We start from the raw sequence: 45,393 nt of genomic DNA, 5'->3' as shown, positions 1-45,393 counted from the left end.
ATTCATTATAAGATTAAAGAAAATGGGCGCTACGTGAGTAAGGCTATTTATACCGTACTAGGTGTCAATATCGAGGGCCGCAAAGAGTTACTTGGTTTATATATCTCTGAAAGTGAAGGGGCTAACTATTGGCTATCAGTATTAACAGATTTACATAATCGTGGTGTATCCGATATTTTAATTGCCTGTGTTGATGGACTAAAAGGCTTCCCTGAAGCAATAGCAACAATCTATCCTGACGCCGAAGTGCAGGAGTGCGTTATTCATCAAATTCGTAATTCGATGAAGTATGTTGCTTCAAAGCACCAAAAAGAGTTTATGGCTGACTTGAAACCCGTTTATAAGGCAGCCACTAAAGATGCAGCAGAAGCCGCTCTCGCCGAATTAGATGCCAAATGGGGCAAGTTATACCCTATCGTTATCGAGTCTTGGCGTCGTAAGTGGGGCAATCTGTCGGTTTACTTCAAGTATCCAGATTACGTGCGTAAAGCTATTTATACCACAAATGCAATTGAAGCTGTACATCGCCAGTTTAGACGACTCACCAAGACTAAGGGAGCATTCCCTAATGAAAACAGCTTGATGAAATTATTGTATGCAGGCATATTGAATGCCTCGAAGAAATGGACAATGCCAATCCATAATTGGAATCTGACATTGTCGCAATTGGCCATCCACTTCGAAGGTAGGTTAGATGGTGTGCTAGATATTTAGCAACTTAGGCTGACACAGAATTCTGAACGCCCTCATTCTGGCGCCTACAATTTAATAGGCGCCAAATAACAACAATTAATTAGCATCCGTTAATTGTTGATGTAGCCAATCTTTTAATACCATTCTGTCGTGTTTTAACTGCTGCATGGCTTCGTCATCTATGGGTGAGTCTTGTAGCTCAAGTACTCGAATTTCTTTATCGATTTCATTGTATTGTTTTGCTTTGGTTGCAAAGTTTTCATCGTTTGCATTAAGTTTTGCAATAGTTTGCGTGTAATCAGGAAAATCTTTAGTTAATGAATGGTCTTCGCCTAACATAGGTTACTCCTTAAATGGCTGTTGCATAATGCACGTCACGTTATATAAAAATGATCAGTGACTTGGGGTGTCCCCATACAACAGAGCTTGGGCTGATCTAAAATAAATCAACCGTTATTGGTTGTTAGTGTGTCTATTTATGTTTGCTGGGCTGCAAAACACTGACACCTGCAAAGGCTTCAGTTAGAATATGTCTGCGACAGGCCCTAATTACTTTGAGTACTTTATTACATGCTTTTAATGATCGATAACTACGACTCGTTCACCTATAACTTGGTACAGTATTTTCAGCGCTTAGATCAAGACGTGTTGGTAAAACGTAACGACCAAATAACGCTGAGTGAGATCAAACAGTTAAACCCAGATCATATTGTGATTTCTCCAGGGCCTAAAAACCCGACTGAAGCGGGAGTGTCGTTATCTGTGGTAGAGCAGTTTAAAGGAGTTTATCCTATATTAGGTATTTGTTTGGGGCACCAAACCATTGCTCAAGTGCTAGGTGGTAAAGTAGTGCGAGCTAAACAGGTTATGCATGGAAAAACATCGCCTATTTATCATCAGCACCAAGGCATGTTTAAGGGCCTACCTAATCCACTTACGGTGTGCCGCTACCATTCATTAATTGTTGAAGCGCATTCATTGCCAAAGGAGTTAGAAGTAACAGCATGGACTCAAAGCATCGCTGGGCAGCGTGATGAAATTATGGGATTATTACATAACGAGCTCGCACTTGAAGGTGTGCAATTTCACCCTGAAGCGATTTTGACCGAGCAGGGCTTAGCTTTACTTGATAACTTTTTAACGCGCTTCTAGGCTTATACCTGCAAGCTATTTACTTTTTGCCCTAAGATAGAGCTTATGACCGACATATTGCAGCAACAGCGTATTGTTAATGTGCTAAACCAACGAGCGCATGATTTGCTACTGGGTCATAGTTTTGCTAATCAGCAAATTGGTTTTATTCATACCTTAGATCTTAATGACGGCAAACCCGTTAAAAAACGCACCTTATTAGAAGTAGAAGTAGCTGCGCAGCAAAAGCGCCAACAAAAAAGCTCTTCACATCAAAAGTTACAGGCTAAAACCAGTCAAAAACTCCATACCGTTATTGAAAGCGTGATTGCTAAACGTCTTGAAGACATCGATTTTGTGATTAAAGACACCATTGGCATAGAAGATAACGTGTGCGCCATACTCGATATACTGGCTACTCGCGCCGCCTCGGTTGGCCGTTTAGAGCCACTAATTAACGATTTAAGTTGGTTGGGGCGAGAACTAGTTACCTTAGTTAATTTACCCTTTTATCGTAAGCAGCGCAGTAAAACCACCTCAGTAAAAGTAGACTCGCCTGCATTAGCATTGCGTTATGTAGGCTTAGATAATTTACAGCTGGTAGTGCCTACTTTTGCTGTGCGTCATTGGATGCCACATAGCACAGAACCATTCACGTTATTAAAGCGCAGGTTAAAAGACAACACCATGTCGTGTGCCATTGCAGCGCAAACGCTTGCCCAGCTTAACGGGGTAAACCCAATGCATGCGTTTACATTGGGCATGTTACTTAATGTAGGGCAAATTGCTTTAGTGCGCTTATACCTAAAAGTGTTTGATCAGGTATGGCAGCGCAAAGTACTGCGTGCTCGTGAAGAAGGTGATAAAAACCTACACACCGCGCTATTAGAGCTAAAACCAGATCCGTTATTTTTAACAACACTGCTACACGAAAAATCACTGCTTGTCAGCGCCAAGGTCATAGAAACCATGTCGTTCAAATATTTGCCCTTTAACAGTGTTATGCAGCAGTTAGTGAATGGGGTTGAAAAGGGCGATAGTTTATTGCCATTATCGCAAGTGATTTTAAAGGCTCGCTGTTATTCTCAATATTTAAATTTAAAAGAGCACCAGCTGATTGAAGACGATGAATTACAAAGCTGGTTTAGCTATTATCAGTTCACTAAAAAAGAGTTAGATACCCTAAAAACAGGTAATTTTACTAATTTGGCACTTCAAATTGATTAAATCTGTTAATTTTTTTGCGACTATTCATTCACTTTAATTCTACTTATTCATGTGCAGTTGATTTATAAGCGCCATGCTTTTTTCGTTGTAGAGGCGCTCACTAAGGTAAATGCACATCATAATTAGCTCTCAAATAGTTATTCACTATCTATGAAATAATATCTTAAGCCCTTTATTTTAAAGGGGTACATGAAAGTTTTTGAAGAGACATCCCCCTAAATTTCTGAAATAATGAGCGCCTGAAAATTGAACCACAAAGTAGTTTCAGGCAAATATACAGTTATTAATTTTTGCCGGCACATTTGGTTATTAACAATAATCACACCCCTATTCTACTGCTTTGTGATGCACACAATTAAGAGGAAATAAAATGACAGTCAATCGCGAATTATTTGATCACGTAATGGTTCCTAACTACGCACCTTCAAGCGTAATTCCTGTTCGAGGCGAAGGCTCTCGTGTATGGGATCAACAAGGACGAGAGTTTATCGACTTTGCTGGTGGTATTGCCGTTAACTGTCTTGGCCATTGCCATCCTGCATTAGTGGGCGCATTAAAAGAGCAAGGCGAAAAAATTTGGCATTTATCAAATGTAATGACCAACGAGCCGGCACTTCGCCTAGCTAAAAAAATGGTTGATGCGACATTTGCTGAAAAAGTTTACTTTGCAAACTCAGGCGCAGAAGCAAACGAAGCGGCACTTAAATTGGCGCGTCGTTTTGCGCTTGATAAATTTGGCGCAGAAAAATCGCAAATCATCGCCTTTAATAAAGGTTTCCATGGACGTACATTCTTCACCGTTACTGTAGGCGGTCAAGCAGCCTATTCAGATGGTTTTGGTCCTAAGCCAGGCGACATTGTTCATTGTGATTACAATGACCTTGCCGCATTTGAAGCACTGATCAGCGATAACACCTGTGCGGTAATGATGGAGCCAATTCAAGGTGAAGGCGGTATCATTTCGCCAACTGACGAATTTGCACAGGGCGTTCGCGATTTATGTACTAAACACAACGCATTGCTTATTTTTGATGAAGTACAATCAGGTGTTGGCCGTACAGGTGAGCTATACGCATACCAAGGTTTAAACGTAGTGCCTGATATTTTAACCTCAGCAAAAGCTCTCGGTGGCGGTTTCCCAATTGGCGCTATGCTAACAACCACTGATATTGCACAGCATCTTAAAGTGGGTACACATGGTTCTACTTACGGTGGTAACCCATTAGCGTGTGCAGTTGCAGAAGCTGCATTTGATACTGTAAATAACCCAGAAGTTTTAGCGGGCGTTAAAGCAAAGTCGGCGTTATTTACTGAGCTATTAAATGCCATTAACGACAAGTACAACGTATTTAGTGAAATTCGTGGCCAAGGTTTATTAATTGGTGCTGTGGTAAACGAGCAATACAAAGGCCGTGCAAAAGAGTTTTTAGTTGCCGGTACTGAGCATGGCTTAATGTCATTGGTTGCTGGTGCTGATGTGGTTCGTTTCACACCTTCTTTAGTAATACCAGAAGCGGATATTCGCGAAGGTATGGCACGCTTTGAAAAAGCAGTAGCCCACGTTGTAAATGCGTAATTGCTAATTCAACTTCTTTAGGGGCAAACTTAGTTTGCCTTGCAGTTCCTATTTACCGTTATATATAAGGGAGTAAGCGGATTCATGATGATCCTTCGCCCAATCCAAAAAAGTGATTATGCAGCTTTAGTAACCATCGCCGACGAGTCGGGACATGGCTTTACTTCTTTGCCTAATAATGAAGAGTTATTACAAAAGAAGATAGCGCATTCAGTTAACTCATTTACAAAAACGACATCACAACCAGGTGATGAGGGTTACTTATTTGTTCTTGAAGATACTGAAACTGGTGAAGTAGTCGGTACTTCAGGTATTGAAGCCGCAGTTGGCTTAGATGACGCATTTTATCATTATCATTTGAGTAAAGTGATTCACTCTTCGCGCACGCTAGATGTGTATAAAGCGGTAGATATTCTCACCCTTTGTAATGACTACACTGGGGCGACAGAGCTGTGCACACTGTTTTTAAAAAACGGCTATCGTAAAAATTGTAACGGTAAGCTGCTTTCAAAAGCACGTTTTATGTTTATAAAACAGCATCAACAACGCTTTGCACAAACCGTTATTGCAGAAATGCGCGGTGTATCTGACGAAAACGGTAGTAGCCCATTTTGGCAGTGGCTTGAAGAGCACTTTTTCTCTATGGACTTCCCAACGGCAGATTATCTGACGGGAATAGGGCAAAAAGTATTTATTGCTGAGCTTATGCCTAAATACCCAATTTACGTCAACTTATTGAGTAAAGACGCGCAAGCGGTTATAGGTCAAGTGCATGACAATACGCGCCCTGCAATTCAACTATTAAAAAGTGAAGGTTTTACTTTTAATGGTTACGTTGACATTTTTGATGCAGGCCCAACCGTTGAAGCAAAAGTAGATAACATTGCGACAATCCGTAATGCACAAAACTTTAGCGTTGAAATTGGCGAAATGACAGGCGATACCATGGTGTTGTTAGCCAATGACAAGCTCGAAGATTTTAGAGCAACCGTTGTTCCTATGACATTTGATTCGCGATCAAACAGCCTAGTGCTTACGCAAGAACTTGCTGATGCATTACATTTGAAATCGGGCGATTTTGTTACGGCTACCCCAGTTTAATTTAGGAGAAAGTATATGACTCATCCTGCACAATTTATTAATGGTCAATGGTCACCAGGCCAAGGCACAGAATTTAACTCAGTTAACCCTGCAAATAACGATGTTATTTGGCAGGCATCAGCTGCAAGCGCTGAGCAAGTAGATAGCGCTGTAGCCTCTGCGCGTGAAGCATTTTATAGCTGGGCTGATAAAAGCTTTGCGCAGCGCTTAGAAATTGTAAAAACCTTTGCTGCAACGTTAAAAGAGCATAGCGAAGAGTTGGCTGTGGCAATAGCACAAGAAACAGGTAAGCCACTTTGGGAAACGCGTACTGAAGCGGGTGCCATGGTCGGAAAAATTGCCATTGCTGAAAAAGCATTTTTAGAGCGTACCGGCGACGTTGAAAACGCGATGCCGCAAGGCCGTGCGATGATCCGCCATAAGCCACACGGTGTTGTTGCTGTATTTGGTCCTTATAACTTCCCTGGGCATTTACCAAATGGCCACATTGTACCTGCACTTTTAGCTGGTAATACCGTGGTATTTAAACCGTCTGAACTAACACCTATGGTGGCTGAGCTAACCCTTAAACTATGGGAAAAAGCCGGTTTACCAGCAGGGGTTATTAACCTTGTACAAGGTGAGGTTGAAACAGGTAAAGCATTGGCGTCACACAAAGGCATTGATGGTTTATTCTTTACAGGTTCTTCTCGTACGGGTCATATTTTACATGAGCAGTTCGCAGGTCAACCAGGTAAGATTTTAGCGCTTGAAATGGGTGGTAATAATCCGCTAATCGTTAAAGATGCAGAAGATACGCTTGCTGTTGTGCACGATATTGTGCAATCTGCGTTTATCTCAAGCGGCCAACGCTGTACGTGTGCGCGTAAATTGTTTTTACCAACAGGTGCTAAAGGCGATGAAATTTTAGCGCGCCTAATTACAGCCACTAAAGCAATCAAAGTTGGTAATTACGACGATGCTGACCAACCATTTATGGGCTCTATGATTTCAACGGCCGCTGCCGCTGGAATGGTTAAAGCACAAGATGAGTTAAAGGCCATGGGTGGCGAAGTGCTGGTTGAACTTGAGCACACAGCAAACACTGGTTTTGTTACACCGGGTATTATTGAGTGTACAAATATCAATGATTTCCCAGATGAAGAGCATTTTGGTCCGCTTCTAAAAGTATTCCGTTTTGATGACTTTGACCAAGCAATTGATAAAGCAAACGACACGAGCTTTGGTTTATCAGCAGGCCTACTAAGTGATAACCAAGCCGATTACGATCATTTCTTACGTCGTATCCGTGCGGGGATTGTTAACTGGAACCGTCCTATTACCGGTGCATCAAGTGCAGCGCCGTTTGGCGGTATTGGTGCCTCAGGTAACCACAGAGCAAGCGCTTATTATGCCGCTGACTACTGTGCATACCCTGTTGCGTCTGTGGAACTTGAAAAAGTAACCATGCCAGCAACACTAAGCCCAGGTTTAAAAATCGATTAACCGATTTTTAAACTAGTAATAAATCACTAAAAAAGCAGCTTCGGCTGCTTTTTTTGTACTGCAATCTCACAAAGCTAGCAATTATCAGTGCTTTCTGCTTAAATTAAGCAACCAGTATTTTTGAGGTAAGTAGACAATGGTTTTAAACAGGCAAGGGTACGATGACTTAATAATGTACCTAACTCAGAACTTAGCGTTGTTTGAAAAACCAGGTGAAATAAAGCCAGGTGCACCAACGGTTATTGAGTTAATTGAAGATGTAATTGCCGAAAATGTCATACGCATTTGTCAACAACACCCCGATCTATCTACAGAGCAGCGTAGTCAAATTGTACGCGAAGTTGATGGCATTGTTTACGACTTACAAGAAGTACTCAGCAGTGTGACTTCTCACACCGTCACAGTCGAACAGCATGCTTTTATTGATGAGTTTGCAGGGCTAGTCAAAAACTTATTTGATAACGCTATTAGTTAATATTTCCCCCTTTAAAACCACGCTTTATTCGCTATTTAATTTTAAATGCGCGTGAGTGTCTGCGTGTAATGAATATAAATTATTGAGATAAAACAATGCAAGCAAATGTAAAATGGGTTGAAGGTAATACTTACATCGGTCGCTCTAACAGCAATCATAATGTCGTGTTTGATGCGGGCAGTGACGGAGCAGCACCTAGCCCAATGGAAATGGTATTGATGTCGGTTGGTGGTTGTTCATCGGTTGATGTGGTGAGTATTTTAAAAAAAACTAAGCAAGAGTTCTCATCAGTAGATGTGCAGTTAACCGCTGAACGAGCAGAAACAGCCCCGCGCGTGTTCACCAAAATTAATTTACACTTTGTTGTAACCGGTAATAATGTGTCTGAAAAGCACCTAGAAAGAGCGGTTTCGCTTTCGGCAGAAAAGTATTGTTCAGTTGCATTAATGCTTGATAAAACAGTAGAAATTACCCACAGCCATGAAGTTGTTCAAGATCAGGGAAAATAACGCTTTTTCCGTGAGTAAAATTCGTATAAAATCCGCGAACTTTTCATTCTGCAGGTGCAGATTTCACTAATTTATAGGTTGGTTTATATGAACAAACCCTTCGATAAACTTAAACTTCATGGCTTTAATAATTTAACTAAAAGCCTAAGCTTTAGTATTTACGATATTTGCTATGCAAAAACAGAGCAACAACGTAAAGAATATATAGAATATATCGATGAGCAGTATAGTGCAGATAGACTAACCGACATTTTAGGTGATGTGGTTGATATTATTGGTGCCAATATTTTAAATATTGCACGTCAAGATTACGAGCCACAAGGTGCCAGCGTAACTATTTTGGTTTCAGAAGAGCCGGTAGAAGAGCAGCAAAATTATGATGCTGACGAAGCACCAGGGCCGTTACCTGACTCAGTGGTTGCACACCTTGATAAAAGCCACATTTGTGTTCACACGTACCCTGAAGCACACCCTGATGATGGTATTTGTACTTTCCGTGCTGATATTGAAGTATCAACCTGTGGCATTATTTCGCCACTTAAAGCGTTAAACTTCTTAATCCATAGCCTTGAGTCTGATGTGGTTACAATTGACTACCGTGTACGTGGCTTTACCCGTGATATTAACGGCGTTAAACATTACATTGACCATGCAATTAACTCGATTCAAAACTTCATGACAGAAGATACTAAAGAAGCGTACCAAATGATGGACGTGAACGTGTATCAAGAAAACCTGTTTCATACCAAAATGATGTTAAAAGAAACCGATTTAAATACGTATTTATTTGGTTTATCTACTGATGATTTGTCAGATGACGAAGAAGAAGAGATTCGCTCAAAACTAACACGTGAAATGCAAGAAATATTCTATGGTCGTAATCTGCCAGATACAGAATAATAGCAACGCATTAAATAAAAAATGGCGCTCACTGAGCGCCATTTTTGTATGTGTTGTTTAATGCTACTTAACGAGTAACAACTCGGTTTGTCGGCCATTTAGATACCACACACCGGTTTTATCAAACAGGGCGTCTTCTTCTAGCATTATTCTTATTTCTTTATTCCACGGCTTTATAAACACCGCATTGTTAAGCTCAATAGAATAAGCGGTATTTAAATGCAGTGGGTAATCGCCATCACCCGGCACACCTTGCTGTGAATCCCACATGCCTAATGTCGTGCCAGCTGCATGGCCATGATAGCCAAGCGGGTGCGTATAAATAGTGGGTTTTAAACCTTGTGCAATGGCTTTTTCGCGGGCGGCTTTTAATACCTGATTACCCGTTTTACCAGCTGTAAATTCAGCCGTAAAAATGTCCTGTAGCTTATTACCCTTTTTTAACGCATCAACAAGGTAATCAGGGGCTTTTGTCTCGCCTGGTTTTAAAACATACGCATGTTGTTGAGTGTCGGTATTTAGGCGTAAATACGTAATACCAAAATCAACATGCAGTAAATCGCCAGCTTGAATAACATTGTCAGCATAGCCATTAGTAAAACTGTCTTCGTGGTCGAACGATTTACTGTCGGCGCGTTGTATTGCAATACTTGGGTGAAACCACGTTTGCAGTTTAAGCTCCCTTACGCGCTCTCTAAACCACCATACTAAGTCGTCGCTGGTTGTTTTGCCCACCGTAATTACTTTATTTGAAAAGCCCTCAGCAATAATAGAGTGAGCAATAGCAACAATGTGTTTGTACATGTCCACTTCTTCTGGAATGCGTTGCTCTAACCATGCAACAGCCAGCGGCTCGGCTGAGGTTATTTTATTTTTATATGTCGCAGGTAAGTTGGCCATTAAAGTGGTGTAATCGCCAAGCACTAGCCCATCGGCATGTGCCCAATCTGTAGATGTGTTGAGAGCAATATTTCGCGGTTGGTATTGCACAATAAGCGTATTGAGCGCTTGCCACTGATTAGGCTGTGCTTGCTTATCCCAGGCCTTTTTAAAAACACTCCCTATTTTGTAAGGCGCAATAGCAAAAGCATCTACAGCCCCTGAGGCATTGCGTGCTAGCACTAAAATGGTTGTGCGTCTTGCCGACAACCACGTTGCTGGCAGCATGGTTTTTAATATCGGATCTTCATTATATTCGCGGCTTATCATTAGCCACATATCTATATTGTGTTGCTGCATTAATGTGGGTAATAACGTATTGATGCGTTTTTCGGTAATGCTATCGATAAACGCGGCCCTTTCTTTCATTGATAGAATAGTGGGGGGCTCAGCGGCTTTAATTACAGGGCTAAGAAGTATGAGTATAAAGACTAATAAAAAAACGCATTTATTGTTTTGCATAGTTGGCTTATTTTTAGGCGAATATATAAGCTAACATCTCACAAGCAATACGATAAAAAAATCATTTGCGATAAACCGCAGGCACAAAAAAGCCCAGCAAAATACTGGGCTTTTTAGAGTCAAAACGTTTAGCTAAGCATGCTGTACAGTAACGCACAAACGGCTAACGAACCGACCGCCAGTACAAATAAGGTACTTAAACGGTTACGGTATTTTTGTAAGCTAGGTACTTTGTAAACCGCAATCATTGGCATAATGAATAAAATCATCGCAATGATTGGGCCCGATAACTGATCCATCATATCTAGTATGCTTGGGTTTTTAACCGCGCAGAACCAAATAGCAAAAAACATCAGTACCGCACCCACTTTGTCAGCCACTTTAGGGCTCATGCTTGAGTGTTTAGTTACTAATCCGGTAAAGCTTTCGCGCGCCCCTAAAAAGTGACCTAAAAACGACGACATAATAGCAATAAAGGCAACCAAAGGTCCCAGCGTTGCAATGAATGAGTTTTCCGTAATATTAGCTAAGTAAGACAAAACAGAAACGTTTGCCGCTTTAGCTTCTGCCATTTGTTCACCGGTAAGTGATAGCACACATGAGAACACAAATAACAAAACAAAGGTGATCAGTAATAAGCTGGTACGTTTTAGAATCGCTTCTGACTTAGACGTTGCTAGTTCACCGTAGTGGCTGCGTTGTTTATTAACAAAGCTTGAAATAGCCGCTGCATGGCTAAACGAAAATACAATAATAGGAATTGATAACCAAAGTGTTTTACTAAAGCTGCCTAGCTCAGGCAAACTTGTATCCGGCATTTGCCAGCTTGGGATTAAATACAGCGATAAAAAGAATAATATACCCACTAACGGATACACTAAAATAGCAAAGGCGCGCAGCATTAAGCGCTCACCGCCCATCATTAAGCCAATCATCAGCGCAACTAAAATACCCGATAACGCAACGCGTGACGGCGACTCCATCCCTAGCTGATTGACTATAAAGCTGTCTACCGTATTGGTTAAACCCACACCGTAAATAAGCAAAATAGGAAAAATTGATAAAAAGTATAACAAGGAGATCAGTCGACCCGCATTTACGCCAAAGTGCTCTTCTACCACATCGGTAAAATCAGCCTCTTTATTTTTTGACGATAATACAAAACGCGCCAAGCCACGGTGGGCTAAAAAGGTCATTGGAAAGGCTAAACACGCCATAATAATCAGCGGCCAAAAACCACCAATACCAATGTTAATCGGTAAAAATAAAATACCTGCACCTACTGCGGTGCCAAAAAGACTAAGTGTCCACTGCGTATCATGCAGATTCCATTTTGATTTAGACGTGTGTGCGTCTTGTGCTGGTGCATTTGAAAGCGTTGCACCTTGAGATGTTGTCATGTGTGTGTATCCATTATTTATCATAATAATTGCGCCGAAGAATATAGTTTTTAGGCACTCATTTCATGTGTTTTTATGTCTTGGATATAAATTTGTTGTAGCGTATTAGTTACTGACTGTCACGAATATGAAACAGTGTTTAAAAGCTGCGCAATTAGTGCAGGAATATGCCGCGAAATGCGTGAATAATCAGCATGATTGGTGTGAAAGGCGGGACATACAATCTGAAAAGTTATTTTCAAGTCAATGTGTACTTGGTATAGATTAACTCAGTGAATGATTGATAAGTGTACTTATGAGAATTGAGAATACTTGCTCACTTTCTTGGCCAGTTAATTGATAGCTAATAACTCAAAACGGGTTTTATCCTGTAATATTGAAGCCATTAATCGGAACTTCATAAGAGATTTTTTCTAAACTCGGTTATACTTTCTACAATTCAATAAGCCAAATGAAGTAAATAGGCCGCTAATTGCAATGAGAAAAGACATTCTTTTCCATACTATTTTTGTGCACGAAACCAGTAAAACATGGGTAGTATTTGTCCATGGCGCAGGGGGTAGTTCGGCAATCTGGTTTCGTCAGCTTAAAGCTTATAAAAAAGAATATAATGTGTTGTTGCTTGATCTTCGTGGTCACGGTAAATCTAATGATCTATTACAAAACTTTGTAGATAATAATTACTCATTTAATAATGTTTCTAAAGACATTATTGATGTGTTAGATCATAACAATATCACCAGCGCACACTTTGTTGGTATTTCATTGGGCACAATTCTTATTCGAAATATTGCAGAAATCGCCCCGCAATATGTTTCTAGCATGGTGCTAGGTGGAGCGGTTACTCGTTTTAATACTCGTAGTAATACTTTGGTTTATTTAGGCAATACCTTTAAACACTTGTTGCCTTACATGTGGCTGTATCGTTTATTTGCTTTTATTATGATGCCGAAAAAGCGCCATAAAGAGTCCCGACTTTTGTTTGTTCGTGAAGCAAAACGCTTGTGTCAAAAAGAGTTTATAAAATGGTTTAAATTAGCCATGGACGTAAACCCTTTAATGCAATATTTCAAAGGAAAAGACATTGATATACCCATTCTTTACATTATGGGTAAGGAAGATCACATGTTCCTTGGCCCGGTTAAAGAAATGGTTAAACGCCATAAAAATAGCGTCCTGCAAACCATTCACCATTGCGGCCATGTTTGTAACGTAGAACGCCCTGACTTATTTAATCAACACTCGCTTGCTTTTATAGCCCAACAAAATCGATAAAGGTTGTAGCTTTTAAATAGCGTTTAATCAATGGCAAGTCTTAAAAACGTATAATAGCCATCACTTGTTGATTGGAAACGGTCATTCTTTTGCCTTTATCCTTAAGCTAAAAACACTGTATTGCTTCATGCCACACTCTTTTACACATAGTAAAATACCTCGATTAATATAATTTTATAATTGGCAATCACTTACACAGTTTGTTACTAATAGATGTTTACAAAATAAGAACGCGCTCATGTGAACTATAAGGGTGTAATTTGAGCAAGTTACTAGAATGCGGGGAAGTGTGTGAGAACATTCTTAGTTTTAATATCATTACTTCTTAGTGGGTGCTCTCCAATTTGGGAGGAGCAACCTTATAAAGTGTATTACATTGACGGTACCAAAAGGTTAGGTTTCAGCCTTGGTCAGGGCGCATATATTGGGCGACTCGATGAACCAATAAATATTAAATCTAACGAACAATATACTTCGGCTTATGCTTGTCCGCATAAAACTTGTGCTTTTTACTATATTGATAAAGCCAAAGATAACAAGTTTGCTGAACACAACGAGTTTGTTTATGGACCATACACTAAAGCTCAATTTGCAGCGATAACTAAAAAATTAGGGTTACCGACTATAAATTCCATCGCTAACAACGCAATTTAATAAAGGTTAAAAACTTTATTTATATTTTCACTGGCTACAACACGTCCAAATATGTTAACTAAAACGCTAATTAAGGTTTATAAATAAAGAACTTAAAGAAAAAATAAAGGCAGTCAGTATGGATAAAAAGAAAGCCATTGTTATATTATTCGGCATAGTATGGTTTATGTTAGGAGCTACTTTTTTCATAGGTTTTGAGTCAGTAGAAAAGTTGTTGTTTTGCGTGTTTGTATTTTTCTTTTGTTATAGATATATCTATGCATTTATATTAAAAAGAAGTATTTATGCACCATATACCGGTGAGGAAATTTCTCCTACTGAAGGTAATTTAATAAAGCGGCTCTTTATGCTGATTATAGGTATCGGTGCGTGTACCTATTTTACTTTCTTTATCTCTTAAAAAGCATACTTGACCAAAAGCCTGAACAAACCCTAATAGAAAAGGTTATATTATCACTTGGTATGTTCATAACTTTGCTGTGTTTTAGTGCACTTTATCATTCGTGGACAAGTTCTTGTTTAGTGCGAAATAGCGAGGATGGTTAACGGGTACTTGTTGGGTTTCGTTCCACTCAACCCAACCTACGGTGTTTAAATTGCCATAGAGCTGCTCGCGACTCTAAGCCCGTAGCCCGCAGCCCGTAGGTATATATTGAAACAGTTCTTATTCTTCGAGTGCTGATACCACAAAAAATGGATTCAAATACTCATCTTTGGTGTTGTACAAAAGCGGGCTGCCATCAAGTTGAGTGACTTTAGCGCCGGCTATTTCAGCGATGGCGTGGCCTGCGCCGGTATCCCATTCACAAGTTGGGCCTAAGCGCGGGTATATGTCGGCGCTGCCTTCGGCGACTAAACACAGTTTCAGTGAGCTGCCTTTTGACACCATTTCAACCTCATCAAAGCGTTTTACAAATTCAGCTAAATCAGGGGAAGGGTGCGAGCGGCTACCTACAACACGAATAAGGCCTTTGTTAGGCTTGGTGGTCACTTTAAGCTCGATGCGCTCATCGCCTTTATCTTTAAAAGCACCAATGGCTTCGGCGGCTAAATAAGATACACCTAGTGCAGGGGCATCAACCACGGCTAAAACCGGTTTGCCATTTTCGATTAGGGCAATATTAACGGTAAACTCGCCGTTCTTTTTTATAAATTCTTTGGTGCCATCGATTGGGTCAACCAGCCAGTAGCTTTTCCATGTTTGGCGTACATCCCAACCAATATCGGCACTTTCTTCACTAAGCACAGGAATATCGGGGGTGAGCTCTTTTAGTCCTGCGCTAATGATTTTATGAGCTGCTAAGTCGGCGTCGGTTACAGGGCTTTCATCGGCTTTGTACTCAACGTTAAAGTCTTTATTGTAAATACCCATAATCGCGCTTCCCGCTTTGCGGGCGAGAATAAGGGTTTCTTCTAGCAGTTCAGTCTGATTCATTACATGGGCCTATAGTATATGCTGATGTTTTAGATACGTTATCAGCTGAGCTACCGATTGGTCTAGGGTGTTTTTACTGGTATCTAAAATTATTTCAGGATTAACCGGCGGCTGGTAAGTTGAATCAATCCCAGTAAAGTGTTTAATTTCACCGGCGCGCGCCTTTTTATATAAGCCTTTTGGATCGCGGCTTTCGCACACCTCAAGAGGGGTGTCGATAAAAACTTCGATAAATTCACCCTCATCTACTAATTCACGAACCATGTCGCGCTCAGCTTTAAAAGGAGATATAAACGCAGTAAGGACTAACAAACCAGCGTCAACCATTAGCTTGGCGGTTTCGCCTACGCGGCGGATATTTTCAACGCGATCGGCATCGCTAAAGCCTAAATCTTTACATAAACCATGGCGTACATTGTCGCCATCAAGTAGGTACGTGTGCGCGCCTTGCTGATTGAGTGCCGCTTCTAAAGCATTCGCAACGGTGCTTTTACCTGAGCCAGAAAAACCAGTAAACCATATAATAGCGCTCTTATGCTTTTTTTGTTCGCTGCGCTGTACTTTAGTGGTGGCGTAATTATGCCAAACAATATTGTTATCCATTTGCTGTGTCTCTTTATGCTATAAGCGCGGGCATTAAAACGGAAATACCAGCGGGATCAAAGTTAGTACGGTAATTGAATAAATAATAGAAAGGGGTAGCCCCATCATTACATAGTCTTTTAGTCGGTAGTTACCCGCGCTATAAACCATTAAGTTAGTTTGATAACCAAAAGGTGAAATAAAGCTGGCTGAGGCACCAAATGCAACCGCCATAATAAACGGCAAAGGTTCTACGTTAAAGCCAATAGCCAATGAGTAGGCAACCGGAAACGACAGTGCCGCTGCGGCGTTATTAGTGATCAATTCGGTAAATAACACCGTCATTAAAAAGATTGCGATAAACGCGCCATAAGGGCCAAAGTCGCCAAGCACTACAAACATGGCGTCTGATATTTGCCCAGCAAGGCCGGTGCCTATCATCAGCTTAGCTAAACCTATGGCACTGCCTACTACGGCAAGTAACTCAATAGGAAAGCGGCGTTTTATTTCGCTCAGCTTAATCGTGCCACACAGCATCAGCCCAATAAGTAACACTAATAAGCCTTTAACCAGCGGTACTGCACCTAAAATACTTAACCCCAGCACACCTGCAAAACTTAACAATACAATGTTTGATTGTTTTGCACCGAGGTGGGTTTGTAAATCAAGCCCTGAAATATACACAAATTCGCGCTTTAAGTTAGTTAAGTCATAAAAGCTTTTACCAGGGGCGAGGATTAATGAGTCACCCGCTTGTAAGCGCACTTGCCCAAGCCCGCCTTGTAAGCGGTCATGACCACGGCGAATAGCAATAACGGCCGCATGAAATTGCTCTCTAAAGCGGGCTTCTTTTACCGTTTTGCCAATTAATTTAGACGACTGACTAACGACAACTTCAACGAGGTGTTCTATGTCTTTTTCGTGTTTGTCGTGCACCACTTTTAAGCCGTCAAAGCGAGTGAGCAAAGGTACCGACTTTATATCGCCTACAAACAGCAGTATGTCGTCTTGTTGAATAATATGTTGGGGGGTCACGGCGCAAATGCGATTGCCATCGCGAATAATTTCAGCCAAAAACAAGTCTTTTAAATCGCGTAAACCGTTTTCTTCTACGGTGCGGTTTATTAGTTTAGAGCCGGTTTGTACTTTCCCTTCTAAATAAAAAGGCACCACCTCTTGGCTATTTTTACCGTTGTCGGGCAGGCATTTTAGCATCACTAAAATAGTGATTAAGCCCACACTGAGTGCACCTAAACCCACTAAGGTAAAATCAAAAAAGCCTAATGGCGCCATCCCCGCATCTACTGCAAAGCCATTTACGATTAAGTTAGTAGAGGTACCGATGAGTGTAATAGTACCGCCTAAAATTGCGGTGTACGACAAGGGTAGCAACAGCTTTGAAGGGGAGTGGTTTGGGTTATCTTTTATGGCGGTAATTAAGGAGGCAACCACCGCAGTATTGTTAGTAAAGGAAGACAAAAACGCTGTAGAAAGCCCAAGCTTGGTCACTGATTTAACTAAACTGCCACTGGATAACGATTTAGCTAAGCGTTGAATAAGCGTGGTTTTTTCTATCGCTATCGACACTAAAATTAATAACACTAAGGTAATTAATGATGGGTTAGTATAATTAACCAGCATGTTTTCTAAGTCAATGAGCCCAGTTAGGTAGCTGGTGCCTATGGCACTGACAAATAACCACGCAGGGTTAATACGGGTGCCAAATAGGCACCCGACTAAAAGCAACATAATGCCTGTTAAAATGAGCTGTTCTACCATGCTTTAAATATTCCTAACAGGCGGTTATTAAACGTTATAGCTTTGAAATATCAAGCGCTTGCCAATGTGGAAAGTGCTTGCGTACGAGGGCATTAAACTCAACTTCAAAGTCGCTAAATTTACCCGCATTTTCTTCACTTTGTAGTACCTGTTCTATCATTCCTGCTGCAACCGTTAAGTTTGATAAACGGTCAATAAGAATAAACGAACCAGTTTCATGATTGTGATGGTACTGATCCGCTAAAATAGTCTCGGTCAGCTCCAGTGTCACAATCGCAATTTCGTTTAATTGCAATGAATCTGCGCTGCCATGCTCTAGGGTGTTTACATCAATAGTGTGGTCTATTTTAGTGACCATAGCCGAGGTGTTTTTGCTGCCTAGTTTTAGGTTATAGCTTTTACCTAGTACTAATGGCGATTCGTGCATCCACACAATTTTAGCCTGTAACTGGTTGGTTACTTGCGCTTGCGAATTCGCAGGCACAATAACGTCCCCTCGGCTAATATCTATTTCAGTATTAAGAGTAACCGTGATTGCTTGGCCGGCTTCGGCGGTGTCGAGGTTGCCATCAAAAGTCACAATCTCTTTAATGTTAGATGTTTTACCTGAAGGCAGTACTTTTATCTCATCACCTACACGTAATTTACCTGAGGTCAGCGTGCCTTGAAAACCACGGAAGTTTAAATTAGGGCGTACCACGTACTGCACCGGAAGGCGCGCTTCAAAACCAGTGTCGATCTCAGCTGCCGGAGAGTCTTCTAACAGCTCAAGCAATGGTTTGTCGGTGTAATAAGGAGTGTGTGCAGAGCGAGTTACTACATTATCGCCTTTAAGCGCCGACATAGGCACAAACTTGATGTTGGATACGTTAAGTTGCTCGGCAAATTTTAAATAATCGGCTTTAATTTTTTCATAAACGGTTTCGTCAAAATCAACAATATCCATTTTGTTAACCGCAACCACAAACTGTTTAATGCCTAATGAGTCACAAATAAAGCTATGGCGCTTAGTTTGTACCTGCACGCCATAACGTGCATCCACTAAAATAATGGCAACATCACTGGTTGAGGCACCCGTTACCATGTTACGGGTGTACTGCTCATGCCCAGGGGTGTCGGCAATAATAAACTTACGCTTAGCGGTTGAGAAATAACGGTACGCTACGTCAATTGTTATGCCTTGCTCACGCTCAGCTTGTAGGCCATCAACTAACAATGCTAAATCAAGTTCTTCACCGGCATTACCTACTTTTTCGTTATCTTTATGAAGTGCAGCTAGCTGATCTTCATAAATTTGGTGACTATCGTGCAGTAGGCGGCCAATTAGGGTTGATTTACCATCATCCACGCTGCCACACGTTAGCATACGTAATAAGCTTTTATCTTGTTGACGTGCTAGGTAAGCGTCTATACCAATTTCTTTTACTTCGTTAAATGTATCGTTATTTAGGTTAGACATTAGAAATACCCCTCACGTTTTTTCTTCTCCATAGAGCCTGCTGAATCATGATCAATCACCCGACCTTCACGTTCAGATGACGACGATAGCAACATTTCTTCAATAATTTCTGTTAGGCTGCTTGCCGTTGATTCAACCGCGCCAGTGAGTGGATAACAGCCTAAGGTTCGAAAGCGAACCGACTTCATTTGTGGTACTTCACCTTCATTAAGCGGCATGCGATCGTCATCTACCATGATTAAGGTACCGTCGCGTTCTACTACAGGGCGCTCTTTAGCAAGGTACAGTGGCACCATTTCGATATTTTCTTGATAAATGTATTGCCAAATATCTAGTTCAGTCCAGTTAGATAATGGGAATACACGAATACTTTCACCTGGATTCACTTGGCTGTTATAGGTATTCCAAAGCTCAGGACGTTGGTTTTTAGGATCCCAGCGATGGTGTTTATCACGAAATGAATACACGCGCTCTTTAGCCCGTGATTTTTCTTCATCACGGCGTGCACCACCAAATGCTGCATCAAAACCGTACTTATTCAGCGCTTGCTTTAAGCCTTGAGTTTTCATGATATCGGTATGTTTACCCGAACCATGGGTGAATGGGCCTACACCCATTTCGATGCCTTCAGGGTTTTTGTGTACGATTAAATCAAAGCCATACTCTTTGGCTAAACGGTCGCGAAACTCAATCATTTCACGAAACTTCCAGTTGGTGTCTACGTGTAATAACGGAAACGGAATTTTTGCAGGGTAAAATGCTTTACGAGCTAAGTGCAAAAGTACCGATGAGTCTTTACCGATTGAGTAAAGCATAACTGGGTTCTCAAACTCAGCGGCGACTTCGCGCATGATTTTGATACTTTCAGCTTCAAGTTGCTGAAGGTGAGTTAAAGCCATTGTTGGTCGTCCTACTAAAATGATTAAATTAAAATCTGTTAAACTACGCTACGTCTGTCAGCGGCTGAGCAAAGCTACTGATCTGTGCTTTTTCGCCAAACCAGTGTAATTCTTGATGCAGCGAAGCTACTTCACCAATAATCAGTAAAGCGGGTGAAATAATTTGATGCTGCTCAATGAGCTGCGCTAATTGGTCTAACTGTCCTGTGACAACACGTTGATTTTTGCGTGTGCCGTTTTCAATTATGGCCACTGGTGTTGTTGCTGCTCGCCCATGTTTTAATAGCTCGGCTTGAATATGCGGCGATTTAATTACCCCCATATAAATAGCCAGTGTTTGGTTTTTTTGTGCAAGCGACTGCCAATTAAGTTCTTGTCCTTCTTTTTTGCAGTGTCCGGTAACAAACTGAATAGCCTGAGCATGGTCGCGATGCGTTAAAGGAATACCTGCGTAGGCACTACATCCCGCGGCTGCCGTTATACCTGGCACTATTTGGTAATTTACGTTATTGGCTGCCAGTACTTGGACTTCTTCGCCACCACGGCCATAAATAAATGGGTCGCCCCCTTTAATTCGGCACACTTTTTTACCTTGTTGTGCTAAATCAACCAACATCTTATTTGTATCTTCTTGAGCTACGCTGTGATCGCCTAAGCGCTTACCCACACAGATTAAATCGGCATCGCGACGCACTAATTCCATGATCTCATCGGATACCAAGTAATCATATACCACCACATCGGCTTGTTGCATTAGTTGCAGCGCTTTTAGTGTGAGTAGCTCTGGGTCGCCAGGGCCTGCACCGACTACGTATACTTCGCCTTCTGGTTCAACTTTGGCATCCAGCATTTGCTCTAGTTGTTGCTCAGCGCCATGGGTATCACCGGTTTGGACTTTGCTTACTACTGATGAATCAAACACGCCTTCCCAAAATTGGCGACGATCAGCAAAATGTTTAAAGCGTTGCTTTACTTTATGGCGAAAGCCACCGACCAAGTTAGCGAGTGGGCCGATATGCTGCGGAATAAGTGTTTCGAGCTTTTCACGTAAGCGCCTTGCTAAAACCGGCGCGGTACCTGCACTTGAAATCGCAATGGTAATTGGGTTGCGATCAACAATAGAGGGGAAAATAAAAGTACATTTAGGTTGATCATCCACCACGTTCACAAACACATTACGCGCATTGGCGAGTTCAAATACGGTGTTGTTTACTTCATCGTTGTCGGTGGCGGCAATAATCAAAATTTTGCCATCAAGATGCGACTCTTCAAAATAGGCATCTATTAATGTTACTTCATCATTATGCGCATGTTCTTTTAATTCTTCGCAAAACCAAGGGGCAACTAGCGTTACATCGGCACGTGCTTTTAAAAACGCACGGCATTTTCGCAAGGCAACCTCTCCACCGCCAACAACCAATACGGGTTTGTTGTCGAGTTTGGTAAAGATAGGTAAATATTGCACTGAATAACGCCCCTAAAAAATAATAAAGTGTTTAACTGAGAAGCAGAATATAGTGGCTATTGATAAGTAAAAAATAATTAAATCTTAGTTGATATTCTTAAAAGTTATATGAATCATGTTTTTTAGGTCTAAATCGTATTTAGTAAGGGGTAGAGTGACATTTAGTATAAAAAACGCGCTTATAGTGTTTGGTTATGAGCTATAGCAAGTTTAAGCTATGATGCTCTTATATAGTTTAAGGTCACACAATTTCATAGGCATAAAATGACAAACAATACTCAAAACGCCACGCTAGCCGTTAGCTTAATGGACTTAACCAGTTTAAACACTGATGATAGTCAAGCCAGTATTAACGCATTAGTAAACAGTATAAACCCTAAGCTAGGCACGCCTGCTGCGCTTTGTGTGTTTAGTGAATTTGTTGATGACGCTAAAATAGCACTTGCTAATCGCTTATTGAGCCATGTAAAGGTGGCCACCGTAACTAACTTTCCCTCTGGTGATGCGCCACTCAATGAAGTACTCAATGAAACCCTGATAGCCATAGAGCGGGGGGCCGATGAAATTGACCTAGTTATTCCTTATAAAGCGCTTTTAAAAGGTGAAGCCGATACCGTGCTGGAATACGTTAGTGAAAGTAAAAAGGTATGTGGCAGCCGTGCTAAGCTCAAAGTGATCATTGAAACTGGCGAGCTAAAAACAGCAGCATTTATTACTCAAGCAACCGAGCTTGCCATTCAAGGCGGAGCTGATTTTGTAAAAACCAGTACAGGAAAAGTAGCAGTAAATGCCACGCTTGAAGCAACTGAAATAATGCTTAAAGCCATCAAAAAATCATCAAAGCGAGTTGGTTTTAAGGCTGCTGGTGGAGTCAAGACCGCAGTAGATGCAAATGCTTATTTGCAACTAGCAACCGAGATTATGGGGCATGATTATTTAGCACCAGAAACATTTAGGTTTGGCGCTTCATCGCTGTTAAATGACGTTTATAAGGTGTTGAATGAAGCGCAGCAGTGATGCCGAAAAACAACAATTAGAGCACGATGCGGCCAAGTTGTTTTTGCGATGTTATGAACAGCAAACGGGAATTCATATGCGCCATATTTGGCACAATGAACCAAATAGACCCGATGTAAGCTGTTATCAAGAAAATCAGCAACTCGATATAGAGGTGGCGCATTTATACGCCAGTGAAACGGAAGCCATGGCCGTGTTAGGCCGGCCACTGTCGATACAAATGCAGCGTGATTTAGCCGACATGGCGCAACAACCAAGCGAACACCGGTTGCAATCAGCGTTGGAGCGCTTATTAAAACAAAAAGCGACTAAGCGTTATTATTCAAAGCGTACGTGGTTGTTAATTCGTAACGCTAGTACTATTTGGCATAAGAGCGACTTTGAAGCGGCAGTCAAAAAAGTATGTTTTCCAAATACCCATCAATTTGAACAAATATGGTTACTGTGTGATTTTTATCGCGGTGAGTTATTACGAGTAGATTAAAAGCGGCTATAGAGTAGCCGCTTTTTTATTGCTTAATTAAAAATCAAAGATGCTGATTAGTTAAACTTAAACATGTTGCCTAAGCTTTCTAGCCCTGACTGTTGAGTTTTTGCTAAACATTTTGAGTCATCTAAAGATTTCTTTGTTGTTTCATCGGCAAGGCCCGTTACTTTCAAGCTCTTCTCTTGTTGATACTCGCGCAGTGCTAATACAGTTTGACGGTCGTACTTAACGTCTTCAGTTTCAAACTCTTCATAATTAGGTTGGTTTTTTAAATACCCTAAGCAAACCAAGTTCATACGAGACATAGCCAAGTCCATTTTTTCGTAATGTGGCATTCTATGATTCGGCACATCGACAGCGACGGCAGCAGGTGCTGCTTTTTTACTAGTTACTTTTGGCGGCGGTGGCGCTGTATAGCCTGCTGCAAGCGTGTTGTTTTGGTTATAACGATAGTAGGTATCTGGAATTTTAGTTTCTAAAAATTCAACGGCTTTAATTATTACTTCTCGTAGTGCCTTTTCTTTTGGAGTGTCTGACCAACCACTAAGGCTTCCTCCAACGAGTGCGCCACCAAAGTTAGTCGCTGCGCTGGTAAAATCAAAATCTTTGCTACCACCCTCAACGCTAGTAGCGGCCAGAATACGTGAAGTGCGCGTATCAATTAAGCGTAAATCAATAGCCATGTGCGATCCAGAAAAGCCAGCTGAAACAGAACTAAACACATCACCAATAAAGCCGCCTGAACCAACACTTGCCCCTGAACTGTCATCATCAAATTCAGTAACCGCTGCAACGACGACAATCTCAGCGCCTTCAATTTCGCCATACGCAGCACCCGATTGTGCACTCACTCTGCCTGATACAGCTAAATCTTGCTCTGAAAGTACAGCGTCTAGTGCTTGGCGCTCCAATACAATAAAGCGATTAGTGCCAACAAGTGCGGTGGTAAGTTGATCTGCCATACCTTCACCAATTTCTTTTCGCCACCATCTAGAGTTATTCGACTTATCAGTGAAACGCGCCACGGCGATACGTGCTTTAGGGCCATTGTATTGCTGTTTGCTTACTTCATTAATGTCAGGCGAGTTTTGATTTGAAGTAACGTTTGTTGAGGTGCTTTGGCATGCGCTTAAGCTGGTTATTAATGCTGTAGCTAGTAGCGTTTTTTGTATGGATGAGAGCATAGGATTTTCCTTAATTTATGTGCTTAATTACATTTGTAGTTATTTTTTTAGCAATGGCTAATTAAGGTTAATTTAAATAAATCAGTATCTTAAAAATAGTACTTAGGCGAAAGCTTTGAGTACACACGCGAAGCTAATTACTTTTACATGTTTGTGCTTCTCTGTATTGTTTTGGTGTAAGTGAATATTTGGCTTTGAAGCAACGGGCAAAGTAACTTTGAGAACTAAAGCCGGTGTTATCTGCAACTAAACCTATGGTTAAGTCGCTATCAGCTAATAATTTTGCTGCATATTCTAGACGGGTATTGCGAATGTAATCGCTGGGTGTAATGTCAAAAAGTGCTTTCATTTTTAATTGCAGTGCACGAGGGCTCAAACACATTGCACTGGCAAACTCTTCCACGCTAAACAGTTCATTTTGGTAATTTTCACGCAAGATTGTTTTTAAGCGTTCTGTAAACGTGTAATCTTTATTCTGCTCTATTTGTGCATCTAAGGTCACAGCATGTGCTTGGGCTGATAACTGTTTTATTAGGTGCTTATTTAACGCATCACGAATGCCTAATAAGCCATGAACCCGACTTTTTAATAATGATGCTTCAAAGGGTTTACACAGGTAGTCATCGGCCAGCAAATCAAGCCCCTTTATTCGACTGCGACTGTCTGCTTTGGCAGAGAGTAATAAAACAGGGATATGATTAATAGAGATATCTGAGCGAATGGCACTGAGAAGTTGATATCCATCCATCGTAGGCATCATTACATCACTGAGCACTATATCGGGCATTTGAGTTTGGCACAGCACTAGCCCTTCTTCTCCATTATTAGCGGTGAGGCAGGTGTAGTTATCACTAAATAATGAAACCAGTAACTCACGCATTTCCTCGTTATCTTCAACAATGAGTAGTTTTTTGTTGTTTTCTACCAGCATAGTTTGAGAGGACGCTAGTTGTTTATCCGTTAATAAGTTATCTGATTCACACAATGGCAACGTGACTGTAAAACAACTTCCTTTGTTTATTTTACTGGCTAATGAAATTTGCCCGTCGTATTGCTCTACAAGCTGCTTAACCAGAGCGAGACCTATACCACTGCCTGTTTGGTTGTGTGTTGCAATACGAGCAAAGCGTTCAAAAATAAGCGCTTGCTGGTGCTCTTCAATACCAATACCAGTATCAGATACCGTTATAACAACATTATTGTTTGTGTTAGAAAGCGTTAGATTAACGGTTCCATCTGATGGGGTGTATTTAAGTGCATTGGTCAATAAATTATCAATAATAGATAAAGTATGTTTAGTTTCTAAATTTATGTAACTAGGCTGTTGCGTCGTGTCGTTAAAGGAAAAATTAATATTTTTTTGGGCAAACAAAATAGCAAAGTCGTCTACTATTTGCGCTACAAAAGGGCTTAAAGAATAAGCGGATACATACTCTGCAGCCGAACTTGGACGCTGACTTAACTGTAATAACTCATTGATTAAATTAAGAAGGCGGTGCCCGTTGCGCTTAATTATAGAAACTTGTTGTTGTGCTTGAGCACCAAGTTGTTGCTGTTGTAAGTTTTCTACTGGCGCTAAAATTAAGCTCAATGGCGTTTTAAGTTCATGACTAATGTTATCTAAAAATTGGGTCTTTAGTTGATTGAGCTTTCTTTCTTGTTGAATGAGTTGCTCTGCGGTTTTAGCTCGATAGCGTGACGCTAAAATTAACCATGTAATAATCAAAACTATTATAAAATAAGCCGCATAGGCTAATTGCGTTTGCCACCAAGGAGGCGTTACTGTCAGCTTTAGCATAGTGTGAACTTTGCTCCATTGCCCGTATTGATCTTTTACTTTTAATTGTAATTGATAGTTACCTGCACTTAGCTGTGAATAGTTAACTTGTCGTTGGCTTGCATCGGTATAGATAAATTGCTTATCTAAACCATTTAGCTTGTAAGCATACTGGTATTGATTAGCCGATGAAGCGTTATTAATGGCGGCATATTTAAAGCCAATGACCCCTTGGCTGGTTGGAAAAGAGAGTTTTTTAGTATGGTTTATTAGTTTTGCGGGCTGTTTTTTATCTGTTAAGTAGTTTTTTGTTTCACTTGCTTGGTTGTAAATTAATAGCTCAGTTAATACCGGGGTTGGTGCTGAAGTACTCAGTTGCAGTTTACTAGGGTAAAACTGATTAAAGCCATTGATTCCGCCAAAAAATAGCTCGCCATCAGGTGCTTGAAAAGCAGCACCTAAAATAAACGAATTATGCTGCACGCCGTCACGAGGTAAAAAATGCTGCATAGCTTGATTCGTGGGATTATAGCGAGTCAGTCCTTGGTTACTACTTATCCATAAGTGGCCTTTACTATCATCTTTAATGGCAAAAATATTATCGTTTAGTAATCCATCATGCTCAGTAATGTAAGAGATTTTTTGTGTTTTTTTATCAAGGCGGTTTAAACCACCAAAGGTACCCACCCATAGGGTATCGTTATTTTGCAAGTGCAAAGAGGTGACCATATTATGGCTTAAACCAGTCTGCGATGTCTGATCCGAGGGGTAATGAGTAAATGATTCATCCGCCATACTTAGATAGTCTAAACCAGCACGCGTCCCGACCCATAATCCGTTCGCATTTTGATCAAAAAGCAAAGTAAATACGGTATTGTTAGCAAGACTATTAGTCGAGTCGTCGTGCTTGTAATGTTTAACCTCTAAGGTGTCGGGATTAAAGCGTGTTAAACCTTGATTGCTACCTAGCCATAAATTTCCTTTAGGATCGCTCGTTATCGCATAAACACGATCGCTGCTAAGCTGATGGCTTTGCATTGTATAGGCAATAAAATTATCTTCAGTTGGATTGTATTGCAGTAATCCGCCGCCATAAGTGCCAATCCAAAGTCGCTGCTTGTTATCTTCATGCAGGCTAAAGACATTATTATTGGTTAGGCCGCTTTGTAATTTTGAGTTAACTTTATAGTGCTTAAAACCTGTGTCGGTTTGTTTGTTTAAACCGTCACGAGTACCAACCCATAATTGGCCTTGTGTATCTTTGAGTAGAGCGCGAACAAAATTATGACTAATGGTATTGTCATCATCGCTCAAGTGCTGTTGATGCGAAAATTGATTTTGCTTTTTATCATAACGTTGTAACCCATAGCCATCTGTACCAATCCAAATGATACCGAACCGATCTTGATAAAGTGACAATAGGTAATCATTAGCAAGCCCATTTAGTTGCTGCTTATTGTGCGGTATGTGCTGAAAATTATTTTTAGATGTACTTTGCTCTGTTTTGTAAAATAAACCTTTACCATAACTTGTTAGCCACAAGGTATCGGTGTCGTCAACTAAGATATCGGTGATCCATACACCTGCAAACTGAGCAAACTCTAGAAAAGCCTCTGTTTTAGGGTTAAATAGGCTAAGCCCTTGTTTGCTTGCTACTAATAGCTGCCCTTGTGCATTTAATTGCAGCCGCCATAAATTTTTATGACTTCCCGCAATGTGGTTAAAGGTTTTATGCTTTGGGTTAAACTTAATTAATCCTTCGTTGGTTGCTAACCAGACATTTTGTTGTGTATCTATAACACTATCTTGTATGACTGTATTAGCTTGCTCGGGGCTATTATAGCTAAACGACTCTACTTCATTCTTGACTATATTTAGACGCGTTAACTTTCCATGTTCATGGCCTAACCAAATATTATTTAGACTATCTGAAGCCAATGACCAAATGCGATTATCAGTAATAGCCAACTCAGTTTGCGTATTAAAAACCTTAAATTGACCGGTTTGAGTATCAAGTAAGTTTAAACCATTACTGGCGGTAGAAAACCAGATAGCATGTTGATCGGCAGCAAGACAATCGGTGACCCAGTTTCCTGAAATACTAGCCTCAGTAGGGTGAGACTTGAAGCGTTTAAACTCATAACCATCAAAGCGATTAAGACCGCCTTGTGTCGAAAACCAGTGAAACCCTTGCTTGTCAGTGATACTGCAAGTAATCGAATTTTGCGATAACCCCTGTTCACTAGAGTATGTATCTAAGTGAATAGGGCGCGCGACGAGTGCACTGTGAAATAAGCATAAAACGCTTAGAATCACGATTTTGTAAAGTGTATGAAGTAAATGCACCCGCTTCCTTGTGCTATTAATATTCCTAAAAGTGAAACAATCATAAACTGCTTTTTTATTAATGTTAAGTTTGATTTTGAGTGTGGCCAATGAGATTTTAAGTTATGGGTATCTTTTTACTCTTGTGTTAATGAATTGCGTAAGTATAATAGGCATCCACTTTGCAGGGGCGTAGTTCCAATTGGTAGAACAGCGGTCTCCAAAACCGACGGTTGGGAGTTCGAATCTCTCCGCCCCTGCCAATTTTTACAAAGTGAATAAAGTCTAGAACTAAAAATCGGTTTGAGTAAGCTTGTTTTTAAGTTTAGATTTTAATGGATTAACCCTGTCGACGTGCAGGGTTGTTGTGTCTGTAGTTAAGGTAATAATATTATGAGCACGAATATAGAAACACCATCAAGTGGGATGGAGTCAGTAAAGTGGTTAGTAGCAATTGCGCTACTTGCAGGCGCAGTCGTTGGTAATCATATGTTTGCAGATCAGTCTGTATTACTACGTGCTATTGGCGTTGTGGTTGCAATAGCGGCGGGTTTAGCTATTGCTTCGCAAACTTTTAAGGGACGTACCTTCCTTGCTTTTGCTAAAGAAGCGCGTATTGAAGTACGCAAAGTAATTTGGCCAACGCGTCAAGAAACAACGCACACGACATTAATCGTAATGGTTGCAACAGTGATTATGGCACTTATCCTTTGGGGATTAGATGGCATTTTATTCCGCGCTGTAGGCTTTTTAACTGGATTGGAGATCTGATCCCATGTCGGATGAGAATAACGAAAAGAAACTACGTTGGTACGTAGTACAAGCTTTCTCAGGTTATGAGAAGCGTGTTGCTCAAACATTATTAGAGCACATTAAAATCAAAGGCCTAGAAGATAGCTTTGGTGAAGTATTAGTTCCTACTGAAGAAGTAGTTGAGATGCGTGCTGGTCAAAAGCGTAAGTCTGAGCGTAAATTCTTCCCAGGTTACGTATTAGTGCAAATGGATATGAACGATGCAAGCTGGCACTTAGTAAATAGCACTGAACGTGTTATGGGCTTTATTGGTGGCACATCAGACCGTCCTGCACCAATTAGTTCTAAAGAAGCTGATCGCATTCTTAATCGCCTACAAGAAAACGCTGAAGCGCCTAAACCAGCAACATTATTTGAACCAGGTGAAGTGGTTCGTGTTACTGATGGTCCATTTGCTGACTTTAGTGGTGTGGTTGAAGAAGTTGACTACGAAAAGAGCCGTGTAAAAGTATCGGTACTTATTTTTGGTCGTTCTACGCCAGTTGAACTTGAGTTTGGTCAAGTTGAACAAGATAAGTAATTGATTTAAAGCGTTGTGTTAAAAGTTTCTTAATTTTTGGCACGAAGCTTGAAAAAGGCCGCTGATTAACTTATAATCAGCGGCCTTTTTGTATTCAGGGAAAACGTTTGTTTAACTGTTTACTAAAAAGTGAGAAACCAATTTTTAAACTGGGAAGCCGCTAGAGTACGCGTCCTCGCGCGCACAAGGCTAAGACCCACCTAATGAGGTATTTATAATGGCTAAGAAAGTTGAAGCTCTAATCAAGCTACAAGTTGCTGCTGGTATGGCTAACCCTAGTCCTCCAGTAGGTCCAGCACTAGGTCAACACGGTGTAAACATCATGGAATTCTGTAAAGCGTTCAACGCACGTACAGAATCTATCGAAAAAGGCGCTCCAGTTCCTGTAGTGATCTCTGTTTACGGCGACCGTTCATTTACGTTCGACATGAAAACGCCACCGGCTGCTTACTTACTTAAGAAAGCTGCAGGTATCAAATCTGGTTCAGGCCGTCCTAACACTGAAAAAGTAGGCACAGTAACTCGTGCTCAACTTGAAGAAATCGTTGAGACAAAGAAACCAGACCTTACAGCTTCTGATTTAGAAGCTGCGGTTCGCACTATCGCAGGTTCTGCGCGTGCGATGGGCTTGAACGTAGAGGACTAAGATAATGGCTAAATTAACTAAACGTATGCGTACTATCCGCGAAAAAGTGGAAGTAACTAAAGATTACGAAATTAACGAAGCAGTTGCTCTTTTAAAAGAATTAGCGACAGCTAAATTCGTAGAAAGTGTTGACGTTGCTGTTAACCTTGGTATCGATGCTCGTAAATCTGATCAAAACGTTCGTGGTGCGACTGTACTACCTAACGGTACTGGTCGTGACGTTCGTGTTGCTGTATTCACTCAAGGCGCTAATGCAGAAGCTGCAAAAGAAGCCGGTGCTGAATTAGTAGGCATGGAAGATCTTGCTGAACTAGTTAAGAAAGGCGAGATGAATTTTGACGTTGTTGTTGCATCACCAGACGCTATGCGTGTTGTTGGTCAACTAGGTCAAATCTTAGGCCCACGTGGTCTAATGCCAAACCCTAAAACTGGTACTGTAACACCTAACGTTGCAGAAGCAGTTAAAAATGCGAAAGCAGGTCAAGTGCGTTACCGCAATGACAAAAATGGTATCATCCATACTACGATTGGTAAGGTTGATTTCACTGCTGAGCAGTTACAACAAAACCTTGAAGCTCTAATTGTTGCGCTTAAGAAGGCTAAACCTTCTCAAGCTAAAGGTGTTTACTTGAAGAAAGTAACTATCTCTACAACAATGGGCGCAGGTGTTTCAGTTGACCAAAGCACTTTAAGCACAGTTGTTGCTTAATTGAGTGTTTACATGGCGTGAAATTTGTACTATAATTTTGCGCCATTTTGTTGATTAATTTAGTTAATCGCAAAGTAAAGAATTCGGGTTGAAGTCCATAATTTCGAAGCGCCTTTGGGCAACGCGATAAATTGGGCTTCCGTCCAAGACCGTAGGCGGCTTCGGCCTTAATATTACCTACGTAGACGGTGTGAATCCCCAGATAGATTTTTCCTAATCTTCTGGCTCTCGCCGTAAAAAGCATCTCCATCTTTATTGATGGGGAAGAGTAAAACAGGGAAGCCGATAAACGGTAACCCATTAAACCAGGAGTAACACCCATGGCTTTAAATCTTCAAGGCAAAAAAGCAATTGTTGCTGAAGTCAACGAAGCAGCCAATGGTGCTCTTTCTGCAGTTGTTGCAGATTCTCGTGGTGTAACAGTTGGTGCAATCACTGCCCTTCGTAAAGAAGCTCGTGCAAATGGTGTTTGGATGAAAGTTGTCCGTAACACTTTAGCAAAACGTGCTTTTGAAGGTACAGAGTTTGAGTGCCTTTCTGACTCATTAGTTGGTCCAAGCTTAATCGCTTTCTCATCAGAGCACCCAGGTGCTGCTGCGCGTATCTTCTCAGATTTCGCGAAAAAGAATGAGCATTTCGAACTTAAGATGGCCGCTTTTGAAGGTAATGTAGTAGACGCAGCTATGCTTGCAACTCTACCTACATACGACGAAGCTGTTGCACGCTTAATGAGCGCTATGAAAGAAGCGTCTGCTGGCAAATTGTGTAAAACAATTGAAGCAGTACGTGTACAGAAAGAAGAGCAAGCTGCTTAATTTTAAGTTGTTTAATCCCTTTCGGTGTAAATTTATTTGGACCTTAGAGTCCGTTAATTATTAGGAAATTTGTAATGTCTGTAACTAAAGACCAAATCCTTGACGCAATTGCTGAAATGTCAGTAATGGACGTTGTTGCTCTAGTTGAAGCAATGGAAGAAAAATTCGGCGTAACTGCTGCAGCTGCTATGGTAGCAGGTCCTGCTGCTGAAGCTGCTGAAGAGAAAACAGAATTTGACGTAATCCTTACTGGCGCTGGCGCTAATAAAGTTGCGGCAATCAAAGCTGTTCGTGGCGCAACTGGTCTTGGCTTAAAAGAAGCTAAAGCACTTGTTGAAGCTGCTCCAACTCCAGTTAAAGAAGGTATTTCTAAGGAAGAAGCTGAAGCTCTTGCTAAAGAACTTACTGAAGCTGGTGCTGAAGTTGAGGTTAAGTAATCTAGCTTTTGCTAGGTTCGCTGCCTGAGAAATCAGGCAAGGGCTGGTGATTATTTAATCACCGGCCTTTTTGCGCTATAGAGCGACTATTCTTATAGCGCAAATAAAATCTGATTTATTCTTTAATTTCAACGCTTTATAGTTTGCTAGTGTTGAGGTGGGATTAAGTTGGAACAACAGTTAAATGTTGTACATCTTGGCATAGATGCCAGTTAAGTCTGTTCTTACAAGAACAGGTCGGGTCAAAGATCAGCAAGCTGAGGAACCCCATGGCTTACTCTTATTCTGAAAAGAAACGTATCCGTAAGGATTTTGGTAAACGTCCACAAGTTTTGGATATACCTTTCTTACTGTCGACGCAGTTAGAATCGTTTAAAAAATTCTTAGTCCCGGACGCTGATGGCGATCATGGTTTGGAAGCTGCCTTCCGTTCTGTGTTCCCAATTAAAAGCTACTCGGGAAATTCTGAGCTTCAATACGTAAGTTATCGTATTGGTGAGCCAGTATTCGATGTAAAAGAATGTCAAATTCGCGGTGTGACTTATTCTGCTCCACTTCGCGTGAAACTGCGTCTTGTAGTAATGGACAAAGAAGCTCCAGGCACAGTTAAAGACATTAAAGAGCAAGAAGTTTACATGGGCGAAATTCCGCTCATGACCGATACCGGTACTTTTGTAATCAATGGTACAGAGCGTGTTATCGTTTCTCAGCTACACCGTAGCCCTGGTGTATTCTTTGATAACGACCGCGGTAAAACTCACTCGTCAGGTAAAGTGCTTTATAACGCACGCGTAATTCCTTACCGTGGTTCATGGTTAGACTTCGAATTTGATGCAAAAGATAACTTATATGTACGTATTGACCGTCGTCGTAAATTACCGGCGTCTATCATCTTACGTGCACTTGAGTACACGAGTGAAGAAATCCTAGATATCTTCTTCGATACTACTGCGTTTGAAATTGCTGACGGTAAAGTTCTTATGGAACTTGTACCTTCACGTTTACGTGGTGAAACTGCCGCTTTTGATATCAAGAGCGAAGACGGTGAAGTCCTTGTTGAAAGCGGTCGTCGTGTTACGGCTCGCCACATCAAGAGCATCGAGAAAAAAGGCATTAATCAATTAGAAGTACCACATGAGTACATCATTGGCCGTGTATTAGCGAAGAACTATGTTGATGAGTCAACAGGTGAAATCATCGCGACTGCAAATGACGAGCTAACGCTTGAAATGATGGCTGAATTGGTTAAAGCAGGTCACACTACTATTGATACATTATATATCAATGAAGTGGACAGCGGCGCTTACATGTCAAATACATTAAACATTGACTCGTCAAGCAACCGTTTAGAAGCACTAGTAGAAATTTATCGCATGATGCGCCCAGGCGAGCCACCGACGAAAGACGCGGCTGAAGCCTTATTTGAGAACTTATTCTTCTCAGAAGAACGCTATGACTTATCAACAGTAGGTCGTATGAAGTTCAATAGCCGTGTTGGTTACGATTCAGACACAGGCCCTGGCACATTAAGCAAAGAAGACATCGTAGCGGTTATGAAAGTGTTGATTGCTATTCGTAACGGTGTTGGCGATGTTGATGATATAGACCACTTAGGCAACCGTCGTATACGTAGTGTTGGCGAAATGGCTGAGAACCAATTCCGTGTAGGTTTAGTACGTGTAGAACGTGCTGTACGTGAGCGTTTAAGCTTAGGTGACCTAGACGCGATCATGCCACAAGATCTTATTAATGCTAAGCCTATTTCGGCAGCAGTTAAAGAGTTCTTCGGCTCGTCTCAGTTATCACAGTTTATGGACCAAAATAACCCGCTATCAGAAGTAACGCACAAGCGTCGTATTTCTGCATTAGGTCCGGGCGGTCTAACTCGTGAGCGTGCTGGCTTTGAAGTACGTGACGTTCACGTAACTCACTACGGTCGTGTATGTCCAATCGAGACTCCTGAGGGTCCAAACATCGGTCTAATTAACTCATTGTCTACGTATGCACGTACCAATGACTACGGTTTCTTAGAAACACCTTACCGCAAAGTGGTAGACGGTGTAGTAACTGATGAAGTTGATTACCTATCAGCCATTGAAGAAGGTCAGTTTGTTATCGCACAGGCGAACTCAAACTTAACTGAAACCAATGAGTTTGTAGATGAACTTATTCCGTGTCGTCACAAAGGTGAATCAACCTTTATGGGTCGCATGGACCAACAATATATGGATGTATCACCACAACAGGTGATCTCTGTAGCGGCCGCACTTATCCCGTTCCTAGAACACGATGATGCTAACCGTGCATTGATGGGTTCAAACATGCAACGTCAAGCAGTACCAACATTGAAAGCGGACAAACCGTTAGTAGGTACTGGTATTGAGTTAACACTAGCGAAAGACTCTGGTGTAACGATTGTTGCAAAACGTGGTGGTGAAGTAATGTATGCCGACGCAAGTCGCATCGTTGTTAATGTACATGAAGAAGAACGCATTCCTGGTGAAGCGGGCATCGACATCTACAACTTAACCAAGTACACACGTTCTAACCAAAATACATGTATTAACCAAAAACCAACATGCATGGTTGGTGAACCGGTTACTCGTGGCGATGTGTTAGCAGATGGTCCTTCGACTGACTTAGGTGACTTAGCCCTTGGTCAAAACCTTCGCGTGGCTTTCATGCCATGGAACGGTTACAACTTCGAGGATTCAATCTTACTATCAGAGCGCGTAGTTGAAGAAGATCGTCTAACGACTATTCATATTCAAGAACTACAGTGTATTGCCCGTGATACTAAATTAGGCTCAGAAGAGATCACAGCAGATATCCCGAACGTGGGTGAATCTGCACTAGGCAAGCTTGATGAATCAGGTGTTGTATATATTGGTGCTGAAGTTAAAGGCGGTGATATCCTAGTAGGTAAAGTGACTCCGAAAGGCGAAACGCAATTAACACCAGAAGAAAAGCTACTACGTGCTATCTTCGGTGAAAAAGCGTCTGACGTTAAAGACAGCTCTTTACGTGTACCAAACTCTGTAACTGGTACTGTAATCGACGTACAAGTTTTCACCCGTGATGGTGTTGAAAAAGATAAACGTGCGTTAGAAGTTGAAGACATGCAGCTTCGCGAAGCGAAGAAAGACTTCAACGAAGAGTTCCGTATTCTAGAAGCCGGTGTTTTAGACCGTGCACGCAAGTTACTTGTGGCAGCTGGTTTCGATGAAGACAACTTAGCGTCACTGAATGCTGAAAAGTTACTAACTCAAAGCCTTGCTGAAGAAGACAAGCAAGCTGAACTTGAGCAACTAGCTGCACAGTACGATGAGCTTAAAGCTGAATACGATAAGAAGTTTGAAAACAAACGTCGTAAAATTACCCAAGGTGATGACTTAGCACCAGGCGTACTTAAGATTGTTAAAGTATACCTAGCTGTTAAACGTCGTATCCAACCGGGTGATAAAATGGCGGGTCGTCACGGTAACAAAGGTGTTATCTCGACTATCGTACCAGTAGAAGATATGCCATACGATGACAAAGGTCGTACGGTAGATATCGTACTAAATCCACTAGGTGTACCATCACGTATGAACATCGGTCAGATCCTTGAAACACATATGGGTCTAGCTGCACGTGGTATTGGTGAGCGCTTAGAAGAAATGATGAAAGAGCAACGCGAGCTTCATGAGCTACGCGAATTCATCAAACAAGCTTATGAGATCGGTGAATCTCGTCAGGTTGTGGATATTGCTAGTTTCTCTGATGACGAAATTCGTCGTTTAGCTGAAAACTTGAAAGGTGGTTTACCGATTGCTACTCCTGCATTTGATGGCGCGAAAGAAAGCGAAATCAAAGACATGCTAGAGCTAGGCGGCTACCCTAGAAGTGGTCAGGTTACACTTTATGATGGCCGTACTGGCGATCAGTTTGAACGTCAAGTAACTGTAGGTTACATGTACATGCTTAAACTTAACCACTTGGTTGACGATAAGATGCACGCTCGTTCTACTGGTTCTTACAGCCTTGTTACTCAGCAGCCGCTGGGTGGTAAAGCACAGTTCGGTGGCCAGCGTTTTGGTGAGATGGAAGTATGGGCACTTGAAGCTTACGGTGCTGCTTACACGCTACAAGAAATGCTAACAGTGAAATCGGATGACGTGAACGGTCGTACTAAGATGTATAAAAACATCGTTGATGGTAACCATAAAATGGAACCAGGTATGCCAGAATCGTTCAACGTATTGTTGAAAGAAATCCGCTCACTGGGTATCAACATCGAGTTGGAAGAAAATTAAGCCAATTAGATGCTGCAGTTAGCGCTGCAGCATCTGTTATGGCTGAATAGAATGTAGGGACGAGAACATCCGTCCTCAAGATTAACTCCGACAGGAGAGCTAAGGTGAAAGACTTACTTAAGTTTCTGAAGCAACAAAATAAGACCGAAGAATTCGATGCAATTCGCATTGGTCTTGCTTCACCAGACATGGTTCGCTCATGGTCATACGGTGAAGTAAAGAAACCTGAGACTATTAACTACCGTACTTTCAAGCCTGAGCGTGATGGCTTATTCTGTGCCCGTATTTTCGGCCCAGTGAAAGATTATGAGTGTTTATGTGGTAAATATAAACGCCTTAAACACCGTGGTGTGATCTGTGAAAAGTGTGGCGTTGAAGTAACACTCACTAAAGTGCGTCGTGACCGTATGGGTCATATAGAACTGGCAAGTCCAGTTGCGCATATATGGTTTTTAAAATCATTACCGTCACGTATCGGCTTAATGCTTGATATGACGCTTCGTGATATTGAACGTGTTCTTTACTTCGAATCATTCGTAGTAACTGAGCCTGGCATGACAACGCTTGAGCGTGGTCAGCTATTAGGTGAAGAAGAATACCTAGATGCACTTGAAGAGCACGGTGATGAATTTGAAGCGAAGATGGGTGCTGAAGCAGTATTAGACTTACTGCGTGAACTCGATCTTGCTCAATTAATTGCAGAAATGCGTGAAGAGTTACCAACAATTAACTCTGAAACTAAGCGTAAAAAGATCACTAAACGTCTTAAGTTAATGGAATCGTTCCACCAATCAGGTAATAACCCAGAGTGGATGATCATGACAGTACTTCCAGTATTGCCACCTGACTTACGTCCACTAGTACCACTAGACGGTGGTCGTTTTGCGACATCTGATCTAAATGACCTTTACCGTCGTGTTATTAACCGTAATAACCGTCTTAAGCGTCTACTAGATTTAGCTGCACCAGATATTATCGTACGCAACGAAAAACGTATGTTACAAGAAGCGGTTGATGCGCTACTTGATAACGGTCGTCGTGGTCGTGCAATTACAGGTTCTAACAAACGTCCTCTTAAATCGCTTGCTGATATGATCAAAGGTAAGCAAGGTCGTTTCCGTCAGAACTTACTTGGTAAGCGTGTAGATTACTCTGGCCGTTCTGTAATCACGGTTGGTCCTACACTTAAGCTTCATCAGTGTGGTCTTCCTAAGAAGATGGCATTAGAGCTTTTCAAACCATTCATCTATGGCAAATTAGAGCGTCGCGGCATGGCTACGACAATCAAAGCTGCTAAAAAGATGGTTGAGCGTGAAGTAGCGGAAGTATGGGATGTACTAGACGAAGTAATTCGTGAACATCCAGTATTACTTAACCGTGCACCAACACTTCACCGTTTGGGTATCCAAGCGTTTGAACCTGTGCTTATCGAAGGTAAAGCGATTCATTTGCACCCATTAGTATGTGCGGCGTACAACGCCGATTTCGATGGTGACCAAATGGCGGTACACGTACCGCTAACAATTGAAGCGCAACTTGAAGCTCGCGCGTTAATGATGTCTACAAACAACATCTTATCGCCTGCTAATGGTGAGCCAATCATCGTTCCTTCACAGGACGTTGTATTAGGTCTTTATTACATGACGCGTGATCGTATTAACGCGAAAGGCGAAGGCGCCGTATTTAAAGATCCTAAAGAAGCAGAAAAAGCATACCGTAGTTGTAATGCCGACCTTCACGCTATCGTGAAAGTACGTATTAGCCAATCAGTTAAAAACGAAGAAGGTGTTGTTGAAGACACTGTAACCGTAATTGATACTACTGTTGGTCGTGCGATTCTGTCTTTAATTTTACCAAAAGGCATGCCGTATGAGTCAATCAACCAAGCCCTAGGTAAAAAGCAGATTTCTGGCTTAATTAATGAGTGTTACCGTCGTCTTGGTCTAAAAGACACTGTTATGTTTGCTGACCAAATCATGTACACCGGTTTCCACTATGCAATGAAGTCAGGTGTTTCAATTGGTATCGATGACTTAGTTATCCCACCAGTTAAAGCAGCAATCATTGAATCAGCTGAAGCTGAAGTAACTGAAATCAACCAACAATTCCAATCAGGTCTTGTAACGGCTGGTGAAAAGTACAACAAAGTTATCGATATCTGGTCACGTGTAAATGAAAACTTATCACGTGAAATGATGGCCAACTTGTCAAAAGACACGGTTATCAATGCAAAAGGTGAAGAAGTAGAGCAACCGTCATTTAACTCAGTGTTTATGATGGCCGACTCAGGTGCTCGTGGTAGTGCCGCACAGATCCGTCAGCTAGCAGGTATGCGTGGCCTAATGGCACGTCCAGATGGTTCAATCATCGAGACGCCAATCACGGCTAACTTCCGTGAAGGTCTAAACGTACTTCAGTACTTCATCTCAACGCACGGTGCGCGTAAAGGTCTTGCCGATACAGCACTGAAAACAGCGAACTCGGGTTACCTAACGCGTCGTCTAGTAGACGTTGCACAAGATTTGGTAATCAACGAGGACGATTGTGGCACAGAAGATGGCTTAACAATGAAACCGCTAATTGAAGGTGGTGACGTTGTAGAAGCACTTCGCGAACGTGTACTAGGTCGTGTTGTCGCTGAAGACGTTGTGATCCCAGGTACTAATACAGTACTTGTTGAACGTAACATCATGCTTGACGAAAAACTGTGTGACCTTTTAGAAGAGCACTCAGTTGATGAAGTTCGCGTACGTTCAGTTATCACTTGTGATAACGACTTTGGTGTATGTGCTAAGTGTTATGGTCGTGACCTTGCACGTGGTCATATCATCAACGCGGGTGAATCAGTAGGTGTTATCGCAGCTCAATCAATCGGTGAGCCGGGTACACAGCTTACGATGCGTACTTTCCACATCGGTGGTGCGGCATCAAGAGCGTCTGCTGAAAATAATGTACAAGTTAAAACAAACGGTACATTAAAACTTCACAACGCTAAATATGTATTAAATACAGACGGTAAGATTGTTATTACCTCTCGTTCTACCGAGATCACTATCATTGATAGCTATGGTCGTGAGAAAGAGCGTTATAAAGTACCTTACGGTGCGGTATTAACAGTGCAAGACAATGCAGAAGTTCAAGGTAACGACATCGTTGCTACTTGGGACCCGCATAGTCACCCAATCGTTCTTGAGCATAAATCAAAAGTATCGTTCAGCGATATCGATGATTCAAACACTGAAGCACAGACTGACGAACTAACGGGTTTAACTCGTGTAGTTGTTAAAGATCTTGCTAAAGCGAATGCGAAAGAGCCAAAGCTTATCATTGAAAGTGATGAGCGTGGATTGCAAGAAACGCGTCTTCCTTCATTCACTACGATTGAAGTAACAGACGGCGCGACTGCAAACCCAGGTGACGTATTAGCACGTATTCCGCAAGAAGGTTCGAAAACTCGTGATATCACGGGTGGTCTACCACGCGTAGCTGACTTATTTGAAGCACGTAAGCCGAAAGATCCAGCTATCTTAGCTGAAATCACCGGTACGATTAGCTTCGGTAAAGAGACTAAAGGTAAGAAACGTTTAGTTATTACACCAGCTGAAGGCGATCATTACGAAGAAATGATTCCTAAGTGGCGTCAACTTAACGTGTTTGAAGGTGAACAAGTGTCTAAAGGTGAAGTTATCGCCGATGGTCCAGAATCACCGCATGACATCTTACGCCTACGTGGTGTGACTCATGTTGCTAATTACATTGTTAACGAAGTGCAAGAGGTTTACCGTTTGCAGGGCGTTAAGATCAATGATAAGCACATTGAAACTATTATTCGTCAAATGCTACGTAAATGTATCATTCTAGACGGTGGTGATACTGAGTTCTTAGCCGGTGAGCAAATTGAAGTGGCACGCGTTAATATCGCAAACCGCGACCTTGAAGCTCAAGGTAAGATCCCAGCTAAGTTTGAAATCCAGTTAATGGGTATCACAAAAGCATCACTAGCGACAGAATCTTTCATCTCAGCAGCCTCGTTCCAGGAGACAACTCGTGTCCTAACAGAAGCCGCTGTAAATGGTAAGAGCGATGAACTACGCGGTCTGAAAGAAAACGTAATTGTGGGTCGATTGATCCCAGCCGGTACCGGTTTTGCGTATCATCAAGAGCGTATGGCTCGTCGTAAGCAAAAAGACGTTGTTGAAGAGCAAACGGTAAGTGCGGAAGAGGCAACTCAAGCACTCACTGATGCTTTAAACGCGGATTTATCTGGAAATCAATAAACCGAATCTAATCAATAGATTAGAGTTTCACAAGGCAGTTATCTACTGCCTTGTGAGCGGTTTAGGTTGACAGGTCAATCTTTGCTCATTAAAATTCCGCCACCCATTTACTTGCACGTTTAAAACATGCTGGTAAAACAAGGGCGGATTTTTTATTTTTTTCAGTAGTAATTTTAATTTCAGGAGCTATTTAAATGGCAACTATTAACCAGCTAGTGCGTAAGCCACGTCGTAGCAAGGTTACTAAAAGTAACTCAGCTGCGCTTAAAGCGTGTCCGCAAAAGCGTGGTGTATGTACTCGCGTATATACAACTACACCTAAGAAACCAAACTCGGCGTTACGTAAAGTAGCTCGTGTACGTTTAACTAACGGTTTCGAAGTAACTTCATACATCGGTGGTGAAGGTCATAACCTTCAAGAGCACAGTGTAATCCTAATCCGTGGTGGTCGTGTTAAAGATTTACCAGGTGTGCGTTTTCACACTGTACGTGGTGCACTTGACTGTGCAGGCGTTAGCGACCGTCGTCAAGCTCGTTCTAAATACGGTGCAAAACGCCCTAAAGGCTAATTGTTTTCCGTTAGTAAGGCCAAGCACTAAATATTATTAATTATTGTTTTGGGTGATTGACTCGAAAGAGCAAACCTGAATAAACCGGAGATACAAAATGCCTAGAAGACGCGTAATAGGTCAACGTAAAATTCTTCCAGATCCTAAGTTCGGATCGGAACTTCTTGCTAAGTTCGTTAACATCGTAATGTTAGACGGCAAGAAATCTACTGCTGAAAAAATCGTTTATGGTGCGCTAGACGTGGCTGCTGAGAAATCAGGCAAGTCGCACCTAGAAATCTTTGAAACTGCACTTGATAACATCCGTCCACAGGTAGAGGTTAAATCTCGCCGTGTTGGTGGTTCAACTTATCAAGTACCAGTTGAAGTACGTCCAGTACGTCGCAACGCATTAGGTATGCGTTGGTTAGTAGACGCTGCACGTAAGCGTGGCGAAAAATCTATGGGCTTACGTTTAGCTCAAGAAATCGTTGACGCTGCTGACAACAAAGGCACTGCGGTTAAGAAACGTGAAGACGTTCACCGTATGGCTGAAGCGAATAAAGCATTCGCTCATTACCGTTGGTAATCTGTCCTTAACCTTTAAGAGGATTTTATGGCACGTACAACTCCACTTGAGCGTTACCGCAATATCGGTATTTGTGCTCACGTAGATGCAGGCAAAACCACCACAACAGAACGTGTTCTGTTCTACACAGGTCTTTCTCATAAGATCGGTGAAGTACATGATGGCGCCGCAACTATGGATTGGATGGAGCAGGAACAAGAGCGTGGTATCACAATCACTTCTGCTGCAACAACGTGTTTCTGGAAAGGGATGGACGCGCAATTTGACGACCATCGCATCAATATCATTGATACCCCAGGACACGTAGATTTCACTATCGAAGTAGAGCGTTCTTTACGTGTACTAGATGGTGCGGTAGTTGTTCTTTGTGCTTCATCTGGTGTACAGCCGCAAACTGAGACAGTTTGGCGTCAAGCGAACAAATACGAAGTTCCGAGAATGATCTTCGTAAATAAAATGGATCGCACAGGCGCTGACTTCTTAACGGTTGTCGGCCAGGTGAAATCTCGTCTTGGAGCAACGCCTGTTCCAGTCCAGTTGCCAATTGGCGCTGAAGACGACTTTAAAGGTGTTATTGACCTTATTAAAATGAAAGCTATTAACTGGAATGATGAAGACCAGGGTATGACTTTCTCTTATGAGGCAATACCGGCAGAACTTCAGGATTTAGCTGAAGAATGGCGCTCTCATTTAGTTGAAAGCGCTGCTGAAGCCTCTGAAGAACTAATGGATAAATACTTAGAAGGTGAAGAGTTAAGCGAAGCAGAAATTAAAAATGCTTTGCGTCAACGCACATTAGCGAACGAAATTGTTCCCATGACCTGTGGTAGTGCATTTAAAAACAAAGGCGTTCAAGCTGTGCTTGATTGCGTTGTTGAATACATGCCATCACCCACACAAGTGAAACAAATCCAAGGTATCCTCGAAGATGGTACCGAGGAAGAGCGTCCTGCTGATGATAAAGCGCCGTTTGCTGCACTTGCTTTTAAGATTGCAACAGACCCGTTTGTTGGCACCTTGACCTTTTTCCGTGTTTACTCTGGTACTGTTAAACAGGGTGACGCGGTATATAACCCAGTAAAAAGTAAGCGTGAGCGTCTTGGTCGTATCGTTCAGATGCATTCAAACTCACGTGAAGAGATCAAAGAAGTCTACGCAGGCGACATCGCGGCGGCTATTGGTCTCAAAGACGTAACAACAGGCGAGACACTGTGTGATCCGAATTCTATTATTACGCTAGAGCGTATGGAATTCCCAGAACCAGTTATCTCTGTTGCGGTTGAGCCTCGCACAATCGCTGACCAGGATAAAATGGGTATCGCGCTAGGTAAACTAGCGGCAGAAGATCCATCTTTCCGCGTACAAACTGACGAAGAATCAGGCCAGACGATTATCTCTGGCATGGGTGAACTTCACCTTGATATCATTGTCGACCGTATGAAACGTGAATTCAGTGTTGAATGTAACGTTGGTAAGCCGCAGGTTGCATACCGAGAAGCTATTCGTTCAACTGTTGAAGTTGAAGGGAAGTTTATACGTCAATCAGGTGGTCGTGGTCAATATGGTCACGTCTGGCTTAAACTTGAACCGATGGATATTTCGGATGATGAAGCCCCAATTTACGAGTTCGTTAACGAAACCGTAGGTGGGTCAGTTCCGAAAGAATACATCCCTGCGGTAGACAAAGGTATCCAAGAGCAAATGGCTCAAGGTGTACTGGCAGGCTACCCATTACTTGGCGTGAAAGCGACTTTATATGATGGTTCATTCCATGATGTAGATTCGAATGAAATGGCATTTAAAATAGCAGGTTCACTCGCTATGAAGCAAGGTGCGCTAGATGCAAACCCTGCTTTATTAGAGCCAGTAATGAAGGTTGAAGTACTCACTCCTGAAGCAAACATGGGTGATGTAGTTGGCGACCTAAACCGTCGTCGCGGCATGATCGAAGGCATGGAAGATGCACTTGGTGGACTTAAGCAAATTAATGCTCAGGTTCCGTTATCTGAAATGTTTGGTTATGCGACTGCTTTACGATCTGCAACACAGGGCCGTGCCTCATACTCTATGGAGTTTTTGAAGTACGCTGAAGCCTCTAAACAGGTTGCAGATACAATAATTTCAGCTCGCGCTGTTATATGATTTTAGCTTGTCTGGCTCAATACTGAGTCAGGCTTTAATTTCTTTATTAGGAATTTTTTAAGATGGCAAAAGAAAAGTTTGAACGCGTAAAACCGCACGTAAACGTTGGTACAATCGGCCACGTTGACCACGGTAAAACTACACTAACTGCAGCAATCACTAACGTACTTGCAAAAGTATACGGCGGTGTTGCTAAAGATTTCGCATCAATCGATAACGCTCCAGAAGAGCGCGAGCGTGGTATCACAATCTCAACTTCACACGTTGAGTACGATACTCCTACTCGTCACTACGCACACGTAGATTGTCCTGGTCACGCCGATTATGTTAAAAACATGATCACTGGTGCTGCTCAAATGGACGGCGCTATCTTAGTAGTTGCTGCGACTGACGGTCCTATGCCACAAACTCGTGAGCACATCCTACTTTCTCGCCAAGTTGGCGTTCCTTACATCGTTGTATTCATGAACAAATGTGACATGGTTGATGATGAAGAGCTACTTGAGCTAGTAGAAATGGAAGTTCGTGAACTTCTTTCTGAATACGACTTCCCAGGTGATGACTTACCACTAATTCAAGGTTCTGCACTTAAAGCACTTGAAGGCGAAGAGCAATGGGAAGCTAAAATCGTAGAGCTTGCAGAAGCACTAGATACTTACATTCCAGAGCCAGAGCGTGACATCGATAAGCCATTCATCATGCCTATCGAAGACGTTTTCTCAATCCAAGGTCGTGGTACTGTTGTAACTGGCCGTGTTGAAGCTGGTATCATCAACGTGAACGACGAAGTTGAAATCGTTGGTATCAAAGAGACGACTAAGTCTACTTGTACTGGTGTTGAGATGTTCCGTAAGCTTCTTGACGAAGGTCGTGCTGGTGAGAACATTGGTGCACTTTTACGTGGTACTAAGCGTGAAGACGTTGAACGTGGTCAAGTACTAGCTAAGCCTGGTTCAATCAAGCCACACACTACATTCACTTCAGAAGTATACGTACTTTCGAAAGATGAAGGTGGTCGTCATACTCCATTCTTCAAAGGTTACCGTCCACAGTTCTACTTCCGTACAACTGACGTAACAGGTGACGTACAGTTACCAGAAGGCGTAGAAATGGTAATGCCTGGTGATAACGTTAAGATGACTGTAACGCTAATCGCGCCAATCGCGATGGACGAAGGTCTTCGTTTCGCTATCCGTGAAGGTGGCCGTACTGTAGGTGCTGGTGTTGTAGCAACTATCGTAGAGTAATAATTAACGTTTAAGTTAATTGTTAGAAAAAGGTCACTTAGGTGGCCTTTTTTAATGGCTGCGATTTACATCATGTGAAGGTGGCGCAGTTACCTTAGGCGTAGGTGCTTTGTAGCAAC

37 protein-coding genes and 1 tRNA gene are annotated in these 45,393 nt (G+C 41.8%); 27 read left to right on the top strand and 11 right to left on the bottom strand.

What is annotated here, in order from left to right; translation table 11 throughout:
• On the top strand, positions 1 to 714 hold a 714-nt coding region (locus tag ND6B_RS08635; protein ID WP_033102931.1), incomplete at its 5' end, for an IS256 family transposase.
• Between the two features lie 75 nt (positions 715 to 789).
• Here ND6B_RS08635 and ND6B_RS08640 read toward each other — a convergent pair.
• Positions 790 to 1,032 (bottom strand): YdcH family protein, encoded by a 243-nt coding sequence (locus ND6B_RS08640; protein WP_013463823.1) that lies wholly within the window; start codon positions 1,030 to 1,032, stop codon positions 790 to 792.
• A 231-nt stretch (positions 1,033 to 1,263) separates the two neighbouring features.
• Between ND6B_RS08640 and ND6B_RS08645 the strand changes: the two genes are divergently transcribed.
• From ND6B_RS08645 to speD, 8 genes are all read left to right on the top strand, one after another.
• On the top strand, positions 1,264 to 1,845 hold the full coding sequence (locus tag ND6B_RS08645) for an anthranilate synthase component II (RefSeq protein ID WP_013463824.1): 582 nt from the start codon (positions 1,264 to 1,266) through the stop codon (positions 1,843 to 1,845).
• Positions 1,846 to 1,890: 45 nt separating this feature from the next.
• Positions 1,891 to 3,051: an HDOD domain-containing protein gene (locus tag ND6B_RS08650; RefSeq protein WP_028835941.1), complete on the top strand. Its 1,161-nt coding sequence runs from the start codon at positions 1,891 to 1,893 to the stop codon at positions 3,049 to 3,051.
• Positions 3,052 to 3,421: 370 nt separating this feature from the next.
• Positions 3,422 to 4,627, top strand: a complete 1,206-nt coding sequence (locus ND6B_RS08655; protein WP_024602228.1) for an aspartate aminotransferase family protein — start codon at positions 3,422 to 3,424, stop codon at positions 4,625 to 4,627.
• Positions 4,628 to 4,711: 84 nt separating this feature from the next.
• Positions 4,712 to 5,728 carry an arginine N-succinyltransferase gene (astA, locus tag ND6B_RS08660; protein ID WP_013463827.1) on the top strand — a complete coding sequence of 339 codons (1,017 nt, stop codon included), beginning with the start codon at positions 4,712 to 4,714 and terminating at the stop codon, positions 5,726 to 5,728.
• 15 nt (positions 5,729 to 5,743) lie between these two features.
• Positions 5,744 to 7,213 carry a succinylglutamate-semialdehyde dehydrogenase gene (astD, locus tag ND6B_RS08665; RefSeq protein WP_024602227.1) on the top strand — a complete coding sequence of 490 codons (1,470 nt, stop codon included), beginning with the start codon at positions 5,744 to 5,746 and terminating at the stop codon, positions 7,211 to 7,213.
• Between the two features lie 136 nt (positions 7,214 to 7,349).
• A complete protein-coding gene (locus ND6B_RS08670) occupies positions 7,350 to 7,688 on the top strand; it encodes a DUF3802 family protein (protein ID WP_013463829.1) in 339 nt (112 codons plus the stop codon).
• 95 nt (positions 7,689 to 7,783) lie between these two features.
• Positions 7,784 to 8,197 carry an OsmC family protein gene (locus tag ND6B_RS08675; protein WP_013463830.1) on the top strand — a complete coding sequence of 138 codons (414 nt, stop codon included), beginning with the start codon at positions 7,784 to 7,786 and terminating at the stop codon, positions 8,195 to 8,197.
• An 87-nt stretch (positions 8,198 to 8,284) separates the two neighbouring features.
• Positions 8,285 to 9,097 (top strand): adenosylmethionine decarboxylase, encoded by an 813-nt coding sequence (gene speD, locus ND6B_RS08680; RefSeq protein ID WP_013463831.1) that lies wholly within the window; start codon positions 8,285 to 8,287, stop codon positions 9,095 to 9,097.
• A gap of 63 nt (positions 9,098 to 9,160) precedes the next feature.
• Here the strand turns inward: speD and ND6B_RS08685 are convergent, their stop codons facing one another.
• On the bottom strand, positions 9,161 to 10,498 hold the full coding sequence (locus tag ND6B_RS08685) for a M24 family metallopeptidase (RefSeq protein WP_033103604.1): 1,338 nt from the start codon (positions 10,496 to 10,498) through the stop codon (positions 9,161 to 9,163).
• 128 nt (positions 10,499 to 10,626) lie between these two features.
• Positions 10,627 to 11,898, bottom strand: a complete 1,272-nt coding sequence (locus ND6B_RS08690) for an aromatic amino acid transport family protein (protein WP_033103603.1) — start codon at positions 11,896 to 11,898, stop codon at positions 10,627 to 10,629.
• Between the two features lie 477 nt (positions 11,899 to 12,375).
• On the opposite strand from ND6B_RS08690, the gene ND6B_RS08695 reads away from it, so the two are divergent.
• From ND6B_RS08695 to ND6B_RS08705, 3 genes are all read left to right on the top strand, one after another.
• Positions 12,376 to 13,173 carry an alpha/beta fold hydrolase gene (locus tag ND6B_RS08695; RefSeq protein ID WP_033103602.1) on the top strand — a complete coding sequence of 266 codons (798 nt, stop codon included), beginning with the start codon at positions 12,376 to 12,378 and terminating at the stop codon, positions 13,171 to 13,173.
• Between the two features lie 291 nt (positions 13,174 to 13,464).
• A complete protein-coding gene (locus ND6B_RS08700) occupies positions 13,465 to 13,827 on the top strand; it encodes a hypothetical protein (protein ID WP_033103601.1) in 363 nt (120 codons plus the stop codon).
• 118 nt (positions 13,828 to 13,945) lie between these two features.
• Positions 13,946 to 14,227 (top strand): hypothetical protein, encoded by a 282-nt coding sequence (locus tag ND6B_RS08705; protein WP_033103600.1) that lies wholly within the window; start codon positions 13,946 to 13,948, stop codon positions 14,225 to 14,227.
• Between the two features lie 264 nt (positions 14,228 to 14,491).
• Here ND6B_RS08705 and cysQ read toward each other — a convergent pair whose 3' ends face one another.
• The 6 genes from cysQ to cysG are packed head-to-tail and all read right to left on the bottom strand — an operon-like array spanning position 14,492 to position 21,446.
• On the bottom strand, positions 14,492 to 15,262 hold the full coding sequence (gene cysQ, locus ND6B_RS08710) for a 3'(2'),5'-bisphosphate nucleotidase CysQ (RefSeq protein ID WP_033103599.1): 771 nt from the start codon (positions 15,260 to 15,262) through the stop codon (positions 14,492 to 14,494).
• Positions 15,263 to 15,271: 9 nt separating this feature from the next.
• Positions 15,272 to 15,865 (bottom strand): adenylyl-sulfate kinase, encoded by a 594-nt coding sequence (gene cysC, locus ND6B_RS08715; RefSeq protein WP_013463834.1) that lies wholly within the window; start codon positions 15,863 to 15,865, stop codon positions 15,272 to 15,274.
• Positions 15,866 to 15,898: 33 nt separating this feature from the next.
• Positions 15,899 to 17,623: an SLC13 family permease gene (locus ND6B_RS08720; RefSeq protein WP_033103598.1), complete on the bottom strand. Its 1,725-nt coding sequence runs from the start codon at positions 17,621 to 17,623 to the stop codon at positions 15,899 to 15,901.
• Positions 17,624 to 17,657: 34 nt separating this feature from the next.
• The gene (cysN, locus tag ND6B_RS08725; protein WP_028835949.1) at positions 17,658 to 19,082 is read right to left on the bottom strand and encodes a sulfate adenylyltransferase subunit CysN; all 1,425 of its coding nucleotides are present in this window, start codon (positions 19,080 to 19,082) and stop codon (positions 17,658 to 17,660) included.
• A complete protein-coding gene (gene cysD, locus ND6B_RS08730; RefSeq protein ID WP_013463837.1) occupies positions 19,082 to 19,981 on the bottom strand; it encodes a sulfate adenylyltransferase subunit CysD in 900 nt (299 codons plus the stop codon). Before cysD ends, cysN begins: the two co-directional genes overlap by 1 nt.
• 43 nt (positions 19,982 to 20,024) lie before the next feature.
• Entirely contained in the window at positions 20,025 to 21,446 is a 1,422-nt protein-coding gene (gene cysG / locus ND6B_RS08735; protein ID WP_033103597.1) for a siroheme synthase CysG, read from the bottom strand.
• A 264-nt stretch (positions 21,447 to 21,710) separates the two neighbouring features.
• Here cysG and deoC point away from each other — a divergent pair, with 264 nt between their 5' ends.
• Both deoC and ND6B_RS08745 read left to right on the top strand, forming a co-directional pair.
• The gene (gene deoC, locus ND6B_RS08740) at positions 21,711 to 22,463 is read left to right on the top strand and encodes a deoxyribose-phosphate aldolase (RefSeq protein ID WP_028835951.1); all 753 of its coding nucleotides are present in this window, start codon (positions 21,711 to 21,713) and stop codon (positions 22,461 to 22,463) included.
• Positions 22,447 to 22,947, top strand: a complete 501-nt coding sequence (locus ND6B_RS08745) for a hypothetical protein (RefSeq protein WP_013463840.1) — start codon at positions 22,447 to 22,449, stop codon at positions 22,945 to 22,947. The genes deoC and ND6B_RS08745 overlap by 17 nt, the downstream gene beginning before the upstream one ends.
• A 56-nt stretch (positions 22,948 to 23,003) precedes the next feature.
• Here ND6B_RS08745 and ND6B_RS08750 read toward each other — a convergent pair whose 3' ends face one another.
• Entirely contained in the window at positions 23,004 to 24,134 is a 1,131-nt protein-coding gene (locus ND6B_RS08750; RefSeq protein ID WP_013463841.1) for a CsgG/HfaB family protein, read from the bottom strand.
• Positions 24,135 to 24,267: 133 nt separating this feature from the next.
• A complete protein-coding gene (locus ND6B_RS08755) occupies positions 24,268 to 28,257 on the bottom strand; it encodes a hybrid sensor histidine kinase/response regulator transcription factor (protein WP_033103596.1) in 3,990 nt (1,329 codons plus the stop codon).
• A gap of 165 nt (positions 28,258 to 28,422) precedes the next feature.
• Here ND6B_RS08755 and ND6B_RS08760 point away from each other — a divergent pair.
• The 13 genes from ND6B_RS08760 (at position 28,423) to tuf (ending at position 45,274) form a co-directional block, all read left to right on the top strand.
• Positions 28,423 to 28,499, top strand: a tRNA-Trp gene (locus tag ND6B_RS08760).
• A gap of 130 nt (positions 28,500 to 28,629) precedes the next feature.
• Positions 28,630 to 29,007: a preprotein translocase subunit SecE gene (gene secE, locus ND6B_RS08765; RefSeq protein ID WP_013463843.1), complete on the top strand. Its 378-nt coding sequence runs from the start codon at positions 28,630 to 28,632 to the stop codon at positions 29,005 to 29,007.
• 4 nt (positions 29,008 to 29,011) lie between these two features.
• Positions 29,012 to 29,569, top strand: a complete 558-nt coding sequence (gene nusG / locus ND6B_RS08770; protein WP_013463844.1) for a transcription termination/antitermination protein NusG — start codon at positions 29,012 to 29,014, stop codon at positions 29,567 to 29,569.
• A 217-nt stretch (positions 29,570 to 29,786) separates the two neighbouring features.
• A complete protein-coding gene (gene rplK / locus ND6B_RS08775; protein ID WP_008108462.1) occupies positions 29,787 to 30,215 on the top strand; it encodes a 50S ribosomal protein L11 in 429 nt (142 codons plus the stop codon).
• Between the two features lie 4 nt (positions 30,216 to 30,219).
• Positions 30,220 to 30,924: a 50S ribosomal protein L1 gene (gene rplA, locus ND6B_RS08780; protein ID WP_013463845.1), complete on the top strand. Its 705-nt coding sequence runs from the start codon at positions 30,220 to 30,222 to the stop codon at positions 30,922 to 30,924.
• 320 nt (positions 30,925 to 31,244) lie between these two features.
• Positions 31,245 to 31,739, top strand: a complete 495-nt coding sequence (gene rplJ, locus ND6B_RS08785) for a 50S ribosomal protein L10 (protein ID WP_013463846.1) — start codon at positions 31,245 to 31,247, stop codon at positions 31,737 to 31,739.
• 74 nt (positions 31,740 to 31,813) lie between these two features.
• Positions 31,814 to 32,176, top strand: coding sequence for a 50S ribosomal protein L7/L12 (gene rplL / locus ND6B_RS08790; protein WP_013463847.1), 363 nt, complete (start codon positions 31,814 to 31,816; stop codon positions 32,174 to 32,176).
• A 269-nt stretch (positions 32,177 to 32,445) separates the two neighbouring features.
• Positions 32,446 to 36,471, top strand: a complete 4,026-nt coding sequence (gene rpoB, locus ND6B_RS08795; protein WP_024602214.1) for a DNA-directed RNA polymerase subunit beta — start codon at positions 32,446 to 32,448, stop codon at positions 36,469 to 36,471.
• Between the two features lie 104 nt (positions 36,472 to 36,575).
• A complete protein-coding gene (gene rpoC / locus ND6B_RS08800) occupies positions 36,576 to 40,748 on the top strand; it encodes a DNA-directed RNA polymerase subunit beta' (protein WP_033103595.1) in 4,173 nt (1,390 codons plus the stop codon).
• A gap of 194 nt (positions 40,749 to 40,942) precedes the next feature.
• On the top strand, positions 40,943 to 41,317 hold the full coding sequence (gene rpsL / locus ND6B_RS08805) for a 30S ribosomal protein S12 (RefSeq protein ID WP_002958885.1): 375 nt from the start codon (positions 40,943 to 40,945) through the stop codon (positions 41,315 to 41,317).
• Positions 41,318 to 41,414: 97 nt separating this feature from the next.
• Positions 41,415 to 41,885: a 30S ribosomal protein S7 gene (gene rpsG, locus ND6B_RS08810; RefSeq protein ID WP_010392135.1), complete on the top strand. Its 471-nt coding sequence runs from the start codon at positions 41,415 to 41,417 to the stop codon at positions 41,883 to 41,885.
• Between the two features lie 27 nt (positions 41,886 to 41,912).
• Positions 41,913 to 44,027 (top strand): elongation factor G, encoded by a 2,115-nt coding sequence (gene fusA / locus ND6B_RS08815; protein ID WP_013463850.1) that lies wholly within the window; start codon positions 41,913 to 41,915, stop codon positions 44,025 to 44,027.
• A gap of 62 nt (positions 44,028 to 44,089) precedes the next feature.
• Positions 44,090 to 45,274, top strand: coding sequence for an elongation factor Tu (tuf, locus tag ND6B_RS08820; RefSeq protein ID WP_013463851.1), 1,185 nt, complete (start codon positions 44,090 to 44,092; stop codon positions 45,272 to 45,274).
• Positions 45,275 to 45,393 lie beyond the last annotated feature (119 nt).

This window comes from Pseudoalteromonas sp. ND6B (assembly GCF_000764215.1).
GTDB lineage: Bacteria > Pseudomonadota > Gammaproteobacteria > Enterobacterales > Alteromonadaceae > Pseudoalteromonas > Pseudoalteromonas tetraodonis.
Note: the sequence above shows the minus strand (reverse complement) of the source record. Positions and strands in the feature narration are given on the sequence as shown.

Bases quoted from the DNA above. Each gene is read 5' to 3' on its own strand.
- ND6B_RS08640 (WP_013463823.1), bottom strand. From the start codon at position 1,032: ATGTTAGGCGAAGACCATTCATTAACTAAAGATTTTCCTGATTACACG.
- ND6B_RS08645 (WP_013463824.1), top strand. From the start codon at position 1,264: ATGCTTTTAATGATCGATAACTACGACTCGTTCACCTATAACTTGGTA.
- ND6B_RS08650 (WP_028835941.1), top strand. From the start codon at position 1,891: ATGACCGACATATTGCAGCAACAGCGTATTGTTAATGTGCTAAACCAA.
- ND6B_RS08655 (WP_024602228.1), top strand. From the start codon at position 3,422: ATGACAGTCAATCGCGAATTATTTGATCACGTAATGGTTCCTAACTAC.
- astA (WP_013463827.1), top strand. From the start codon at position 4,712: ATGATGATCCTTCGCCCAATCCAAAAAAGTGATTATGCAGCTTTAGTA.
- astD (WP_024602227.1), top strand. From the start codon at position 5,744: ATGACTCATCCTGCACAATTTATTAATGGTCAATGGTCACCAGGCCAA.
- ND6B_RS08670 (WP_013463829.1), top strand. From the start codon at position 7,350: ATGGTTTTAAACAGGCAAGGGTACGATGACTTAATAATGTACCTAACT.
- ND6B_RS08675 (WP_013463830.1), top strand. From the start codon at position 7,784: ATGCAAGCAAATGTAAAATGGGTTGAAGGTAATACTTACATCGGTCGC.
- speD (WP_013463831.1), top strand. From the start codon at position 8,285: ATGAACAAACCCTTCGATAAACTTAAACTTCATGGCTTTAATAATTTA.
- ND6B_RS08685 (WP_033103604.1), bottom strand. From the start codon at position 10,498: ATGCAAAACAATAAATGCGTTTTTTTATTAGTCTTTATACTCATACTT.
- ND6B_RS08690 (WP_033103603.1), bottom strand. From the start codon at position 11,898: ATGACAACATCTCAAGGTGCAACGCTTTCAAATGCACCAGCACAAGAC.
- ND6B_RS08695 (WP_033103602.1), top strand. From the start codon at position 12,376: ATGAGAAAAGACATTCTTTTCCATACTATTTTTGTGCACGAAACCAGT.
- ND6B_RS08705 (WP_033103600.1), top strand. From the start codon at position 13,946: ATGGATAAAAAGAAAGCCATTGTTATATTATTCGGCATAGTATGGTTT.
- cysQ (WP_033103599.1), bottom strand. From the start codon at position 15,262: ATGAATCAGACTGAACTGCTAGAAGAAACCCTTATTCTCGCCCGCAAA.
- cysC (WP_013463834.1), bottom strand. From the start codon at position 15,865: ATGGATAACAATATTGTTTGGCATAATTACGCCACCACTAAAGTACAG.
- ND6B_RS08720 (WP_033103598.1), bottom strand. From the start codon at position 17,623: ATGGTAGAACAGCTCATTTTAACAGGCATTATGTTGCTTTTAGTCGGG.
- cysN (WP_028835949.1), bottom strand. From the start codon at position 19,082: ATGTCTAACCTAAATAACGATACATTTAACGAAGTAAAAGAAATTGGT.
- cysD (WP_013463837.1), bottom strand. From the start codon at position 19,981: ATGGCTTTAACTCACCTTCAGCAACTTGAAGCTGAAAGTATCAAAATC.
- deoC (WP_028835951.1), top strand. From the start codon at position 21,711: ATGACAAACAATACTCAAAACGCCACGCTAGCCGTTAGCTTAATGGAC.
- ND6B_RS08745 (WP_013463840.1), top strand. From the start codon at position 22,447: ATGAAGCGCAGCAGTGATGCCGAAAAACAACAATTAGAGCACGATGCG.
- ND6B_RS08750 (WP_013463841.1), bottom strand. From the start codon at position 24,134: ATGCTCTCATCCATACAAAAAACGCTACTAGCTACAGCATTAATAACC.
- secE (WP_013463843.1), top strand. From the start codon at position 28,630: ATGAGCACGAATATAGAAACACCATCAAGTGGGATGGAGTCAGTAAAG.
- nusG (WP_013463844.1), top strand. From the start codon at position 29,012: ATGTCGGATGAGAATAACGAAAAGAAACTACGTTGGTACGTAGTACAA.
- rplK (WP_008108462.1), top strand. From the start codon at position 29,787: ATGGCTAAGAAAGTTGAAGCTCTAATCAAGCTACAAGTTGCTGCTGGT.
- rplA (WP_013463845.1), top strand. From the start codon at position 30,220: ATGGCTAAATTAACTAAACGTATGCGTACTATCCGCGAAAAAGTGGAA.
- rplJ (WP_013463846.1), top strand. From the start codon at position 31,245: ATGGCTTTAAATCTTCAAGGCAAAAAAGCAATTGTTGCTGAAGTCAAC.
- rplL (WP_013463847.1), top strand. From the start codon at position 31,814: ATGTCTGTAACTAAAGACCAAATCCTTGACGCAATTGCTGAAATGTCA.
- rpoB (WP_024602214.1), top strand. From the start codon at position 32,446: ATGGCTTACTCTTATTCTGAAAAGAAACGTATCCGTAAGGATTTTGGT.
- rpsL (WP_002958885.1), top strand. From the start codon at position 40,943: ATGGCAACTATTAACCAGCTAGTGCGTAAGCCACGTCGTAGCAAGGTT.
- rpsG (WP_010392135.1), top strand. From the start codon at position 41,415: ATGCCTAGAAGACGCGTAATAGGTCAACGTAAAATTCTTCCAGATCCT.
- fusA (WP_013463850.1), top strand. From the start codon at position 41,913: ATGGCACGTACAACTCCACTTGAGCGTTACCGCAATATCGGTATTTGT.
- tuf (WP_013463851.1), top strand. From the start codon at position 44,090: ATGGCAAAAGAAAAGTTTGAACGCGTAAAACCGCACGTAAACGTTGGT.